This window comes from Streptomyces sp. NPDC007929 (assembly GCF_042959065.1).
In the GTDB taxonomy this organism is placed as follows: Bacteria; Actinomycetota; Actinomycetes; order Streptomycetales; family Streptomycetaceae; genus Streptomyces.
Genome location: NZ_JBIBKD010000008.1, coordinates 171,442 through 228,061 on the forward strand (window position 1 = coordinate 171,442; position 56,620 = coordinate 228,061).

The window sequence follows — 56,620 nt, forward strand, 5'->3', positions numbered from 1 at the left end:
GGCCGCCTGCTGGGGGTCATAACCCTGGTACGCGTAGGGATCGGCGTGCTGGTAGCCGTAGGGGTCCTGCTGGGCCGCGTAGGCCTGCTGCGGGTAGCCGCCGTACGGATCCTGCTGCTGGACCGGGTCCGGGGTGTAGCCGGCGGTCGGGGCGTACGCCTGCTGCGGGTAGTCCTGCTGGGCGGCGGGCTGCTGGGCGGCGGGCTGCCCGGCCGCGGGCTCCTGCTCGGCGAGGGCGGCCAGGTCGGCGAGGTAGTCGGCGTCGCTGGAGTGCTGGACGGTGCCCGTGTCGTCGGCGAGGGACCCGAGGTCGTCGGTGGCGATCCGGCCGTGCAGCTTCTGCCGGCCGCGGCCGACGGCCTCCAGCGTCTTGGCGAGGACCGCCTCGAAGGCGCCCAGCTTGACGTCGACGTACTCGTCGGCGCTGCGGCGCTGGGTCTGCGGGTCGTGGCTGCGCTCGGGGGCGTCGTCGTCCTCGGGGTTGTCGTATCCCAGCTCGTCGGTGCCGGGGCCGGTGCCCAGGAGCTTCTCGCGGCCGCGGCCGACGGAGCCCAGGGTCTTGGTGAGGACGACCTCGAAGTTGGCGAGCTTGGAGTCGACGTACTCGTCGGCCTCGGCGCGGATCTCCTCGGCCTCCTGGCGGGCCTCGGCGAGGATCCGGTCGGCCTCGGCCTGGGAGCGGCGGGCGACCTCGGTGCCGGAGATCAGCGAGCCCCGCTCGGCGTGCGCGCTCTCGATGATCTGCTGGGCCTCCTGGCGGGCCCGCTCGACCAGCTGCTCACGGCCGCCGATCAGCTCCTGCGCCTGGGCGAGGGAGTCGGGCAGGGCCGCGCGCACCTCCTCCAGCAGCGCGAGCAGCTCGGCGCGGTTGACCACGCACGAGGCCGACATGGGCATGGACCTGGCGCCGGAGACCGCGGAGACGATCTCGTCGAGCTTCTTCTGCACGTCCACCGTGTGCTCGCCACTCTCTACAGATGCGTTGGAGACGGACGGGACGACTGTACGGCCATGGGGTCCACGCCGGACACCGGGTGACGGGCGGTCAGGGCCCGGAAGGGCTCCGGGGGCCGGTTCAGTCCTTCCTCAGGCGCTCGGTGAGCTCGCCGAGGACCTCGGCCGGGACCAGGTGGGAGACGTCGCCGCCCCAGGTCGCGACCTCCTTGACCAGGGAGGACGACAGGAAGCTGTAGGTGGGGTTGGTGGGGATGAAGAGGGTCTCCACGCCCGAGAGGCCGTTGTTCATCTGGGCCATCTGCAGCTCGTAGTCGAAGTCGCTGACCGCGCGCAGGCCCTTGACGATGGCGGGGATCTCGCGCTGCTTGCAGAAGTCGACGAGCAGGCCGTGGAAGGCCTCCACGCGGACGTTGCCGTACTCGGCGGTGACCCGGCGGATCAGGTCGATCCGCTCGTCGATCTCGAACAGGCCCTTCTTGGCCTGGTTGATCATCACCGCGACGTAGACCTCGTCGTACAGCCTGGAGGCGCGCGAGATGATGTCGAGGTGTCCGTTGGTGATCGGGTCGAACGACCCGGGACAGACGGCGCGGCGCACTTGTGATCCCTCGCTCTCCGGTCCGGTCATCGTGCGTCTTCGCACGTAGAGGCGGCGCGACCGTACCAAAACGTTCCCTCGCCGTAGCGACGGGCCCTCAGGGGTTCGAAACCCTCGGGCCACCGGAATTCACCGCCTCTGGTGCTGCGCTCCACGGTGACGAGGGCTTCCTCGGCGAGCCAGCCCTCCGTGCGGAGTGTGAGGAGGATCTCCCGAAGATCGTCGTCCGTGACGGCGTACGGGGGGTCGAGGAAGACGAGGTCGTACGGGTCGCCGGGGGGCGTGGTGCGGATGATCTGTTCGGCTTTGCCCGCTCTGATTTCGGCGCCGGGGAGGCCGAGGTTCTTCACGTTCTCGCGGACCGTGCGGGCGGCTTTGGCGTCGGCCTCGACCAGGAGGGTGTGGCCCGCGCCGCGGGACAGGGCCTCCAGGCCCACTGCGCCCGAGCCGGCGTAGAGGTCGAGCACGCGTTCGCCGTCCAGGGGACCGCCGAGGAGGGACTGCCAGGTGGAGAAGAGGCCTTCGCGTGCGCGGTCGGAGGTGGGGCGGGTGCCGGTGCCGGGAGGTACGGCGAGTCGACGTCCGCCGGCTGTGCCGGCGATCACGCGGGTCATCTCGGGTCCTTGGTCGTGGGTCGCATCAAGGTTCAGTGTGGCTGGTCGCGCAGTTCCCCGCGCCCCTGGGTGGGTAACGCTCACCCCTTTTCCAGGTACTGCTCCCTCTCCTCGTCCAAAAGGGCGTCCAACGCCGTCCGGAGTGCGGGCAGGTGAGTCAGCTCCGGGTCGGCGGCCACTACCGCCGTCGCCTCCTCCCTCGCCTCCGCGATGATCTCCTCGTCCTCGATGACGGCGAGCACCTTCAGGGAGGTCCTGGCGCCGGACTGGGCCTGGCCGAGGACGTCGCCCTCGCGGCGCTGCTCCAGGTCGATGCGGGAGAGTTCGAAGCCGTCGAGGGTGGAGGCGACGGCGCCCAGGCGCTGGCGGGCGGGGCTCGCCTCGGGCATCTCGGTGACCAGGAGGCACAGGCCGGGGGCCGAGCCGCGGCCGACGCGGCCGCGCAGCTGGTGGAGCTGGGAGACGCCGAAGCGGTCGGCGTCCATGATCACCATGGCGGTGGCGTTGGGCACGTTGACGCCGACCTCGATGACCGTGGTGGCGACCAGGACATGGGTCTCGCCGGCGGCGAAGCGGCGCATGACGGCGTCCTTGTCGTCGGGGTGCATCCTGCCGTGCAGCACCTCGACCCGGAGTCCCTGGAGAGGGCCCTTCGTGAGCTGATCGGCCACGTCGAGCACGGCGAGGGGCGGGCGCTTCTCCGCGGCGTCCTCCGGGGACTGCGGTGGCTTCTTCCGGCCGGACTTCTTCGGGTCGTCCTCCTCGTCGCCGATGCGCGGGCAGACGACGTATGCCTGGTGTCCGTTCTCGACCTCCTCGCGGACCCTTTCCCACGCGCGCGAAAGGAAGTGGGGCTTGTCGGCGGCCGGGACCACATGGCTGGCGATCGGTGAGCGGCCGGCCGGGAGCTGGTCGAGGACGGAGGTCTCCAGGTCGCCGAAGACGGTCATGGCGACCGTGCGCGGGATGGGTGTGGCCGTCATGACGAGGAGGTGGGGCGGCTGTTTGCCCTTGCCGCGCAGGGCGTCGCGCTGCTCGACGCCGAAGCGGTGCTGTTCGTCGACCACGACCAGGCCCAGGTCGTGGAACTGCACCTTGTCCTCGATCAGCGCGTGCGTGCCGATGACGATGCCGGCCTCGCCGGTGGTGAGGTCGAGCAGGGCGTGCCGCCGGGCGGCCGCTCCCATGGAGCCGGTCAGCAGCACGACCTTGGTGGCCTGCTCGGCGCCGCCCAGCATGCCGCCCTCGGCCAGCTCGCCCATCATCTCGACGATCGAGCGGTGGTGCTGCTGGGCCAGCACTTCGGTGGGCGCGAGCATGGCGGCCTGGCCTCCGGCGTCGACCACGGCGAGCATGGCGCGCAGCGCCACCATCGTCTTCCCGCTGCCCACCTCCCCCTGCAACAGCCGGTGCATCGGATGGTCGGTGGCCAGGTCGTCGAAGATCTCTTTCGAGACGCGCCGCTGGCCGTCGGTGAGAGTGAAGGGGAGGCGGGCGTCGAAAGCGGTGAGGAGGCCGTCGGGGGCCGGTTTGCGGGGGACGGCGGGGAGTTGGGCGTCCGCGTGGCGTCGGCGGGCCAGGGCGACCTGGAGGACGAAGGCCTCGTCCCACTTGAGGCGGGAGCGGGCGTCCTCGATGTCGGCCTTGGTGTGCGGACGGTGGATCTTGAGGAGGGCTTCGGGGAGCGGGACCAGGCCGCGGCCCTCGCGCAGGCTGTCCGGGAGCGGGTCGACGGCCTCCTGGGCGGTGGGCAGGACCGTCTGGATCGCCTTGCCGATCTTCCAGGACTCCAGCTTGGCGGTGGCGGGGTAGATCGGAATCAGGGCGCCCGCCCAGGTCTCGACGGATTCCGCCGGATCGTCGTCGGTACCGCGCAGCAACTCGTAGGCCGGATGGGCGAGTTGCAGACGGCGGTTGAAGACGGAGACCTTGCCCGCGAACATCGCCCGGGTGCCCGGCAGGAGTTCCTTGTGGGGCTTGTGGACGCCGGCGCCGAAGAAGACCAGTTGGAGCCGGCCGCTGCCGTCCGTGATCGTGACCTCCAGGCGCTGGCCCTTGCCGCGCGGGGCCTTGGCGGAGGCGAAGGTGTGCAGACGGGCGTCGGCGACCTGCGCGACCACCGTGACGTGCTCGTCCATGGGGAGGTCGGCGAGGTGGGTGAGCTGGCCGCGCTCCTCGTATCTGCGCGGGTAGTGGTGCAGGAGGTCGCCGACGGTGAGCAGGCCGAGGTGCTCGGCCATCACCTTCGCGGTGGCGGGGCCGAGCACCGACTTCAGCGGCTGTCGCAGGGGTTCTTCCAGTGCGGGCACGAGATCCATTGCACACCACGCCACTGACAATGGCTTCCAGGCCGGGGCCACCTCGCCGTAAAGATCCCGGAAACCCCTGGTCAGGCGGCCCGTTCGGGCCTTAGGATGACGCGCTCCCGGCCCTCTTTCGCGGTCACCGCCCCACCGGGACCGCCCGACCCCGCGCCGTCGCGAGTCCCCCACCGGCGCCGTGAAGATGGACTCCCAGACCTCACCGGCATCCCAGCCCTCCCCTTCGCCCCAGTCACCTCATACGTTCCAGGTCGACCTGCGTGGTCTGGTGGACCTGCTCTCCCATCACCTCTACTCCAGCCCCAAGGTCTATCTGCGCGAGCTGCTGCAGAACGCCGTGGACGCCGTTACGGCCAGACGCGCGGACGAGCCCGGCGCTCCTGCCCGGGTGCGGTTGTACGCCGAGGGCGGTGCCCTGCGTGTCGAGGACACCGGCGTGGGGCTCACCGAGGCGGACGTGCACAGTCTGCTCGCCACGATCGGGCGCAGTTCCAAGCGCGCCGAGGGGCTGGAGGAGGCCCGCTCCGATTTCCTGGGGCAGTTCGGCATCGGGCTGCTGGCCTGTTTCGTGGTCGCCGAGCGGATCCGGGTCGTCAGCCGCAGTGCCCGTACGCCCGGGGCACCGCCGGTGGAGTGGACGGCGTCCGACGACGGTTCCTACACGGTGCGGACGCTGCCGGACGCCGAGCGGCCCGAACCGGGCACCACCGTGCATCTGGTGGCCCGGGTGGGGGCCGCGGAGTGGCTCGCGCCCGGGCGGGTCGCCCAGCTGGCCCGGGAGTTCGGGTCGCTGCTGCCGTACGACGTCCGGGTCGGTGACGAGGCGGTCAGCGGCCTTCCGGCGCCCTGGGACCGTCCCTACCCGGGCCCGGCCGCGCGCCGTGTCGCCCTGGCCCGGCACTGCCACGACCTGTTCGGCTTCACCCCGCTGGACACGATCGACCTGTCGGTGCCGCTGGCCGGCATCCGCGGGGTGGCGTACGTACTGCCCTCAGCGGTGAGCCCGGCCCAGCGCGCGGGGCACCGGGTGCATCTGAAGGGCATGCTGCTGACCGAGCGGGCCGAACAGCTGCTGCCCGACTGGGCGTTCTTCGTGCGCTGTGTGCTCGACACGGACGCCCTGCGGCCCACGGCCTCCCGCGAGGCGCTGTACGAGGACGAGACGCTGGCCGGGGTGCGGGAGGCGCTGGGCGAGCGGATCCGGGCCTGGCTGACGGGGCTGGCTGCCGGTGATCCGGAGCGGCTGGCGGCGTTCCTCGCGGTGCACCACCTGGGTGTGAAGTCGCTGGCCCGGCACGACCCGGAGATGCTGCGGGTCATGCTGCCGTGGCTGCCGTTCGAGACGACCGACGGACGGCTGTCCCTGGAGGAGTTCGCGCAGCGCCACCCGGTGGTGCACCTCACGCGGACCGTCGAGGAGTACCGCCAGGTCGCGCCGATCGCGTCCGCGCAGGGCATCGGCGTGATCAACGGCGGCTACACCTACGACAGCGAGCTGGTGCGGGCGCTGCCGTCGGTGCGGCCGGGCACCGTCGTCGCCGAGCTGGACGCGGAGACGGTCACCGCGCATCTGGACGCGGTCGACCCGGCCGAGGAGCTGGCCCTGTCGGGCTTCCTCGCGGCGGCCCGGGCCCGGCTCGACCCGCTGGGCTGTGACGTCGTGCTGCGGGCCTTCCACCCGCTGTCCGTGCCCGCGCTGCACCTCGACGACCGGGACGCCCGGCACGAGCAGGCCCGGGCCGACGCCGAGGAGCAGGCCGACGACCTGTGGGCGGGCATCCTCGGCTCCCTGCGCGGCAGCGCCCCCCGCGCGCGTCTGGTGCTGAACCATCTCAACCCGCTCGTGCGGCGGATCAGCGCGCTGCCCGACCCGGAGCTGATCGGCACGGCGGCGGAGTCGCTGTACGGACAGGCGCTGCTGATGGCGCAGCGGCCGCTGCGGCCGGCGGATTCGGCGCTGCTCAACCGCGCGTTCATCGGCCTGCTGGAGTGGGCCACGCACAGCGAGGACGGCCGGTCATGAGCGAGATCACGGACTTCGACGCCCTGCGCGAGGCGATGGCGGAGAACTCCGAGCAGCCGGAGGGCCCGGCCCGCAACACACGCGCGGAGGAACTGCTGCTCGCGGCCGAGAAGCTCAGCATCCCGCTCGCCGTGATCGAGGCGCTCGGGCACCAGCTGAAGGTCTACAACTACAGCTCCGAGAAGGGGAAGATGTTCGTCCCCTTCGCGCGGCTGCTGCGCATGTGGGACGAGCGGCCCGAGGACTTCGACGCGTACGAGACGCATTCGCTGCACTGGGTCTTCAAGTGGGTGTCGGCCGGCATGCTCGACCAGCCGCACATCCCGCTGGCGTCGATCGAGAAGTGGCTCGGCGAGATGGAGCACCGCTACCGGCTCGCCGGGCACTCAGAGCGGGCCGTGCGCAGTGCCGAGCACAGTGTGGCCGCGCATGTCGGGGACGTCGCGCGGGCCGAGCGGGCGTACGCCGCGTGGCTGGCCGCCGACCGGGACAGCATGGCCGACTGCCATGCCTGCGAGCTGCACGGCCAGGGCTGGTGGCAGGCGGAGCGGGGGCGGGACGCCGAGGCGCTGGAGCTGTGGCGGCCGGTGCTGGAGGGCGAGTACACCTGCGCCCACGAGCCGCACACGGTCCTCGCGTCCGCCCTGGTGCCGTTGGTGCGGCTGGGCCGCCTCGACGAGGCCCGGGCCTGCCATCTGCGGGGCTTCCGGCTGGTCCGGGCGATGGAGAGCATGCGTGGCGCGTACGCGGACCACGTGGAGTTCTGCGCGCTGACCGGCAACGAGGCGCGGGGCCTTGAGCTGCTCGCGGAGCGCCCGGCGTACTTCACCGACGACGGTCAGCCGCGCAGCAGGCTGGACTTCATGAGCGTGGTGGCGCTGCTGATGGACCGGCTGACCGGGCTCGGTCTTGGCGACCGGCGGGTGCCGGGGCCGGCCGGACGGGAGTGGACCGCGCGCGAACTCGCCGCGCACGCGCGCGGGGAGGCCCTCGCCCTGGCGGCGCGCTTCGACGAACGCAACGGCACGGCGCACGTGAGCGAACGGGCACGCGCGCGTATGGCGCGCCGGCCGCTGGTGGAACGGTTGCCGCTCGGGGTCCGGTCGGTACGGCCGGCTCCCCCGCCCGCTCCGGCCACGGCCACGGCCGCGACCGTGACCGCGGCTGCGGCTGCGGTCGACGGCGCCGGGCAGCCGGATCTGCCCGCGCTGCTGGCCGAGGCACGGCGGCTGTCGGACCACCTGCGGCCGAACGCCGTGGAGGCGTGGGCGGCGGCCGCCGAGGCCGCTGAAGGCGTCGAGCTGGACCCGCGCGACCGTGCCGAGATGGCCGACCACGAGGCGATGGCCCTCGGCCCCGAGGGAGCCGGCCTCTTCGAGCGGGCCGCAGGCCTCTACGCGGAGGCCGGCGACCCGGGCGAGGCCCTGGCGGCACGCGCGCGTGGGGCGTACGTCCGAGCCCTCGCGGGTGACGTGGACGGCGCCGCCGCCGCGGTGACCGGCCTCTACGACGAGGTCCTCGCGCTGTATGCCGCCGACGGCACGGGTCTGCGGCAGACGGCGTCCGTCGTGATGAGCCGGGCGCGGATCCTGACGCGCAGAGCGCACGACGCCGAGGGCGACGGGACGGTCCTCGCCGAGGCCGAGGCCGCCGTACGGGAGGTCCTGGCCCTCGTCGACGGGCGGACCGGGGAGGACGTGCGGCTGGCCGCGCGGGTCGCCGAGGCGCAGGCGATGCTCGGCGAGCTGGCGGGGCTGGCCGGTGAGCTGGAGACGGCCGCGGAGCTGTTCGCCCGGGGCGCGTCGGCGTTCGTCGCGGCGGGCCTGCCGTGGTTCGCGGTGGAGTACGAGGCCCGGCTGGCCTCACTCGCCCACCACCTCGGTGACATGACCGAGGCGGAGCGGGCGCTGCGGGCGGCCCTGGAGCACGGCGGACAGCAGCTGGAGGCGCCCGGCCGGGCCCAGCTGCACCTCCAGCTCGGGGAGGTCGTGGGCGGCCGGGGCGACGCCGTGGAGGCCGCCGAGCACGCCCTGGAGGCCGCCCACTGGGCCGACGAGGCGGGCGAGTCGGCGACGCTGGGCGCCTGGGCGCGGCAGCAGCTCGGCGGGTTCCTGCTGCGGCAGGGCAGGTGGGCCGAGGCCGCGGAGGTGCTGGAGGCGGCCCTGCCCGACCTGACCGCCGAGACACACGGCGACGGGGCGGTCGTGCAGACGCAGTGGTGGCTCGGTGACTGCCTGAGCGAGCTCGGCGAGCACCGCGCGGCGGCCGAACGGCGTCTGCAGGCCGCCGAGATCGCCCGGCACTGGCCCGAGCAGCACGACCACGCGACCCTCGCCCACCTGGCCGGGGAGTCCCTCGGGCAGGCCGGACTCGCGGCCGAGGCGGACCGGGCCTACGCGCGCGCGGGCGACCTGTGGCGCACGCTCGGCAACACCCACGGCCTGATCCGCTCCCTGCGCGCCCGCGCCTGGCTGGTCCTGCGGGCGGCGGACGGGCTGGACGAGGCGCGCGGTCTGATGGCGGAAGCGGTCCGCGAGTGCGAGGCGGCACGGGACGCGGCGCCCGACGAGGAGTCCCGACAGCCGTTCGTCGCCGAACTCGGCCACACGCACGGGCAGTTCGGCGACCTGCTGACCCGTTCCGCCGTCGAGGACGACGAAGACGCCGCGGTCCGGGACCTGTTCGAGGAGGCGCTGGCCCATGTGGTGCGGGCGGCCGAGGTGTTCGCGTCCCTCGGGGACGGCGCCCTGCACAGCCGCACCGGAGCGGAACTCGCCGCGGGCCGGCTGGAGGCCGAACTGGACCGCCCCGCCGACGCGGTGGCACGCGCGCGTGCGGTGCTGGCGGCGTACGAGGGGTACGACGGCGCGGGGACGGGCGACGGGGACGGTGAGGCCGATGCGGTGCGGGCCCGCCGGGCGGAGGCGGAACAGCTGCTCCGGCTGCTCACGGAGCGGCCGGACTGAGCGGGCACCACTCCGCCGCCCGCCCCGCCCAGACCGATGAGAAGCGCGAGGCCCGCCCTACTCCACGCCGATGAGGAGCAGGGCCCCTTGCCGTCCGCCCCGGTACACGACCGTGTCGACGGCGAGGTACCCCTCGCGGACCCGGCCCTCCAGGTGATCGGCGACGCTGTCGGGGACGTCGTCGCCGAGGACCAGGGTGACCATCTCGCCCCCGGCCGAGAGCATGCGTTCCAGGACGGCCTCGGCGGTCACCGCGAGGTCCGAGCCGATCACCGCCACGTCACCGTCGATCAGGCCCAGGACGTCACCGGCCTGGCAGATGCCGGCCATCGTCCAGGACTGGCGTTCGGCGATGGTGACCTCGGCGTAGCGGGTGGCCCCGGCGGCCGAGGTCATGGACACGACGTCCTCGTCGAAGCGGCGGTCCGGCTCGTGCACGGCGAGCGCCGCTATGCCCTGGACCGCCGAGCGGGTCGGGATCAGCGCCACCCGGACACCCTCCGTGCGGACCTGCTCGGCGGCCGCCGCGGCGGTGTGGCGCAGCTCGGCGTCGTTGGGCAGCAGTACGACCTCGCGCGCGTGGGCCCGCCGTACGGCCTGGACGAGCTCGCCGCTGGCGGGGGGCTCCCCGGGGCGGGCGAGCACGGTCGTCGCGCCGGCCTCCGCGTACAGCCCGGCCAGGCCCTCGCCCGGCACGACGGCCACCACGGCCCGCTGGGCGCGCTCCCGGGGCGGCCGCTCGGCCCCGGTGGTGTGGACGTCACCGGCGCCGAAGTGGGTGATGCGGATGCGGTGGGGCCGCCCGGCCTCGATACCGGCCTCGACGGCGGCGCCCGCGTCGTCGACATGGACGTGGACGTTCCACAGCCCGTCCCCGCCGACCACGACGAGGGAGTCCCCGAGGGCGTCGAGCCGCCCCCGCAGCCGCTCCACGGCCGCGTCCTCGGCCTCCAGGAGGTAGATCACCTCGAAGGCCGGCCCTTCCTGACCGGGCGGCGAGGCCACGGCGCTGTCGACGCACTCCCCGGAGGCGCCGCCGGCCGGGGCGGGGCCGTCGACGGGGGCCCGGCCCTCTACGGGAACCGGGCCTTTTACGGGGACCGGGCCTTCCATGGGCCGCACGCGCGCGTGGGGGACCCCGGCGGGCCCGGCGCACGCGCTCGCCGCCACCGTCCTCGCCCCCTCCCGCGCCCGCTCCCCCGTGAACGTCTCGACCAGCGCCCCGAGCACCGCGACCAGTCCCCGCCCGCCCGCGTCGACCACCCCGGCGCGTTCCAGGACCGGCAGCTGGCCCGGGGTCGCGGCGAGTGCCGTGCGGGCTCCGTCGTAGGCCGCCCTGGCCACGGTCCCGCAGTCGCCCTCCGCGCCGTCGGCGGCGTCGGCGGCGGCCGAGGCGACCGTGAGGACGGTGCCCTCGACGGGGTGGGCGACGGCCCGGCGGGCGGAGTCGGCCGCGTGCCGCAGGGCGAGCCGCAGGTCCCGGCCGTCGGCGCGGGCGGTGTCGTCGCCGGCCAGCACCTGGGCCATGCCGCGCAGCAGCTGGGCGAGGATCGTCCCGGAGTTCCCGCGAGCGCCGATGAGGGCGCCGTGCGCCATCGCCCGGGCGGCGTCGGCGAGCGTCGGCTCCCCCACGCTCCCGGCGCGCACCGCGCTCCCGGCACCCACCACGGCCTCGGACCCCACCACGGCCGCGGACCCCGTCGCGTGTCCCGCGAACACCGCCTCGACCGCCGCGACCGCCGACTCCACGGTCAGGTACAGATTGGTGCCGGTGTCGCCGTCCGCCACGGGATAGACGTTGATCGCGTCGATCTCCTCACGCGCCCGCCCGAGTGTCTCGAGCGCGAGACCGCACCAGGTGCGCACCGCGAGAGCATCGAAGAATGTCTGCGGCACCTGCGCCACTACGCCTCCCTGAGCTGCTGGACGTGGCTCGCAGCGTAGACCCCGGGGCGGTCCCGACCGGAAGAGGGCGGGGCCGGGCCCCTGAGCTGCCATGGTAGTTTCGTTCTACGGGTGCAGCCGTTGTATGCTGCTCCGGTTGCCCGATCTGATCGGGCCTTCCCCCTGGCAACGCCACTCAGATTTCGACCGGCTCGCACCGAGCCCGAGAATCTTGATCCCGGCCTGCCGGGATCAACCGTAAGTGCATCTGAAGTCTTTGGAGTGACCCGTGGCTGCCAACTGCGACGTCTGCGGCAAGGGGCCGGGCTTCGGCAACAACATCTCGCACTCGCACCGCCGTACGCCCCGTCGCTGGAACCCGAACATCCAGCGTGTGCGTACCGTGGTGGGCGGGACGCCGAAGCGCGTGAACGCTTGCACCTCGTGCATCAAGGCCGGCAAGGTCTCGCGCTGACGCTCAGCTAGCGCGCGGCCACTGCTGGTTCGCTGCAGAGCCGGTCCACCTCTGGTGGGCCGGCTCTTTGCCGTGCCCGTAGGAGCTGTCCGGGGTGCGACGGCAGTGCCACCGCACCCCGGCCGCTACACGCCGCCGTGCAGGCGCCAGCCGTGATCCACCGGCCCGATCCCACCGCCGAGCGCGAACCCGGCCGCGACGGCCCCCGTGACGTACTCCTTGGCCGCCGTCACCGCCTCCGGCACGGACCGCCCCTTCGCGAGCCCGCAGGCGATCGCCGAGGCGAGCGTGCAGCCGGTGCCGTGGGTGTGGCGGTTGTCGTGTCTCGGCGCCCGCAGCCAGTGCTCCTCGGAGCCGTCGGTGAGCAGATCCACGGCGTCCCCGGGCAGGTGCCCGCCCTTGATCAGCACCCAGCGCGGCCCGTACTCCAGGACGGCCGCCGCGGCCCCGCGCATCTCCCGCTCCGACTCGACCTGTACGCCGGTGATCTGGGCCACCTCGTCGAGGTTCGGCGTGGCGACCGTCGCCGCCGGAAGCAGCTTGGAGCGCACCGAGTCCAGCGCGGAGGCGGCGAGCAGGGCGTCGCCGTGCTTGGAGACGCCGACCGGGTCGACGACCGCCGGGGCGTCCGTGCCCGCGATCAACTCGGCGACCGCCTCCACCAGTTCCGCGGAGGCCAGCATCCCGGTCTTGACCGCCTGGACGCCGATGTCGTCGACGACACTGCGGTACTGGGCCCGTACGGCCTCCACCGGCAGTTCCCAAGCCCCTTGCACGCCGAGGGAGTTCTGCGCGGTCACCGCCGTCACGACGCTCATGCCGTGCACGCCGAGCGCGAGCATCGTCTTGAGGTCGGCCTGGATCCCCGCGCCTCCGCCGGAGTCGGAGCCCGCCACCGTGAGAACGCCCGGGATCATGACTCTATGTCCCCGAAGTGGTCCCAGCCGCCCTTGCTGGTCCACGGCGCCCCGTCGACCGTCACCTGGGGCAGCGCCGAGGGGTTGAGGACCTCGCCGATGACCTTCCAGCGGGCGGGCAGCTTCACGTCCGGCGGGAACGTCGCCACGATCGCGTGGTCCTCTCCCCCGGTCAGCACCCACTGCATGGGGTCGACACCGACGGCCTGCCCGATGTCGTTCATCTGCGAGGGGATGTCGATCGCGCCGGAGCGGATGTCGATCCGCACCTTGCTCGCCTCGGCGATGTGCCCGAGGTCCGCGATCAGTCCGTCGCTGACGTCGCACATCGCGGTCGCCCCGAGCCCGGCGGCGGCCGGACCCGCGTGGTACGGCGGCTCGGGACGCCGGTGCGCCTCCACGAACGCCCGCGGCGAGCGGAACCCCCGGGACAGCACCGCGTACCCGGCGGCCGACCAGCCCAGCCAGCCGGTCACCGCGACGCGGTCGCCGGGCTGGGCTCCGGCCCGGGTCACCGGCTCCTGGTTACGCAGATCGCCGAGCGCGGTGATCGACACCATGATCGAGTCGCCGCGTACGACGTCGCCGCCGACCACGGCGGCGCCCGCCACCTGGCATTCGTCGCGCAGGCCGTCCATCAGCTCGCTCGGCCAGGTCACCGGCAGTTCGGCCGGGACGACCAGCCCGAGCAGCAGCGCGGTCGGCACGGCTCCCATGGCGGCGATGTCGGCGAGGTTCTGCGCGGCCGCCTTGCGGCCCACGTCGTAGGCCGTCGACCAGTCCCGCCGGAAGTGCCGGCCCTCCACCAGGATGTCCGTGCTCGCCACGACCCTGCGGTCGGGTGCGGCCACCACGGCGGCGTCGTCGCCGGGGCCGACCCGGACCGCCGGGGTGGTGGTCAGACGGGAGGTGAGCTCCCTGATGAGCCCGAACTCACCGAGCTCACCAACAGTGCCCTTCATTGCCGTTCTCCCCTTCTGTCCCTGTCCGTGCCCGGTCGCGGGGCATCTCGGTCCTCGCTACGGTCGAAGTGACCGGCATGTTCTGCCGGACCTGCACCCCGGCGCGCACAACCCGGTCCCCGCGGGTCTCCCCGCGGCGAGCGGCGACGCGATACCGTGGCGTTCCTTTTCCCCACATGATCCTCGTGGCCGCCCTGGAGGTTCCGTGGTACAGGCGTACATCCTGATCCAGACCGAGGTCGGGAAGGCCTCCGTCGTCGCCGAGACGATCAGCAAGATCCCTGGGATCATCCAGGCCGAGGACGTGACGGGACCCTACGACGTCATCGTGCGGGCCCAGGCCGACACCGTCGACGAACTCGGCCGCATGGTGGTCGCCAAGGTCCAGCAGGTGGACGGCATCACCCGCACCCTGACCTGCCCGGTCGTCCATCTGTAGCCCCCGTCTACCCTGTGCCGGTGAACTCTTTCCGTCACCGGCACCGTTGTGTCTTCCGCGTGTTCCGCCTGCCCGCTGTCGCGCTGTTGATCACTGTTGCGGGCTGCTCCTCAGCAGACGACAGCGCGTCGGCGGCGGTTCCCAGTCCGGACGCGAAGGTCGCGGAACTGTGCCGGAACCTGGACAAAGTACTGCCCGCGAAGGTGGACGGTGAGCGCCGTGCGGATCCCGAGCCCGCGTCGGCGCTGACGGCGGGCTGGGGCAGCCCGGCGATCATACTGCGCTGCGGCGTGCCGCAGCCGCCGAAGATGGTCGATCCCAAGGTCGCCGACGGACACGATCCCGATGCCGTCGCCGGGGGGGTGAACGGCGTGGACTGGCTGATGGAGAAGCAGGGGGGCGACGACGGGTACGTGTTCACCACCGCCAACCGGGAGGCCTACGTCGAGGTCCGGGCGCCGGAGGGCGTGGACACTTCGAGTGTGCTGATCGATCTGGCCGCCGCAGTGAAGAAGGCGATCCCCGAGGGGATCGCCTCCTGAGCGGCACGATCTAGCTGTATTGATCACGAGCGATCTAGCGCAGGCCCGTCGACCGCCTGAGCGCCGCCTGAACCAGCAGGTCGATCAGTTCCGGGTAGCTCACCCCGCTCGCCTGCCACATCTGCGGGTACATCGAGATGGGCGTGAAGCCGGGCATCGTGTTGATCTCGTTGATCACGAACTCGCCGTCCTCGGTGAGGAAGAAGTCCGCGCGGACCAGGCCCTCGCAGGACGCCGCCTCGAACGCGTCGACCGCCAGGCGCTGGACCTCGGCCGTCTCCTCGGGCGTGAGGGGCGCCGGGACGAGGCCCGGGGTGGAGTCGATGTACTTGGCCTCGAAGTCGTAGTACGCCTGCGCCTGGGGCGGGGGGATCTCCGCGGGGAGGGAGGCCCGGGGGCCGTCCTCGAACTCCAGGACGCCGCACTCGATCTCGCGGCCGCGCAGCGCGGCCTCCACGAGGATCTTCGGGTCGTGCCGCTGGGCCTCGGCGACGGCCTCGTCGAGACCGGAGAGGTCGTCGACCTTGGTGATGCCGATCGACGAACCGGCCCGCGAGGGCTTCACGAACAGCGGCCAGCCGTGCTCGCCGGCGAAGTCGACGATCTTCTTGCGGGCGGCGGCCCGGTCCTGCTCCCACTCACGCGGGCGCACCACCACGTACGGGCCCACCTTCAGCCCGAAGGAGGTGAACACCCGCTTCATGTACTCCTTGTCCTGGCCCACGGCCGAGGCGAGCACGCCCGAACCCACGTACGGGACACCGGAGAGCTCCAGGAGGCCCTGGAGGGTGCCGTCCTCCCCGTAGGGGCCGTGCAGCACCGGGAAGACCACGTCGACGTCGCCGAGGGCCTTGGGGACCGATCCCGGCTCGCTGTAGACGACTTCGCGGCTGGCGGGGTCGACCGGGAGGATCACCGCGCCCTCGGCCGACTCGGCGAGCAGGTCGACGCTCGGCGGGCGCCGGTCGACGATCGCCATCCGCTCCGGTTCGTCCGCCGTGAGCGCCCAACGCCCGTCCTGGGTGATGCCGATCGGCAGGACGTCGTACTTCGTCCGGTCGATGGACTTGAGGACGGCGCCGGCGGTGACCACGGAGATCCCGTGTTCGGAGCTGCGCCCGCCGAACACGACGGCCACACGCGGCTTGCGAGGCGGCTGCTCGGGGCTCTGGGGGAGGTTCTCGGTGCTCATATCGGGTTGAGAGTACCCGTTGGTAGGGCCCCGGGTAAGCGCCGCCGGCCTCGCGTCGCTCAGCGTCGTTCGGGCTTCGCGCTGCGCGACATCAGCTCCTTGAGCGCCACCACCGGGGGCTTGCCCTCGTGCACGATGCCGACGACGGTCTCCGTGATCGGCATGTCGACGCCGTGCCGGCGGGCCAGATCGAGCACCGACTCGCAGGACTTGACGCCCTCGGCGGTCTGCTTGGTGACCGCGATGGTCTCCTGGAGGGTCATGCCCTTGCCGAGGTTGGTGCCGAAGGTGTGGTTGCGCGACAGCGGCGAGGAGCAGGTGGCCACCAGGTCGCCGAGGCCCGCGAGTCCGGAGAAGGTCAGCGGGTCGGCGCCGAGGGCCATGCCGAGCCGGGTGGTCTCGGCGAGGCCGCGGGTGATGAGGGAGCCCTTGGCGTTGTCACCGAGGCCCATGCCGTCCGCGATGCCGACGGCGAGGCCGATGACGTTCTTCACGGCTCCGCCCAGTTCGCAACCCACCACGTCCGTATTGGTGTACGGGCGGAAGTACGGGGTGTGGCATGCGGCCTGGAGGCGCTGGGCGACGGCCTCGTCGGTACAGGCGACCACGGCCGCCGCGGGCATCCGCGCGGCGATCTCCCGGGCCAGGTTGGGCCCCGTCACCACGGCGATCCGGTCCGGGCCGACCTTGGCGACATCGTCGATGACCTCGCTCATCCGCATCGCGGAGCCGAGTTCGACGCCCTTCATCAGCGACACCAGGACCGTGTCGGGGGCCAGCAGGGGGCTCCACTCGGCGAGGTTGCCGCGCAGGGTCTGCGAGGGGACCGACAGGACGGTGAAGTCGGCGTCCGCGGCGGCCTCGGCGGGGTCGGTGGTGGCCCGGACGTTCTCCGGGAGCTCGACGCCCGGGAAGTAGTCGGGATTGGTCCGCGTGGAGTTGATCGCCTCCACGACCTCCGGGCGGCGCGCCCACAGGGTGACCTCGCACCCCGCGTCGGCGAGCACCATGCCGAAGGCCGTACCCCACGAACCGGCGCTCAGCACCGCCGCCTTGACCGGCTTGCTCACTTGCCCAGCCCCTCTTCCTGCACGGTCTGTCCGGACTTCTGGTGCGTCTGCGCCTGGGTGCGGCGCCGCTGCTCGATCCGCTCCCGGCGCGGGTCGTACGGCGTCTCCGGCGCCTTCTCTCCGCGGATCAGCTCCAGCTGCTCGGTGACGGCGGCCATGATGACCTCCGTGGCCTCCTTCAGCAGCTCCGCGGTCATCTCCCGGTCGTAGAAGCGCGCCAGGTCCACGGGCGGCCCGGCGAGCACGCGGTGCGTCTTGCGCGGCAGCAGATGCGGCTTCCTGGCGTACGGCGGCAGCAGTTCGTTGCAGCCCCACTGCGCGACGGGGATCACCGGGCACTTGGTCTGCAGGGCGACGCGGGCGGCCCCGGTCTTGCCGGTCATGGGCCAGCCGTCCGGGTCGCGGGTGAGGGTGCCCTCGGGATAGAAAGCGACGCATTCGCCCCGTTCCACGGCGTCGATCGCGGCCCGGAAGGCGCTCAGCGCGTCCGTGCTCTCGCGGTAGACGGGGATCTGCCCGGTGCCCCGCATCGCGGCTCCGACGAATCCCTTCTTGAAAAGTCCGCTCTTCGCGAGGAATCGCGGGACGCGCCCGGTGTTGTACTGAAAGTGCGCGTAAGCGAAGGGGTCGATGTGCGAATTGTGGTTGACCGCGGTGATAAAACCGCCCTCTGCCGGAATGTGCTCCATTCCACGCCAGTCCCGCCTGAGCAGAACCACCAGCGGCGGTTTGCAGATCACCGCGGCGAAGCGGTACCAGAAGCCGATTCTGCGGCGGGGCACGCGGACACCTTCCTCTAGGGCCTGAAGCCGGGGCCACGGGGGGCCGCACAAGTGTCGCCCCAGGCCGCCGGTCTGTCGAGAACACCGTACGCCCCGGCACGCCGCCCGCCCGAGGCCCCGGGTGACAATGACCGCGACAAGAGGAGGACGGAACACCCGTGCAGTGGACCCTGGTCGTACCCCTGAAGCCCCTGGCCCGGGCCAAGAGCAGGCTCGCGGACACCGCGGACGACGGGCTGCGGCCGGACTTGGCGCTGGCCTTCGCCCAGGACACGGTGGCGGCCGCGCTGGCCTGCCCGGCGGTGGGGGATGTGGCAGTCGTCACGGACGACGCCCGGGCGGGCCGGGCGCTGGCCGCGCTGGGTGCCGCGATCGTCGCCGACGAGCCGGGCGGCGGTCTCAACGCCGCCCTCGCACACGCGACGCGGGCCGTCCGGTCCACGCGCCCGGCCCGGGCGGTTGCCGCGCTCAACGCCGATCTGCCCGCCCTGCGCCCCGCGGAATTGTCCCGGGTACTCGATACCGCCGCCGAATTCCCGCGCGCTTTTCTCCCGGACGCCGCCACTATCGGAACGACCCTGCTGGCCGCCGCCCCGGGCCGCGAATTGCGCCCGGCCTTCGGTACGGATTCCCGCGCCCGGCACCGCGCCTCGGGGGCGGTGGAACTGCCGCTGACCGCGGTGGATTCGGTTCGCCAGGACGTGGACACCGGCGATGACCTGCGCAGCGCGCTGGCCCTGGGGGTCGGCCCTCATACGGCCGCGGCCGCCGCGCGGTTGCTGATTCCCGGGCAGTAGGCTGCGGCCATGCAGGCGACCGCGTACACATACGACCCCGAGAGCCGCAGCGGGCAGGTGCTTCTGGACGACGGCACCCCGGTGCCCTTCGACGCGGCCGCGTTCGACGCGGGGGGCCTCAGGCTGCTGCGCCCGGGCCAGCGGGTCCGCATCGAGGTGGAGGGCGCCCGGGACGCGCCGCGGATCACCCTGGTGACCCTGCAGACCCTCTGATCACACGCTGAACACGCCGCGGGCCGGACTCCCTGTGGAGTCCGGCCCGGCGCGTGAGTTCCCCAGCGCCCTTACTTCTTGCGGGCGGTGGTCTTCTTGGCGGTGGTCTTGCGCGCCGTCGACTTCTTGGCGGGCGCCTTCTTGGCCGTGGCCTTCTTCGCCGGGGCCTTCTTCGCGGTGGTCTTCTTCGCGGCCGCGGTCTTGGACGCCGTCGTGGTCTTCTTGGCGGGCGTCTTCTTCGCCGTGGTCTTCTTCGCGGCGGCGGTCTTGGTGGTGGCCTTCTTCGCCGTCGTCTTCTTGGCGGTGGTCTTCTTCGCGGCGGCCGACTTCGTGGTCGCCTTCTTCGCGGCGGCCTTCTTGACCGTCGCGCCGGCACCGCCGGTCAGGCTGCCCTTGGGCGCCTTCTTGACGGAGACCTCGCCGCCACGCGGGAGCTTCTTCGAGCCGCTGACCAGGTCCTTGAAGCCCTGACCGGCGCGGAAGCGCGGAACGGAGGTCTTCTTGACCCGAACCCGCTCGCCCGTCTGGGGGTTACGGGCGTACCGGGCCGGGCGGTCGACCTTCTCGAACGAACCGAAGCCGGTGACCGAGACCCGCTCACCCGAGACGACCGCGCGGACGATGGCGTCCAGTACATGGTCGACAGCGTCGGCCGCCTGCTGGCGGCCGCCCATCTTGTCGGCAATCGCTTCTACGAGCTGCGCCTTGTTCACGTCTTCCCCTTCGGAGACATCGCCAGAACGAAAGTGTTCAAGCTTTTTCGCACGTTAGGCAGATATATACCGCAAATCAAACACGAAACGGGCTTATCACCCTTGTGCCGCAACGAACTCGACGGTGCCGAAGGGTTCAGCGTTCCTCGTCGGGGAGACGTCCCTCGTCGAGGTCCGCGGTGAACCGCTCCAGCCGTCTTGCCGCGTCGGCGAGATCGTGCTTGGCCGCGGCCGTAATGACCAGCAGCTTCCGGGTCAGCGCCATCCGTACGCCCTCCGGGACTTGCAGTGCGCGCACTCTTGTGTGCGCTTCCTTGAGTTGGTCCGCGACTGCCGCATAGAGCTCGAGTTGGCCGTCGTGTTCCATGCACAGATTGTGCCATCTGGGGCGAGTTGTCGCCTGCGCAGGGGACAACTGCCGCCTCCGACGGCTTTCCCGGCACACGTGGAAGTCACGGCTGTACCCCTCGCGTACCCCGGCAACCACCTGCTTAACGTGGGAAGTTGGCAGTCGAACAACGGGTGGGCAGGGCCGTTCGGGTGCAGACACGGCTGTACCCCCGATCGGGCTGATCGGGGGTACAGAGGGGGTGTTGCGGTGGCCGAAAGTCGCCTTGTTCTCAGGCGGCCCGGCGTGCCCGGGTCAGACCGGGAGCGTCCGGGGCTTGAACGCGGGGCGCTTCGCCTCGTAGGCGGCGATGTCCGCCTCGCTCTGCAGGGTGATCGAGATGTCGTCGAGGCCGTTCAGCAGCCGCCAGCGGGAGTTCTCGTCCAGCTCGAAGGCGGCGGTGATGCCCTCGGCGCGCACCTCGCGGCTCTCCAGGTCGACGGTGATCTCGGCCTGCGGGTCCTTCTCGGTGAGCTCCCACAGCGCGTCCACGGTCTCCTGCTCCAGAACGACCGTGAGCAGGCCGTTCTTGAGCGAGTTGCCGCGGAAGATGTCGGCGAAGCGGGAGGAGATCACGGCCTTGAAGCCGTAGTTCTGCAGGGCCCAGACGGCGTGCTCACGGGAGGAGCCGGTGCCGAAGTCGGGGCCGGCGACCAGGACGGTCGCGCCCTTGCGCTCGGGCTGGTTGAGCACGAACGAGGCGTCCTTGCGCCAGGCCTCGAACAGCCCGTCCTCGAACCCGTCGCGCGTGACCTTCTTGAGCCAGTGGGCGGGGATGATCTGGTCGGTGTCGACGTTGCTGCGGCGCAGCGGGACGGCCCGGCCGGTGTGGGTGGTGAAGGCTTCCATGACTGTTCAGACTCCAGCGGGCGTGGGGGCGTCGGCGGACAGGTCGGCCGGGGAGGCCAGGTGGCCGAGGACGGCGGTGGCGGCCGCGACCTGCGGCGACACCAGGTGGGTACGGCCGCCCTTGCCCTGCCGCCCCTCGAAGTTGCGGTTGGAGGTGGACGCGGAGCGCTCACCGGGGGCCAGCTGGTCGGGGTTCATGCCCAGACACATCGAGCAGCCCGCGTGCCGCCACTCGGCGCCGGCCTCCTTGAAGACGACGTCCAGACCCTCGGAGACGGCCTGCAGACCGACCCGCGCGGAGCCCGGGACGACCAGCATCCGTACGCCGTCGGCGACTTTGCGGCCCTTGACGAGCTCGGCGGCGGCGCGCAGGTCCTCGATGCGGCCGTTGGTGCACGAGCCTACGAAGACGGTGTCCACCTTGATGGAGCGCAGCGGCTGCCCGGCCTCCAACCCCATGTACTCCAGGGCCTTTTCGGCGGCGAAGCGCTCCGAAGCGTCTTCGTACGAAGCGGGGTCGGGGACGGACGCCGAAAGCGGTGCGCCCTGGCCTGGGTTGGTGCCCCAGGTGACGAACGGCGACAGCTCGGCGGCGTCGATGACGACCTCGGCGTCGAACTCGGCGTCGTCGTCCGTCCTGAGCGTCTTCCAGTACGCGACGGCGGCGTCCCACTCCTCGCCCTCGGGGGCGTGCGGGCGGCCCTTGAGGTACGCGAACGTGGTCTCGTCCGGGGCGATCATGCCCGCGCGGGCGCCGGCCTCGATCGACATGTTGCAGATGGTCATGCGGGCTTCCATCGAGAGCTTCTCGATGGCCTCGCCGCGGTACTCCAGGACGTAGCCCTGGCCGCCGCCCGTGCCGATCTTGGCGATGATCGCCAGGATCAGGTCCTTGGCGGTGACGCCCTCGGGCAGTTCGCCGTCGACCGTGATCGCCATGGTCTTGGGGCGGGACATCGGCAGCGTCTGGGTGGCCAGCACGTGCTCCACCTGGGAGGTGCCGATGCCGAACGCCAGCGCGCCGAAGGCGCCGTGCGTGGAGGTGTGCGAGTCGCCGCAGACGACGGTGGTGCCGGGCTGGGTCAGGCCCAGCTGCGGGCCCACGACGTGGACGACACCCTGCTCGACGTCGCCCAGCGGATGCAGGCGCACGCCGAAGTCGGCGGCGTTCTTGCGCAGCGTTTCGAGCTGGACCCGGGAGACCGGGTCGGCGATCGGCTTGTCGATGTCGAGGGTCGGGGTGTTGTGGTCCTCGGTGGCGATGGTGAGGTCCAGGCGCCGCACGGTGCGGCCGCTCTTGCGGAGGCCGTCGAAGGCCTGCGGGCTGGTCACCTCGTGCAGCAGGTGCAGATCGATGAAGAGAAGGTCGGGCTCGCCCTCCGCGCGCCGGACGACATGGTCGTCCCAGACTTTCTCCGCGAGTGTCCTACCCATCGCTGTTCCCTCCGGCCGACGACGATCCGCCGACCCAACTAGAGATCTTGAGGAGGCGGTGCCCGTACCCCTGATGCCGGGCACGCACCACCAGGCCCTTATGTCACGGGCCGTTGTGACTTCGTGATTCCAGGGTGGCGCGTTCCACGGAAATTTGAACTTGCGTTTCACAGAGTGAGACGCAAGTATCGTTTCATGGACAACAGTAGCGGCGTCGGCGTTCTGGACAAGGCGGCCCTCGTCCTGAGCGCTCTGGAGTCCGGTCCGGCCACCCTCGCGGGTCTGGTCGGTGCCACCGGACTGGCACGACCCACGGCCCACCGCCTGGCCGTGGCCCTTGAACACCACCGCATGGTGGCGCGCGACATGCAGGGCCGTTTCATTCTCGGCCCTCGCCTGGCAGAGCTTGCCGCGGCCGCGGGTGAGGACCGTCTCCTCGCCACCGCCGGCCCGGTGCTCACACATCTTCGTGACATCACGGGCGAGAGCGCGCAGCTCTATCGCCGCCAGGGCGACATGCGCATCTGCGTCGCCGCGGCGGAGCGTCTGTCCGGACTGCGGGACACCGTCCCGGTCGGTTCGACGCTCACGATGAAGGCCGGCTCCTCGGCGCAGATCCTGATGGCCTGGGAGGAGCCGGAACGGCTGCACCGCGGCTTGCAGGGGGCGCGCTTCACGGCGACGGCGCTGTCGGGTGTGCGACGGCGGGGCTGGGCGCAGTCGATCGGTGAGCGGGAGCCGGGCGTCGCGTCCGTGTCCGCTCCGGTGCGGGGGCCGTCGAACCGGGTGGTCGCCGCGGTGTCCGTGTCCGGGCCGATCGAGCGGCTGACGCGGCACCCGGGGCGGATGCACGCGCAGGCTGTGATCGACGCCGCGGGGCGCCTCTCCGAGGCCTTGCGGCGCACCGGCTGAAACGACAGAGCGTTTCGGGAGAGGTCGGCCTCAACGCCGCGGCAGACCTTTCCCGACCACGCTCCATGGCACGGACGGTTTGATCGTCGCGTGCGGGCCGGTGGTGGTTGCTCGCGCGGTTCCCCGCGCCCCCAAAAAGCCAAGAAGGCCCTCCATCGAAATGGAGGGCCTTCCCTGTTGTACCCCCGACCGGATTCGAACCGGCGCTACCGCCTTGAGAGGGCGGCGTGCTAGGCCGCTACACAACGGGGGCGTGGATCCTGCAAGCGTTTGGTACTGCACCGCCGCAGGTTCCGAGCTGGTCTACCTGGACTCGAACCAAGACTAACTGAACCAGAATCAGTCGTGCTGCCAATTACACCATAGACCAATGTGGTTTAGACCAGTCAGTACCCCCGACCGGATTCGAACCGGCGCTACCGCCTTGAGAGGGCAGCGTGCTAGGCCGCTACACAACGGGGGCCCTAGCAGTCCCGAGATGATCACCGATCTCTCGGAACAGTACCCCCGACCGGATTCGAACCGGCGCTACTGCCTTGAGAGGGCAGCGTGCTAGGCCGCTACACAACGGGGGCGATGCAGATGAGCTCTGCGAGCTGGCCTACCTGGACTCGAACCAAGACTAACTGAACCAGAATCAGTCGTGCTGCCAATTACACCATAGGCCACTGGAACGCAAGCCCCGTAGGGTTTGTGTCCTAGCTGTGCGCCTAAGGTTCCGGCCTCTCGGCCCGCTCCCGCGGCGCAGGAAGAACATTACCCGAAGGTGGACGGGGCTCCAAAACGAGTATCCGAGCCGAGCAGGGACGGCAGTTCGGCGAGCGAGGCGATGCGGTGCGGCCCGACCGGCGGGTCGATCGTGGCGTACAGACCGCCGCGGTCGATCCACACCGACAGCAGTCCGGCGTCGGCTGCGCCCCGCCCGTCGATCTCCGGGTGGTCACCGACGTAGGCGACCTGGTGCGGTGGGAGTCCGAGGAAGTCGCAGGCCGCGAGGAACGCGCCGGCCTCGGGCTTGGAGATGCCGAGCTCGGCCGCGCACAGGATGGTCTCGAAACGGTCGTGGACGCCGAGGGCGCGCAGCTTGTGGTCCTGGACGTGGAGGCTGGAGTTGGACAGCACCGCGTGCCGGTGGCTGGCGGAGAGGGCGTCGAGGACGGGCAGGACGTCCGGGAAGAGGGCCCAGACCGCCTCGTAGTGCGTGACGTACCGCTGGAACCAGGCGTCGGCCTCGGCGTCGGTGAGGTCCCGGCCCAGGAACACCCGCACGCGGTCGCGCCGCTGCTCCTCGAAGGTGGCCTGTCCGGCCGAGAAGCGGGCCCAGTGCAGGTGGGTGATCTCCCGCCAGTGCTCGATGGCCCGCTCGACGCTGTCGTAGCGCTCCAGCAGGCCCTCGGCCGCCAGGTGGGCGCTCATGCCGAGGCGGTCGGCGGTGGTGTAGTCGAAGAGGGTGTCGTCGACGTCCCAGACCACGGCGCGGATGCTCATGCTCCGACCGTACCCACGGCGGTGCGTTCTCAGCCCGGACGTGGCGAGGGCGGCGTCCGAAGCGGACGCCGCCCTCGCGGTGTGGTGCCGTGCGGCTACGCGGTGAGCTTGGCCAGCGCCGCGTCGATCCGGGTCAGGGTGGTCTCCTTGCCCAGGACCTCAAGGGACTCGAAGAGCGGCAGGCCGACCGTGCGGCCGGTGACGGCGACGCGGACGGGGGCCTGGGCCTTGCCGAGCTTGAGGCCGTGGGCCTCACCGGCGGCCAGGACGGCCTCCTTGAGCGACTCGGCGGAGGTCCAGTCGGCGGCCTCCAGCTTCTCGCGCGCGGTCCGGAGCAGGGCGTCGGAGCCTTCCTTCATGGCCTTGGTCCAGGACGCCTCGTCGAAGACCGGCTCCGCCAGGAACAGGAAGTCGACGTTGTCGGTGATCTCGGAGAGGACCTTGAGGCGGGTCTGCGCGTGCGGCGCGATGGCCTGCCACTTCGCCTCGTCGAAGGCCTCGGGGGCCCAGGGGGCGAACGGCGCCTGGAGCCACGGGCGGCAGCGCTCGGTGAAGTCCTTCACGTCCAGCAGGCGGATGTGGTCGCCGTTGATGGCCTCGCACTTCTTCAGGTCGAAGCGGGCCGGGTTGGGCTGCACGTCGGAGATCTCGAAGGCCGCGATCATCTCGGCGATCGAGAAGACGTCCTGGTCGGCCGAGAGGGACCAGCCGAGCAGCGAGAGGTAGTTGAGCAGCCCCTCGGGGAGGAAGCCGCGCTCCCGGTAGAGGTTGAGGGAGGACTGCGGGTCGCGCTTGGAGAGCTTCTTGTTGCCCTCGCCCATCACGTACGGCAGGTGGCCGAAGGACGGGATCTCCTTGGCGACACCCAGCTCGATCAGCGCCTTGTACAGGGCGATCTGGCGCGGGGTGGAGGAGAGCAGGTCCTCGCCGCGCAGGACGTGGGTGATCTCCATCAGAGCGTCGTCGACCGGGTTGACCAGCGTGTACAGCGGGGCGCCGTTGGCGCGGACGATGCCGTAGTCCGGCACGTTCTCCGGGGTGAAGGTCAGCTCGCCGCGGACCAGGTCGGTGAAGGTGATCGTCTCGTCGGGCATCCGGAAGCGGACGATCGGCTCGCGGCCCTGGGCCTGGTACTCCTCGACCTGGGCGGCGGTCAGCTCACGGCAGTGACCGTCGTAGCCGGAGGGCTTGCCGGCGGCGCGGGCGGCCTCGCGGCGGGTGTCCAGCTCCTCCTGGGAGCAGTAGCAGCGGTAGGCGTGACCGGCGTCGAGCAGCTTGGCCGCGACGTCCTTGTAGAGGTCCATGCGCTGCGACTGGCGGTAGGGCGCGTGCGGGCCGCCGACCTCGGGGCCCTCGTCCCAGTCGAAGCCCAGCCAGCGCATCGAGTCGAGCAGCTGGGTGTACGACTCCTCGGAGTCGCGGGCCGCGTCGGTGTCCTCGATGCGAAAGACCAGGGTGCCGCCGTGGTGCTTGGCGAACGCCCAGTTGAACAGGGCGGTGCGGACCAGGCCCACGTGGGGGTTACCGGTGGGCGACGGGCAGAAACGGACGCGTACAGGAGAGCCGGGTGCGCTAGCCACGCTTGACAACCTTGTTGGTGAGAGTGCCGATGCCTTCGATGGTGACGGCGACCTCGTCGCCGACGTTCAGGGGGCCGACCCCAGCCGGGGTGCCCGTGAGGATCACGTCGCCGGGGAGCAGCGTCATGGCCTCGGAGATGTTGACGATCAGGTCCTCGACGGAGTGGATCATCTCGCTGGTCCGGCCCAGCTGCCGTTGCTGGCCGTTGACCGTGAGCTGGATGGTGAGGTCGCTCGCGTCGAGGTCCGTCTCCACCCAGGGGCCGAGCGGGCAGGAGCTGTCGAAGCCCTTGGCCCGGGCCCACTGCTTCTCGCGCCGCTGCACGTCGCGGGCGGTGATGTCGTTGGCGCAGGTGTAGCCGAAGATCACGTCCTTGACGCGCTCGCGCGGGACCTCGCGGCACATCCGGCCGATCACCACGGCCAGCTCGGCCTCGTGGTGCACCTCCTCGGAGAAGGAGGGGTACTGGATCTCGTCGCCGGGGCCGATCACCGAGGTGGACGGCTTGAAGAAGGCGAAGGGGGCGTCGGGGACCTCGTTGCCCAGCTCCTTCGCGTGCTCGGCGTAGTTGCGGCCGAAGGCGACGACCTTGTTGGGGAGCACCGGCGGCAGCAGCCTGACCTTGCTCACCGGCACCTTGGTCCCGGAGAGCTCGAAGTCCGCGAACGGGATGCCCTTGATGATGTCCAGGACGAGTTCGTCCTGCTTGTCGCCCTCGATGGCGCCGAAGGCGACGTTCCCGTCGATGGAGAACCTGGCGATGCGCACGGGATGCTTGGCCCCTTGACTGAGCGGCTGGAGTCTGACGGTCCAGGCTAACGCGGGGAGGTCTCCCCGCCCCGCGCATTATGAAGGGGCGCCCCGTCGCGGGGGGCGCCCCTGGAAAATCCGTCTGCCGACCCCCTGAGCATCCGGCGGCCGGCGTGCGTACTAGCTGGTGTCACTCCGCGGCCGCGGCGGCCGCGACGGGGATCTCCATGAGGACGGTGCGCTTGGGGTTTGCGGTCTGGGCCGGCAGGTCGACGGGGTGCTCCGGCTGCTCCGGCGTCCGCAGTTCGTCGGCGTCCTCCAGGTGTGCCAGCGTCGTGCGTCGCGGGTTGGCGATCTTGTGGAACATCGTCGTCGTCTTCACTGTTTACTTGACCCTGTCCTGTGACGGGCGCCGGGCGAGGTGTGAACCCCCGTACGGGCGCGGGTTGTCGGTTGTGCCTTCGATGTAAAGCGTCAGGCTAAACATCCGATTCCCCGGCCCGTTCGCGCAGGGGCCCTGATCGGTGTGTGAGTTTCCTCACGAATCAGAGGGCGAATCGGTCATTCCGGACCCGCACCCCACCGCAACGAAACGGACATTGGCTGACTGAAGCCATCATTCCGCTCCTGATCATGGCGACTGGGACACCTGGCACGGCTTGTCGACTCGCGGGATTACGCCCGAAATAGGCGAACTCGCTTTCTACGACAGGTGATCCGGCGCTCACGCGGTGTCACCTACATCACGGCTCGGCCTACGGGCCTTGTTGGAGATCCTGTGCTGTGCTGGAATCTCACGGACCGCCGCTGGATCGAGCCGGCGCACAGGGGGCGCACAGACGCGCCGAGCGGCGGTGAGTAAGGGGGAGCCAGCGCCGGTCACTCCGACCACCACGGGGCCGTTTTTCAGGGCGTCCCCAGAACGCCGACACCGTGCCCCGCCGTTCAGGCGACGGGGTGCCTGGTTCAGAGGTTGCGACGCTAGTGCAGGGACGTTTCAAGAGGGATGGCAGCGCTTCGGCGGAGCCGGAGCCGCACGGCGGGACTGGCCCCATGAATGGCGGCTCCTCGCCCCAGCACGCCCAGAACCAGGGCCCTGCCGGTGACGGTGGAGAGCGCTCCGGACCGGCCGCGTCCGGCTCCACGAGCCCGGCCAAGGGGCTGAAGCCCCCGGCGGGCCCGGTGGGACCCGGTCCGCGAATAGCCCTGCGGAACTGGCGTATCTCCACCCGCCTGGTGTCGCTGCTCGCGCTCCCGGTGGTCGCCGCCACGTCGCTGGGCGCGCTGCGCATCAACGACTCCATGGACAACATCCAGCAGCTCGACAACATGAAGCTGCTGACGGACCTGACCAAGCAGGCCACCGAGCTGTCGGCCGCGCTCCAGGAAGAGCGTGACCAGTCGGCCGGCCCGCTCGCGCACGGCGGCAAGGCCACGGACTTCACGGTCAAGGGACTTCGCGAGAAGACCGACCGGGCGCGGAAGAACTTCCTCGACAGTTCCGAGGAGATCGACAGCACCAGCAAGGAGGGCAACCTCAAGGGCGTCCGCGAGTACCTCGTCCAGCTCGCCGGCGAGCTGGGCGACCTGGAGCAGATCCGCAAGGGCGCCTACGCCACCGAGGACAACTCCACGCAGACGATCGAGGCGTACCACCGTCTGATCGAGAACCTGATCGACCTCTCCCAGGACATGGCCGAGGCGACCAGCAACCCGGACATGATCCAGCGCACGCGTGCGCTCGCGGCGTTCTCCTCCGCCAAGGAGTACTCCTCGATCCAGCGCGCGGCCCTGGCCGCGGCCCTGCCCGCGAGCAACACCACGACCGGCAAGCTGTCGCCCAACGACCGGCTCTACGCCGAGTCCGCCCTGGAGAGCCAGAACTCCGAGCTCCGCAGCTTCAAGAGCATCTACGGCGAGGACTCCGCCGCCGAGCTGCTCAAGCCGATCGAGGACGGCGGCAACTCCACGATCAAGGCGACCGACACCTACGCCGGTCGCGCCCTGGTCTCCGCGAGCGGTCTCGCCCAGCAGGACAAGCGGTCCTACCGCGACTGGCTGGACGACAGCTCCACCAAGATCCAGCAGATGAAGAACATCGAGCACACCCTGCTCGAGGAGATGGAGCAGAAGGCCCGCGAGCTGCGCAGCGCCACCGAGCGCGACGCGATCATCTCCGGTGCCCTGATCCTCATCGTGCTCGGTGTGTCGCTGGTCGGCGCCTTCGTCGTGGCGCGGTCCATGATCCGCTCGCTGCGCCGCCTGGAGGACACCGCGACCAAGGTCGCCTCCGACCGACTGCCCGAGCTGGTCAAGCAGCTGTCCGAGTCCGACCCGCAGGACGTCGACACGTCCGTGGAGTCGGTCGGTGTGCACTCCCGGGACGAGATCGGCCGCGTGGCCGCGGCCTTCGACGACGTGCACCGCGAGGCGGTCCGCCTCGCCGCCGAGCAGGCCCTGCTGCGGGGCAACGTCAACGCGATGTTCACCAACCTCTCGCGCCGCTCCCAGGGTCTGATCCAGCGCCAGCTGTCGCTGATCTCCGAGCTGGAGTCCCGCGAGGCCGACCCGGACCAGCTGTCCTCGCTGTTCAAGCTCGACCACCTCGCCACCCGCATGCGCCGTAACGGTGAGAACCTCCTCGTTCTCGCCGGTGAAGAGCCCGGCCGCCGCTGGACCCGTCCGGTGCCGCTGGTCGACGTGCTGCGCGCCGCCGCGTCCGAGGTGGAGCAGTACGAGCGGATCGAGCTGGCCTCGGTGCCGACCACCGAAGTGGCCGGCCGCGTGGTCAACGACCTCGTGCACCTGCTCGCCGAGCTGCTGGAGAACGCGACGTCGTTCTCCTCGCCGCAGACCAAGGTCAAGGTCACCGGTCACGCGCTGCCCGACGGCCGGGTGCTGATCGAGATCCACGACACCGGTATCGGCCTGTCGCCGGAGGACCTGGCGGCGATCAACGAGCGGCTCGCCTCTCCCCCGACGGTGGACGTCTCCGTCTCCCGCCGCATGGGTCTGTTCGTGGTCGGCCGGCTGTCCCAGCGGCACGGCATCCGCATCCAGCTGCGCCCGTCCGACTCCGGTGGTACGACCGCGCTGGTCATGCTGCCCGTCGATGTCGCCCAGGGCGGCCGCAAGCCCCAGCCCAAGCAGCCGGGTCAGCCGCCGGTCGGTGGCGGCGGTCCCGCCGCCGCGCAGGCCGCCGCCGGTGCGGCCGCCGCCCGGCGTGCCGCCGGGGCCGGCCAGGGCGCAGGTGCCCTCGGGGCCGGCGCGTCCGGCGGTGCCTTCGGTGGCGGTGCTCTCGGAGCGGGTGCGTCCGGCGGTGGCCGGCTCGGTCCGGGCCAGAGCCCGCGGGCCGCGCTGCCCGGGCGGGACGGGGACGGTGGTCGTCCGGGAGCGCCGGGCGGTGCGCGTGGACCGCAGGGTTCCGGCCCGTCGATGTTCGAGCAGGGTGGCTCCGCGCAGGGCCGTCCGGCCCAGGGCGGTGCCGGTGCGTTCGGTCAGCAGCCGGGTCAGCAGGCTCCGGGCGCCCCGCAGGGTCTCCAGGCCGCGGGCACCAACGGGCCGCAGGGCCAGGACGCCTTCGGCGGTGGGCGCGGCCGCAAGAAGCAGGGCGGCAACGCCGAGCAGGGCAAGGGCCGCAGGCCGCAGCTGCCGCCGCGCGGTGGCCCGCGGGCCGAGCTGCCCGGCGGTGAGTCCCAGCAGCGCGTGCCGAGCTGGAGCGACGAGAACGCCCAGCCGCCGGTTCCGCGCGCCTCGCTGGACGCCCCGCGCGGCCACGAGGAGCCGGACGTCTCGCGCACCTCGTCCCTCCCGCGCGTCGACGACCGGCAGGGCCCGGGCGCGACGGCCGAGATGCCGGCCGTGCCGCGCGACAACGACCGGCAGGGCCTCGGCTCGCCGGCCGACTTCGGCGCCGCTCAGCAGGCGGACCCGTTCGGCCCTGGTGCGAACGCTCCGCAGGGCCAGGGCCAGTTCGTCCGGCCGGACGTTTTCGGCACCCCGGGCGGCCGTCCGGACCCGTCGTCCACGTCGGGCCAGTACCCGGCCCCGCAGTCCTACGACAACGGCTCGACGGGCCAGTACCCGGCGCCCCGCCAGGACAACGGCTCGACCGGCCAGTACCCCGCGCCCCGTCAGGACAACGGCTCCGGGCGGCCCACGCTGCCCGGTCCGGCCACGTCGGCCGACCCGGCGGGCACGGGGCAGTTCGAGCGGCCGCAGCCGAACGGCGGCCGGGGCCCGGCCGACTTCGGTGCTCCGCGTCCGCCCGCCCCGCAGACCCGCCCGGTCCGGCAGGAGCCCGAGGCCCTGCCGCCGGCGTCCGGTCCCGGCGACGGTCGTACGCCGCTGTACGACACGCTGGAGACCAACTGGTTCCACGGCCAGCAGGAGCAGCAGCAGCCGCAGAACAACGGCTCCGCTCCGGCCGCCCCGCAGCAGCCGCAGGGACCCACCGGTCCGCAGCGGTCCGCACCCGCCGGCTGGCGTACCTCGCCGAACGACGACCTCGTCCGCCAGGCCGAGCGAGTCCGCCAGCCCGCCGCGGGTGGTGTCACCACCTCCGGCCTGCCGCGCCGGGTGCCCCGGGCCAACCTCGTCCCGGGCACGGCTCAGCAGCAAACCCACCAGAGCGGTCCGCAGATCTCGCGTGCGCCCGATGACGTGCGCGGCCGGCTGACCAATCTCCGTCGGGGAATCGCACAGGGTCGTCAGGCCGGGTCCACCCAGACCGGCAGCCACCCACGGCCCACTCACCAGCAGGAGCGTTAGTTGAGTCCGATGAGCCAGGCGGCACAGAATCTCAACTGGTTGATCACCAACTTCGTGGACAACACCCCCGGGGTGTCCCACACCGTCGTCGTGTCCGCCGACGGTCTCCTCCTGGCGCTGTCCGAGGGCTTCCCGCGCGACCGCGCCGACCAGCTCGCGGCCGTCGCCTCGGGCCTGACGTCGCTGACGGCGGGCGCCTCCCGGATCTTCGAGGGCGGTGACGTGGCGCAGACGGTCGTGGAGATGGAGCGGGGGTTCCTCTTCCTGATGTCCGTCTCGGACGGCTCGTCCCTGGCCGTACTCGCCCACCCCGAGTGCGACATCGGCCTCGTCGGCTACGAGATGGCGCTCCTGGTCGACCGCGCGGGCGCGGTTCTCACCCCCGACCTGCGAGCTGAGCTCCAAGGCAGTCTGCTTCACTGATCGGCACCGGCACCACCCGTCTCACCACATCACCGTCCGGCCGCCACACACCCCACACAGGCCCCGTCAGACGGCTTGCTGACCGACTTGCTGTCCCGCCCGGAGGACCCATGACCCCGCCCACCGCCTCTCATGATCCGTACGCGGAGCCGTACGAGGACGAGGGCGACCAGCCGCTGGTAAGGCCGTACGCCATGACCGGTGGCCGGACCCGGCCGCGCTACCAGCTGGCCATCGAGGCACTGATCAGCACGACCGCGGACCCCGCCGCGCTGATGGGGCTCCTCCCGGAGCACCAGCGGATCTGCCACCTGTGCCGTGAGGTGAAGTCGGTGGCCGAGGTCTCGGCGCTGCTCAACATGCCGCTGGGGGTGGCCCGGATCCTGGTCGCGGACCTCGCCGAGGCCGGTCTCGTCGCGATCCACCAGCCGGGCGGCGACGACGCCACCGGCGCACCGGACGTGACACTGCTCGAAAGGGTGCTCAGTGGACTTCGCAAGCTCTGACGCGGGTCGATCGACCACCTCCGCGAAGATAGTGGTGGCGGGCGGCTTCGGCGTGGGCAAGACCACGTTCGTGGGTGCCGTCTCGGAGATCAACCCGCTGCGCACCGAGGCCGTGATGACGTCCGCTTCGGCCGGCATCGACGACCTCACCCACACCGGGGACAAGACCACCACCACGGTGGCCATGGACTTCGGCCGTATCACCCTGGACCAGGACCTGATCCTGTACCTCTTCGGTACACCGGGTCAGGACCGCTTCTGGTTCATGTGGGACGACCTGGTGCGCGGCGCCATCGGCGCGGTGGTGCTCGTGGACACCCGCCGCCTGGCCGACTGCTTCCCGGCCGTCGACTACTTCGAGAACAGCGGTCTGCCGTTCGTCGTCGCCCTGAACGGCTTCGACGGGCAGCAGCCCTACCAGCCCGAAGAGGTGCGCGAGGCGCTGCAGATCGGACCGGACACCCCGATCATCACGACGGACGCCCGGCATCGCTCCGATGCGAAGAGTGCCCTGATCACGCTGGTCGAGCACGCTCTGATGGCACGGCTGAGGTAGCACTCAAATCAGAATCGCCATACGGCAGTTGTCGTAGATGCACCGGAGCCGGCTGTGTCCTTTGACACGGTCGGCCAAGGTGTTCATAACGTTTCGGCAGAGGAATCGGGTGGTACGGCCACTCGTCGCGCACATCCGGTCTCGCTGCGCGCACAATCGCCCCGCCTTTTGGCGGGGCTCGCTCTTTATGACCGTTTTATCTGGGGCTTACATCACGCCGATTCCCCGCCTCGGACTGTTTGGAAGAGCGCAGGTCGTCGTGCTGGAATGCCTGAACTGCCCAATAGTCAATGACGTACTCCTCCGTCGACGGCGACTTGGGCGCTGAACACTGCGGCACAACGTTGGTGCCGACCGCCGAGAGGTTGTTGGTCGAGTGAGGCGAAGCAAGAACAGTCCCGAGCCGTCGGCCCGGGGCAACTTCACCCCGCCGCCGCGCACAGCGGCGCCCGCCCCCGTGCCCGGTTCGGAACCGACGGCAGCGCCCGCCGAGAGCGGCGGCCGTCTCTCCCCGCGGAACTGGCGCGTGGCGACCAGGCTGAACGCGATCCTGCTCATACCCGTGGTGGTCGGCCTCGTCATGGGCGGCTTCCAGGTGAAGAGCTCGATCGACACCTGGCAGGAGGCCGAGGACGCGGAGAACACCGCGCGCCTGGTGCGGGCCGCGCTGGCCTACGGCAACGAACTCCTCGTCGAGCGCGACGTCACGGCCGCGCCCCTGCTCCAGGGCAAGGGCGCGAAGGACCCGACGGTCGTGAAGGCCCGCGCGAACACCGACAAGGCGGCCGACGCCTTCGACGAAGCCGTCAAGAACATGCCCGACCGGCCCAACCTGGAGCGGCGCCTGGAGCGCTTCCGCGAGGTGGAGCCGAAGCTGGTGCAGCTGCGTGCCGCCGCCTACACCTCCCAGCTCAAGGGCGTACAGACGGAAGAGGGGTATGTCGAGACCGAGCACCGGCTCCTGGAGTTCGCCAACGAGCTCGGCCTGGGCACCGGCAACATCACCAGCTACGGCCGTACCGTCTACGCCATCTCGCTGACCAAGGGAGCCCTCTCCCTCCAGCGCTCCATCGGCATGCACATGCTGATCAAGCCGGGTCCGGACGGCGGCAACCTCGCCAGCCAGCGCATCGCCCTTTCCTCGTACGCGTACCTGGAGCGCATCGCCATCCAGGAGTACCAGAGCGGCGGCACCGAAGAGGACAACGCCAAGCTGACGGCGGCCGAGAAGCAGATCAAGACCGAGGGCGCGACCATGGCCGCGGAGGCCAAGGCCAAGGACCCGGACTACGTCCCGCCGCCCTCCAACCCCACCACGATGATCGCCAGGCTCGCCGCGCTGCCGTCCACGGACCCCAGCGAGCGCGCCGACCTCGCCCAGGCGGGCATCACCGCGCAGAACTGGTGGGCGGTCAACACGCTGAAGTTCAACGCGTACAACAAGATCGAGACCGAACTGGCCGACACCGCGGTGAACGAGGCCTCGGACATCGCCGACGACGCCCAGCGCGACGCCTACATCACCGGTGCCGCCGTCGTGGTCGCCCTGCTCCTGGCCTTCATCCTGGCCGGCGCGGTCGCCCGCCAGATGAGCCGCTCGATGCGCCAGCTGCGCAACGCCGCCTTCGGCATCGCCGAGCAGCGGCTGCCGATGCTGGTCGACCAGCTCTCCCGCACCGACCCCGGCCGCGTCGACACCCGTGTCCAGGCCATCCCGATCTCCACCACCGACGAGATCGGCGAGGTCGCCCGCGCCTTCGACCAGGTCCACCGCGAGGCTGTCCGGCTCGCCGCCGAGCAGGCCCTGCTGCGGGGCAACATCAACGCGATCTTCACCAACCTCTCGCGCCGCAACCAGTCCCTGATCGAGGGCCAGCTGACCCTGATCACCGACCTGGAGAACAACGAGGCCGACCCGGACCAGCTGGAGAACCTCTTCAAGCTGGACCACCTCGCGACCCGTATGCGCCGCAACGGCGAGAACCTCCTGGTCCTCGCCGGCGAGGAGCCCGGCCGCCGCTGGGACCAGCCGGTCCCGCTGGTCGACGTGCTGCGCGCCGCCTCCTCCGAGGTGGAGCAGTACGAGCGCATCGAGCTGTCCGGCGTGCCGGAGGCCGAGATCCACGGCCGGGCCGTGACCGACCTCGTGCACCTGCTCGCCGAGCTCCTGGAGAACGCCACCACGTTCTCCTCCCCGCAGACCAAGGTCCGCGTCACCGCCACCCGTCTGCCCGACGGCCGCGTGATGATCGAGATCCACGACAAGGGCATCGGCCTGACCGCCGAGGACTTCGCGGACATCAACCACAAGCTGGCCAACCCGCCCACGGTGGACGCCGCGATCTCGCAGCGCATGGGTCTGTTCGTCGTCGGCCGGCTGTCCGACCGGCACGGCATCCGGGTCCAGCTGCGCCCCTCGGGCGAGCAGGCCGGCACCACCTCGCTGGTCATGCTGCCGGACGCGATCACCCACGGTGGTGGTGGCGAGCAGCACGTGGACCGCGACGAGTTCACCGTCTCGCAGATCATCCCGGAGCAGAACTTCGGCGGCGGCGGCGAGAACTTCAACCAGCAGCCCATGCGCACGGCCGCGGAGCTCGGCTTCGACGACAGCCGCTACTCCGACGTCCCCGACGACATACGGGAGCTGGACCCCGTCGGCCGCTCCCTGATGCGCGAGGAGCGCCGGGCGGCCCTGGAGTCCCAGTCGCCCGAGCACCCCGCGCTGCCCGGCCAGAGCGGACAGCAGCCCGACCAGGCGGCCGGGTACCGCGAGGAGTACGACGGGCAGCAGGGCTACGACACCGGCCAGGCCTACGACACCGGGCAGAACGGCTACCCCGAGCAGCAGCCGTCCGCGTACGACTCTCAGGCGCCGTACGAGCAGCAGCAGCCGTCGTACGACGAGCAGCGGCACATGTCGTACGAGGAACCGCAGCGCCCTGCGTACGACGAGCAGTACTACGCGCCGAACAACGGTCTGCCGCAGAACGACACCTTCTCGCCGAACGGCGGCTACCCGGAGCCCTCCTATGCGGAGCCGGCCCAGGAGGAGCCCGCGGCTGCGAACTCGGGCGGACCGGGTGGTTTCTCCGCCTTCGAGCAGCGGCGTCACCAGGATGACTGGCCGCAGCAGGAGGGTTACCAGAACGGCTACCCGAGCCAGTACCCTGCTCAGGCCCTGGAAACGGAATCTGCGCAGGCCGCTGACGCGAGTGAGCAGGACCGCGTAGGCTTCGACCGTCCGGGACCGACCCAGTCCGCCGCCCCGTCGCTCACCGACGCCGGGCTTCCCCGCCGCGGAGCCACCGCGAGCGGTGCGAACGGCTCGGGCGGCGCGCGGCACACGAGCCAGGAGCCTGCGGCCTCCAGCGCTCAGAGCAACGGCGACGGCGACTGGCGCTCGGCCAACGACGAGCGGTGGCAGCAGGCCTCGCAGCTCCGGAAGCCGAAGGCGGGCGGGGTCACCTCCTCCGGCCTGCCGAGGCGGGTACCCAAGGCCAACCTGATCGAGGGTGCCGCCGAAAGCACCCCCCAGGGAGGCCCCCAGGTCTCCCGTGCTCCGGAGGACGTCCGGGGCAGGCTGAGCAACCTGCGTCGGGGCGTCCAGCGCGGACGCAGCGCAGGCAGTGAAACGAACGGCCAGGCCACTAGGAATCAGCACAGTGGTCCTGACAGCACCTACAACCAGGAGCGTTAGTGTGAGCCCGATGAGCCAGGCGGCACAGAACCTGAACTGGTTGATCACCAACTTCGTGGACAACACCCCGGGGGTGTCCCACACGGTGGTGGTCTCCGCCGACGGACTCCTTCTGGCGATGTCCGAAGGGTTCCCCCGCGACCGTGCCGACCAGCTCGCGGCCGTCGCCTCCGGTCTGACGTCCCTGACGGCAGGCGCCTCCCGGATCTTCGAGGGAGGCGCGGTGAACCAGACGGTTGTGGAGATGGAGCGGGGATTCCTCTTCATCATGTCCGTATCCGACGGCTCGTCCCTCGCCGTCCTCGCACATCCGGAGGCGGACATCGGCCTCATCGGGTACGAGATGGCGCTGCTGGTCGACCGAGCCGGTACGGTCCTGACACCGGACCTTCGTGCGGAGCTCCAGGGGAGCCTGCTCAACTAACAGACGGACGGTGCGTTTTGGCGTCCCGTGGCCGTAAGGTTTCGGGACGCGGCTCCACAGCGATGGGTGCCAGGCACAGTCGGAGGAGGAGAAAGTGGCAACACCCCCAGGCGGTTCGCCTTCGGGCAACTGGTCGTACGGCCCTGCCCAGGGCCAGGGCGACGGTGGTCAGAACCCGAACCGTTACAACTTCCCCTCCGCACCGAGCCACCGGCAGCCGTACGCGCCTCAGGGCCCCGGCCCCTCGCCGTACGACCAGCCACCGGCCCCGCGCATCCAGCCCGTGCAGCCGCAACGCCGCACCCCCGAGCCGTCGCCCGCCGGGGGATCGAACAACCCGCTGGTGCGTCCGTACGCCATGACCGGCGGCCGGACCCGCCCGCGCTACCAGCTCGCCATCGAGGCGCTGGTGCACACCACTGCGCAGCCGCACCAGATGCAGGGCCAATTGCCCGAGCATCAGCGGATCTGCAACCTCTGCCGGGAAATCAAGTCGGTCGCCGAGATCTCGGCGCTCCTCACGATCCCTCTCGGCGTGGCCAGGATCCTCGTCGCCGACTTGGCGGAGGCGGGACTGGTCGCCATCCATCAGCCCGGCGGCGACGAGAACGCCGGCGGCCAGCCAGACGTGACACTGCTCGAAAGGGTGCTCAGTGGACTTCGCAAGCTCTAGCGGAGGGCCTTCCCGCTCCACCACGTCCGCGAAGATCGTGGTGGCGGGCGGCTTCGGCGTGGGCAAGACCACGTTCGTGGGTGCCGTCTCGGAGATCAACCCGCTGCGCACCGAGGCCGTGATGACGTCCGCTTCGGCCGGCATCGACGACCTCACCCACACCGGGGACAAGACCACCACCACGGTGGCCATGGACTTCGGCCGTATCACCCTGGACCAGGACCTGATCCTGTACCTCTTCGGTACACCCGGACAGGACCGCTTCTGGTTCATGTGGGACGACCTGGTACGCGGCGCCATCGGCGCGATCGTGCTGGTCGACACGCGGAGGCTCGCCGACTGCTTCCCCGCCGTCGACTACTTCGAGAACAGCGGTCTGCCGTTCGTGATCGCGCTGAACGGCTTCGACGGGCAGCAGCCGTACACGCCGGACGAGGTGCGGGAGGCTCTCCAGATCGGTCCTGACACGCCGATCATCACGACGGACGCGCGGCACCGTGCGGATGCGAAGTCGGCGCTGATCACGCTGGTTGAGCACGCGCTGATGGCTCGCCTGCGGTAGTTCTCCGTTGCTGTGGGACAGCCCCTGGCGGCCTTCGGGCTGCCGGGGGCTGTCGTGTGCCGAGTGCGGGTGGTGTGTGCTTGTCGCGCCCACGCGGCGGAGCCGCACATCGATTCAGCCCCGCGCCCCCCAACGAAGAAGGCCCCTCCAAGAGGGGCCTTCTTCGTGCTACTGGGGTCAGCGCCAGCTGTGCGGGGCCCTGAAGCCCGGCTCGCGTTCCAGGCGGCGCCAGCCTGCCTTGATGCGGCCGCGGTGGACCGGGGCCGGGTCCGTGGGGCGGGCGGCGGCGCGGGCCAGGAGGATGGCCGTGATCGCGGCGACCTCCTCGGGCTCGGCGTGGCCCTTCTCGACGCGGATGTCAGCAGATTCCATGGGTGTCAGTCTCCGTGAGGAAGATGTCCGCAGGGTTACTGCGGCGGGTTGCCGTGCTTGCGGGACGGCAGGTCCGCGTGCTTGGTCTGGAGCATGGCGAGGGACTTGATCAGCACCTCGCGGGTCTCGGCGGGGTCGATGACGTCGTCGACCAGGCCGCGCTCGGCCGCGTAGTAGGGGTGCATCAGCTCGGACTTGTACTCCTTGACCATGCGGGCCCGCATGGCCTCGGGGTCCTCGGCCTCGGCGATCTGACGGCGGAAGATGACGTTGGCCGCGCCCTCCGCGCCCATGACCGCGATCTCGTTGGTCGGCCAGGCGTAGGTGAGGTCCGCACCGATGGACTGGCTGTCCATGACGATGTAGGCACCTCCGTAGGCCTTGCGCAGGATCAGGGAGATCCTCGGCACGGTCGCGTTGCAGTAGGCGTAGAGGAGCTTCGCGCCGTGGCGGATGATGCCACCGTGCTCCTGGTCGACGCCCGGGAGGAAGCCGGGCACGTCCAGAAGAGTGATGATCGGGATGTTGAACGCGTCGCACATCTGTACGAAGCGGGCCGCCTTCTCGGAGGCCTCGATGTCCAGCACACCCGCCAGGGCCTGCGGCTGGTTCGCCACGATGCCGACGACCTGGCCGTCCATCCGGCCCAGCGCGCAGATGATGTTGCGGGCCCAGCGCTCGTGGACCTCCAGGTAGTCGCCGTCGTCGACGATCTCCTCGATGACCTTGGCCATGTCGTACGGCCGGTTGCCGTCCGCCGGGACCAGGTCCAGCAGGACGTCCGACCGGCGGTCGGCGGCGTCCGAGGACTCGTGGCGGGGCGGGTTCTCGCGGTTGTTCTGCGGGAGCATCGACAGGAGGTAGCGGACCTCGGCGATGCAGGTCTCTTCGTCGTCGTAGGCGAAGTGGCAGACACCGGACGTCTCGGCGTGGACGTCGGCGCCGCCCAGACCGTTCTGGGTGATCTCCTCGCCGGTGACCGCCTTGACGACGTCGGGGCCGGTGATGAACATCTGCGAGGTCTCGCGGACCATGAAGACGAAGTCGGTGAGGGCGGGGCTGTAGGCCGCGCCGCCGGCGCACGGGCCGAGCATCACCGAGATCTGCGGGATCACGCCCGAGGCCTTGGTGTTGCGCTGGAAGATGCCGCCGTACCCGGCGAGCGCCGAGACGCCCTCCTGGATACGGGCGCCGGCGCCGTCGTTCAGCGACACCAGCGGGGCACCGGCCGCGATGGCCATGTCCATGATCTTGTGGATCTTGGTGGCGTGGGCCTCGCCCAGGGCGCCGCCGAAGATGCGGAAGTCGTGGGCGTAGACGAAGACCGTGCGGCCCTCCACCGTGCCCCAGCCGGTGATCACACCGTCGGTGTACGGCTTCTTGGCCTCCAGGCCGAAGCCCGTGGCCCGGTGCCGGCGCAGCTGCTCGACCTCCCGGAAGGAGTCCGGGTCGAGGAGGAGTTCGATGCGCTCCCGCGCGGTCAGCTTGCCCTTGGCGTGCTGCGCGCTGGTCGCCTTCTCGCTCGGTCCGGCCACCGCCTGCGCACGGATCTCGTGCAGTTCGGCCACGCGTCCACGCGCGTCGGTCGGCTCACCCGGCGCCTCATCCAAAACGGTCATGTAGTGACCTTACGAAGCCGACCGAGGAATGCGGGCCGTCGACTCCTCACAGTCTCCGGCGTGTTTTCCTGGTACCCCTGAACAGAACCGTGGCGCTGTTGAGCCTTTCCGACTGCTCAGCGGGCGTGTCGCTTGTGGGGGGCGTACAAAGTGGTCAGAGGAGAGTCACCTCACAGACATGGGTGGCGCATACCGTCCCCGGGGTGACGCGCACGCGCAGCCGGCGGCCTGTGGAGAGCACTTCGACCGTCTTGTCCGCCCGGTCGACGCGGCGGACCGGGTGGTCCCAGACGATCTCCAGCGGTTCGCCCGTACGGGGCGGTTCGCTCACGCAGAGGGTAGCGGTACGGCCCCGGCTGACAACCAGCACGCTCGCGCCGCCGGAGGCGGAGAGCGGGCTCGCCGTCCCCGCCCGCCAGAAGGTGGCGGCCGTGCAGCCGAGGGAGGGCACGGTGACGGCCTGGCGGCCGGCGTCGTTGGCGAGGACCGACATCCAGTGCCGGTCGGCGGCCCGGCGTGCGACCGCGTGGCGGGACGCCCCGGGCATGAGGACGTAGGTGTACGTGGCGTCCTCGGGGTCGGTGCCGTGGTCGAGCCAGAGGGTCTGCCAGCGGCGGGTGCGTCGCTCGGGTGTGCTGCCGGTGTTGATGTCGGACCAGGCGCCGGTGCGGTCCTCGCGCAGCGCCTTGGTCTCGCGGCCGAACAGGACCCAGCCGCCGTGGCCCTCCAGGTGGGCCCAGTGCGGGCCCTTGACGAAGCGCTGGGTGCCGGACGCGTTGAGGTTGCGGTTGTCGACGATCGTCTCGACCGGGACGCCGTCGGAGCAGGTGATTCCCGCGCCCAGGCAGATCACCGCGTCCTCGACGCAGAACCAGGACTTGCGGGCCTGGAGGGTGGAGCCGAGGCCCTTGAGGTGCTGGCCGAGGGCGGCACAGGTGCCGTCGGTGGTGCCGCCGACCCAGCGCGCGTCCGGGCGGGCCGTGCCCCACTCGCCGCCCTCGCGGTCGGCGAGCGGCTTGGTGGAGACGGTGGTGCCGGGCAGGCGGTACCAGTCGACGGTCGGCCAGAACCAGTCCGTGTACTGGTCGCCGGTGCCCTCGGCCCACCAGCTGACCATGCCCGCCCCGGTGTGCCAGCCGCGGGGGTTCTCGCCGTTGCCGCACTCGTAGTGGGCGATGCGGTCACTGGCCATGGCGATGTTCAGGGTGAAGCCGGGACCGCGGTGGACGGCACGGTCCATGGCGGCGAACAGGTGGTGACCGGTGGGTTCGGGCGCGGCCGGGGCGGGTGCGGCGGCGATGGCGTGCAGCCGGGCCAGGTCGGCGACGCCGAACTGGGGTGCCGTCAGGATCGGGTTCACGGTGTCGCGTTCGATCCAGCCCTTGACGCGGGCGTGCCAGCGCTCGCGTTCCGCGGGGCTCGCACCGGCCGCGAGCAGGGCGATCGCGGCGATGAGCTGCCCGCCGTGGTAGTGGTCGCCGCGCATGATCTCGCGGTCGTCGATGCGGAGGTAACCGCGGCTGATGGCGCGGCCGTTGACGCTGTCCATGACCAGTCCGTCGTGGATGAGCGGCGCGTAGGCACGCTCGACGCTGTCGAGGACGATCTGCCGGTTCGGGTCGGTGACCTCCCAGTCGGATCCGGCGAGCAGGGCGAAGAGGCGGCCGAGGCCGTCGAGCATGACCTGGCCGTAGGTGCCCGAGTAGGCGACCCAGGTGTGCTGGACGAAGGAGCCGTCGGCGTGGAGGCCGTCGCCCCGGGTGACGTACGGGAAGACCGGGGAGAGCGCGTCGCGGGCGAGGGCGATCTTGGCGGGGTCGCGGCCGAGGATGCCGCGCAGGGCGACGGAACGGCACAGGTCGACGCGGTTGGCGCCGGTGGAGGTGCCGCTGTAGTCGCCGAGGGCCGAGTCGGGGACGAAGTGGTCGACGGCGGCGCAGGCCGCACGGACCCGGGCCTCTCCCAACTCCTCGTACAGGGCGGCCGTGATGTCCATCAGCAGGCGGGGACTGCCGATCTGCCACTCCCACCAGTTGCCGTAGCGGGTGGTGGAGGGGTTGTAGACGGTGGCGGAGAGGTGGTCGAGGCCGCGCAGGACGGCGTCGAGGAGTCCGGGGTCGGCGGTGGAGCCGGTGCCCTGCTGGACGTAGGCCTGGGTCATGGTCCACAGCCGGCCGTAGCTGAGGGTGATGCCGGCCGGTGGGTCGAAGGGCTGCCCGGGCCAGAGGGAGTCCGCCGTCGGGGCCATGCTCGCGCGCAGCTCCCGGGCGAGCGTGCCGGTCTCGGCGAGCCGGGCGGCGTAGGGCTCGGCGGTGGGGTCGTAGCCCGCGCCGAGGCAGATACCGAGCCAGCGACGGCGAAGGGTGTCATACGCATCGCCCGCCCCCTCACCACCCCGTCCGGCCGGCGCCGCACCCCCGGTCGCCGAGAGCGCCGCGACCGCCAGCATCAGGGCACGACGACGGGGAAGGAACCGGGGCTCGGGAGTCATGCCCATGCCCTACCACGGCGAGGGCCTCGCCTGAACGGTGGATTCGGCCGGAGTGACCGGAACGGGGGAACGGGTGACGGGGAGGGGGCGGTGGTCGAGGTCGTTGACCCCTGGGGCGGCTGGAGAGCCCGGAGTGGGCGCCGCCGGAGACGAGTTTCGCACCGGGCCGGCGGGACGGCCCGGGCCGCGAACGGTCGTGCCGTCTGGGCCGGGGACAGCCACGCGGTCCGGTCCCGGGACAGCCGGACAGGCCCGAGCCGGGGACAGCTCCGGTGATACGGGCCGAGAGCGGCCCGGGCCAGGCGGACCGAGAACGGCCGGGGCGACGCCGACCGTGAACGGTCCGAGCAGACCTGAAGGGGGACAGCCGTACCGCCGAGGCACCCCGGCCGGTCACCCACGCCGGGCGCCGCCGACGGGGCACACATACACACGCACCGCCGGTACTGAGCCACCCGAGTCAAGCCGGGCAGGCGTGAGCAGCCCCGACCGCGCACGACCCGCCCGAGTAGCCCCGATCGCGCACGACAAGCCCCGTCGCCCCGACCCCGCACGGCGCGCCTGAGTCAGCAAGTTCGGGCACCGCCGACACGGGTCACCCGGGTCCGGGCACCGCCGACACGGGTCACCCGGCAGGGGACAGCCCAGCCACGCCCTCCGGCGTCACCTCGTCCGACACCACCGACCCCGGTTCAGCCGAAGCGGTTCAGCAGGCGGCGGTACAGGCCCGGGGCGAGGCCTCGGACTCGGCCTGGGACCGTCAGCCAGGTGGGGACGTACGTCTCGTCGCGGTCGTGGCGGACTGCCTCCCAGATCGCGCCGGCGACGCAGCCGGGCGAGAGGAGGCCGGCGCGGGTGCCGTCGTAGGGCCTGCCGCGGCGGGAGTGGAAGGCCGTGTCGACGGGGCCGGGCACGACGAAGCTCACGCCCACGCCCGTGCCGCGCAGCTCCTGGCGCAGCGCCTCCGCGAAGGCGGCCAGGCCGGCCTTGGCGGCGGAGTACACCGCCTCCTCCCGCAGCCCCACGCAGCCCGCGACCGCGCCGAGCAGCACCACGCGCCCCCGCCCGGCCGCGATCATGGTGGGCAGCACCTCGCGCACGAGGTGGAGCGTGGCGTTGAGGTCCAGGGTGAGGACGCGGTCGATGTCGGTGTGCGGCATGGCGGTGAAGGGGCCCGTCCAGCCCATGCCCGCTCCGGCGACGAGGACGTCGATCCGGCCGGTGGTGTGCAGCGCGGACTGGGCGAGCAGGCGCGGGCCGCCCGGGGCGGCGAGGTCGGCGGGCAGCACGACGGCCGAGGTGCCGGAGGCCGTCTGCTCCAGGCGGTTCCGGTCGCGTCCGTTCAGCAGCAACTGCCAGCCGTCCATGGCGAAGCGTCGTGCCGTGGCCGCTCCGATGCCCGAGGAGGCGCCGGTGACCAGGGCCACGCGCCGGTCGATCCGCCGCGGCGGCCCGTACTGGTTCACCCGGGCGGGGACGGGGGCCGTGGCGCGGCGCCGGGTGGGGTCCGCCGGTGGGTCGTGGGCCGAGCCGGAGCCGGTGAGTGTCACGAGTCGCTCTCCCCTGCGCTGTGCGTCCGCCGTGGTCTCGTCTGTCTCCATGCGCTCACTGGAAACGGAACCCCGTCTCGTCCCACCCCGCCACCGCACGATCGGCTTGTCTGCGTCCCGCCGGACCTCGGCAGGCCCCCTGCCCGGGGGCCACCCCCGTACCTGGGCCGCAGTGCACCGCCGTCGGCGGAACCACTCGCGCGGGCCGGGCGATTGCGCCAAGCGGGCGTATGCCAGGGGGCGCGTGAGCGGGGGCGAGGGGTGCGGCAGGGGTGCGGCGGGCGTGATGCAGACACTTCCACCGAAGATGTTGAACATTGAACGGAATAAGTCTACGGTGGGTCTCGTTGGAGTAGTTAAACATTCAACATCAACCACAGGAGGCAGACCCCCATGAGCATCTTCAGCCGTAACGACGCCCAGACCGCCACCGCCACCGCCACCGCCACCGTGAACCCCGAGCTGGCCGCCCTGACCGGCGACTACACGATCGACCCCGCGCACTCGACGATCGGCTTCGTCGCCCGGCACGCGATGGTCACCAACGTCAAGGGCCGCTTCCAGGACTTCACCGGCACGCTCCACCTCGACGGCACCGACCCGTCGCGGTCGACGGCCTCGCTGGACGTGGTGATGGACAGCATCGACACCGGCAACGCCGACCGCGACGGCCACCTCAAGAGCGCCGACTTCTTCAAGGCGGACGAGTTCCCGGCCATGACGTTCCGCTCCACCGAGGTGGAGGCGCTCGGCGGTGACGACTACCGGATCACCGGCGATCTGACGATCCTCGGCACCACCCGCCCGCTCACCATCGACCTGGAGTTCAACGGCGCCGCGAAGGACCCCTTCGGCAACGAGCGCGCCGGCTTCGAGGGCAAGGCGGAGATCCTGCGCTCCGAGTGGGGCCTGACCTGGAACGCCGCGCTGGAGACCGGCGGCGTCCTCGTCTCCGACAAAATCAAGCTCAACTTCGACATCTCGGCCATCAGGAACGCGTGAGCCCCGCGGGACCGGCCCGGTGACATCACCCCGGGCCGGTCTGGCCGGTTCCCGCCCCTTGTGCGAAGTCTCTCGGCGTCCTCATAATCCAGCAGCAGTATTTTGACCAGTCCATGCCAGTACATGGACATTCTTTTTGCCCATGCTGCTGTCATGTGCTCGTCAATCTGATGCTTCGGTTGCACCTCCCCAGTCAACCCCCCACGGAAGGCATCACGTTGAAGAGACTCCTCACGGCCCTCAAGAGATGCGCGGTCCTCGGCGCCGCCGCGCTCGCGATCGCCAGCCTTCAGCCCGTCTCCCCCGCCCAGGCCGCCCCCTCGCCGGTCGTCGGCGGGACCCGGGCCGCGCAGGGCGAGTTCCCGTTCATGGTCCGGCTCTCCATGGGCTGCGGTGGCGCGCTCTACACCCAGCAGATCGTGCTGACGGCCGCGCACTGCGTGGGCCGTTCCGGCAACAACACGAGCATCACCGCGACCGCCGGGGTCGTGGACCTCCAGTCGGCCAACGGCCGGGTCCAGGTCCGCTCCACCAAGGTGCTGCGCGCCCCCGGCTACAACGGCACCGGCAAGGACTGGGCGCTGATCAAGCTCGCCCAGCCCATCAACCTGCCGACCCTGAAGATCGCCACCACCGCGCAGTACAACACCGGTGACTTCACCGTCGCCGGATGGGGCGCCAACCGCGAGGGCGGCTCCCAGCAGCGCTACCTGCTGAAGGCGACCGTGCCGTTCGTCAGCGACGCCGCGTGCAAGGCGTACGGCGGTCTCTACAGCGGCCTCGTCGCCAACGAGGAGATCTGCGCCGGCTTCGCCGCGGGCGGGGTCGACACCTGCCAGGGCGACTCCGGCGGCCCGATGTTCCGCAAGGACAACGCCGGTGCCTGGATCCAGGTCGGCATCGTCAGCTGGGGCGAGGGCTGCGCCCGTCCCCAGGCCCCCGGCGTCTACGCGGAGGTCTCCACGTTCGCCTCCGCCATCGCGTCGGCGGCGTCGACACTCTGACCCACGGCTCCAGGGCCCGGCACCGAGGGGTGCCGGGCCCGTCCGTCGTCGGGTGCGACGGCCGCCGCCCGGCGCCTCAGCGGGTGTCCGGCTCCGTCGCCCCCGGGTCCGCCGCCTCCAGCTTCGCCACCGCCGCCGCCACCTGGGCGGCCCTGCCCTCCGCCGTCCGGGCACGGAGGACGCCGAGCATCGCCAGGTACCGGTCCGTGCGGCCAAGGGCCTCGAAGGCCGCGGCGGCACGGGGGCTTCGGGCCAGCGCCGCCACCAGGTCCGCCGGGACCTCGGCCTCCTTCTGCGACGCGTACGCCGCCTCCCAGCGCCCGTCCGCCCGGGCGGCTGACACCTCCGTGAGCCCGCCCGGCCGCATCCGTCCGGCGGCGGTCAGCTCCTCGATCCGCCGGACGTTGACCATGGACCACAGGCTGCCGGGGCGCCGCGGGGTGATCCGCTGGAGGTAGTACGACGCGTCAAGTCCCTTGCGCTGCCCGGTGATCCACCCGTGGCACAGCGCCACGTCGTTGACATCGGCGGCGCTGACGGACGGGATGCCCGAACCCTTCTTCGCGACCCTGACCCAGAGGCCCGGATGCGGCGCGGGATGGGCGGTCAGCCAGGAGTCCAGGTCGGCCGCCGTGCCGAACGGGAGCGGGCCGGTGGCGTCGGAAGGGGTCATGGCGTCACCGTAGGACGAAAATAGGACAGTTGCTGTCCGCTATGCCAGCAGCGCGCGGGCCTGTTCGCGGGCCTGGGCGATGGCGTCAGGGAAGACGCCGAGGCCGTGGGCGACCAGGGCGCCCTCGTGCAGCAGCATCAGCGTCCGGGCGGTCGAGTCGGCCGTCCCGGGCGTGATCCGTGAGGCGAGATCCGTGAAGAGGGCGAGCATCCACCGCTTCTGGCCGGTGATGATCGGGTGGGCCGGATGGGCGGGGTCGCCGATCTCCGCGTGGGCGTTGACCATGCTGCATCCCCGTGGGCCGAACTCCTCCGCCCAGGCGCGCGAGGCGTCGAACACCGCCAGGACGCGTTCGCGCGGCGCCGGTCCCGCCGCGTCGAGGTGCTCGGCGAGGAAGGCCCGCCAGCGCTCGTCGCGGTCCGCGAGGTACTCCACGACGATCTGCTCCTTGGAGCCGAACCGGTCGTAGAGCGTCTTCTTGGTGACCCCGGCCTCGGCGGAGATGAGGTCGACGCCGACGGCGTGGATGCCGCGCTCGTAGAACAGCCGGGCCGCTGCGGCCAGGACGCGGCGGGCGGCGGGCGTCATCGTGATCCGTCGGGGGTTCGGCGCGGTGGTACCCATGACACCCGACTATACCGATCTGTATAGCCAACCCGTACAGTGGGCCGGGAACGGGTATACCGATCTGTCTACTGGTTGTGGTGTCGTGAACATCCTCCTGTCCCTCGCCTTCGTCCTGTGCTGGAGCTCCGGCTTCATCGGCGCCAAGCTCGGCGCCGGCAGCGCGTCCGCGCTCACGCTCCTGATGTGGCGGTTCCTGCCGCTGGCCGTCGTCCTCGCCGCCGTCGCCGTCGTCCTGCGATCGGCCTGGCGCGGCCTGACCGTCCGGGACCTCGCGCGGCAGGCCGTGGTGGGCGTGCTGTCGCAGAGCGGCTATCTGCTCAGCGTCTACTACGCCATCCAGCTCGGTGTCTCCAGCGGTACGACGGCCCTGATCGACGGGGTCCAGCCGCTGGTCGCCGGAGCCCTGGCGGGGCCGCTGCTCGGGCAGTACGTCTCGGGCCGGCAGTGGTTCGGTCTCGGCCTGGGGCTGAGCGGCGTCGCCGTGGTCACGCTGGCCGACGCGGCGGCGGGCGGCGGCGTGGCCGGATGGGCGTACGCCGTCCCGCTGCTCGGCATGCTGTCCCTGGTCGCGGCGACGTTCCTGGAGAGCCGGGCCGGCTCGCGGGTCGCCCCGTCGGTGTCACTGACCGTGCACTGCGTCACGAGTGCGGTCCTCTTCTCGGCCCTGGCCCTCGGCACCGGCACGGCCGCGCCGCCCGCCCGGGCGGACTTCTGGATGGCGGTCGCCTGGCTCGTGGTGCTGTCCACGTTCGGCGGGTACGGGCTCTACTGGCTCATCCTGAAGCGCTCCGGCGTCACCGAGGTCAACACGCTGATGTTCCTGATGGCCCCGGTCACCGCGGTCTGGGGCGCGCTGATGTTCGGTGAGCCCTTCGGCGCGCAGACCGCTGCCGGGCTGGCCGTCTGCCTCGTGGCGGTCGTCGTCGTCCATCGCGATGGTGGCCGCGGGGGCACGCGCCCGGCCGCCGCCCGCTCGGAGCCGGCGAAGACCCGGCAGCCTCGGAACCAGGGTCAGAACCCTCCCCCGAAGTCCCCGCCGCCGCCGAAGTCCCCTCCCCCGAAGCCTCCTCCGAAGTCGCCGCCGAAATCGCCCGAGCCGAAGTCCGCGCCGGAGACGTCGCCGCCCTCGTAACCGCCGAAGTCGCCGTAGCCGGAGCCGTAGTCGGCCGCGTAGGCGGGGGTGGCCATCATGCTGCCGAGCATGGTGCCGACAAGGAGGCCGGGCAGGAGGCCGCCGCCGAAGTAGCCGCCGGCCCAGGGGCCGTACGCCGGTCCGGCCTCCCAGTACGGGCGGCGGCCGCGGTCCGTGTCGACCTCGCGGATCACCGGTTCGCGACCCTCCGCCAGGCGCCTTTCGTCGGCCGCGCAGACCGGGACCTCGCGGGCCGTGCCGGCCGGGGGCGTCCAGGTGGCGTCGGCGACCGAGGGGCCGTGGCGCGGGTCGAAGAAGCAGGGCGGGCGGCGCTCCGGCAGGGCCTCGCCCGTGCGGCGGGCCGCGAGCCGGGCCAGGGAGAACCGGCCGTCCTCCACGGCCTGGGTGACCGCCCGGACGTCCTCGGGTTTCGTCGCGGCGGCCATCAGGGACTTGGCCTGGTCGTAGCAGTCCAGGCCACGCTCGTAGTCGGCGCGCATCGCGTCGTCGGCGCCGGGTTCCGAGGGATGGAAGTCGAGGCGGTCGAGTTCCTCGCCGAAGGCGGTGATGTCCTCGTCGACGACCACCCGCAGCTTCTCCAGCGCGGCCCGCTGCTCCTCCTCGTGGCGGCGCCGGTTGCGGCGGACCATGGCGTACGCGCCCGCGCCGCCGGCCGCGACCAGGGCGCCGACGGTGATCAGCCCGCCGACCGGCACGTCGGTGCCCGAGCCGTCGCTCCAGCCGCTCGGCGCCGTACCGCCCACGTTGCGCAGCGCGTCGTCGACGAAGTCGTTCAGCTGGGCCTTGGTGTCCCCTGCGCCCCGCACCGCCGTGACCAGGTTGGACACCGCCTGCCGGCTCATCACGGAGCTGTCGGCGCGGGCGTCGAACCGGTCGCCGAGGCGGATGCCGTACAGACCGGTGACGCCGGTCTCGGTGCGGAGGTTCCGGAAGAGGTCCTGGGTGGGGTAACCGGCGGGCAGGACGGCCACGAAGACGGGCTTGTCGGCGTCCTTGATCTTGTCGGCGAGCGCCTCCGCGTCCGACGCCGCGAGCTGCCCGGAGGCGGCCGGATCGACGTAGACGGGGTTCTCCCGCAGTTCCCGGGCGACCTCGGAGAGGTCGGTGGCCGCGTGCGCGCCCGGCGCACCGGCCAGCAGCACCGCCAGTACGGCGGCGAACGGCACGATCAGCAGACGTACGACGGTACGCACCAGTGCGGCCCTCATATGTTCGAAGCTACCCGAAACGGAGCAGAAAGGGTTATCCGTCGAGACATGTATGTGTCGCCGCGGCTGCGCCTAGGGGGTGTCTGACAAATGAGCGCGGGAGAAGGAGCGGCGTCCGGTGCGTGCGATCGCAAGGCGCCGGAGCGTCCTCGTGGCGGAGCCACGTGGACGGTTCGGCAACGCGGCGAGCGTGCGTGCCGGGCGTCGCGACGCCGCGGGCATTTGTCAGACACCCCCTAGGATGCCTCTGGCCATCCAGGACGGGCGGGAGCAGGGGCATGTTCGGACGACGTAGGGCTGCGGACATGACGGTGTCCGAACTGACCGAGCTGGACCGCTCGCGCACGCGGGCCGACCTGCTGTGGGAGCTGTTCCGGCACGCCGAGGCGGAGGTGACGTCGGCGATCGGCTGGTATCTGGCCCGGCGCCGGGGTCCGTCCCTGTGGTCGCGTTCGCTGCGGGCGCTCGCCACGCTGCTGGGCATCGTCGGCACGATCACGCCGCTGGTGCACGCGGCCTCGCCGACGACCGTGCGGCCCGAGTGGGGTTTCGTGTTCCTGGCCGGCGGGGCGGGATGTGTCCTCTTCGACCGGATCTTCGGGTTCTCGGCGTCCTGGACCCGCTACATCCGTGCCGAGATGGCGTTGCAGCAGATCCTCAAGAAGGCGCAGTCCGACTGGTCGCAGGCGTTCCTGAGGACCACCGACTCCCCGAGCGACAAGGAGCAGGCCGCCCTGCTCGGGGTGATCGAGCGGCTGCGGACCGACGCGCAGCGGATCATCGAGGACGAGGGGGCGGCGTGGGTCGGCTACCTGGCCGACGGCGTCGAGGAGCTGACCCGTTCCACCAGCACCGCCACCGGCCAGCGCTCCCACACCGCGGGCCTGTTCCGCCTCGACCGGACGCCCGGCCGCGACCGGGGCGGCGAGGTCCCGGTGCCGCGGTCCCGGGACACCGCGATGTGACACGCGCCCCGGGCGTCCGGCCGGGCCGCGGCTACTCCGCCGGAGCCACCCCCGCGCGCAGCAGCCCGTAGGTGTACGCGTCCTCCAGGGCCTGCCAGCTCGCGGCGATGACGTTCTCGGCGACGCCGACCGTCGACCACTCGCCCGCGCCGTCGGACGTGGAGATCAGCACGCGGGTCGTGGAGTTGGTGCCGTGCTTGCCCTCCAGGATGCGGACCTTGTAGTCCACCAGCTCCAGCTTGGCGAGCTGGGGGTAGATCTTCTCCAGGCCCACGCGCAGGGAGCGGTCCAGGGCGTTGACCGGGCCGTTGCCCTCGGCGGTGGCGACGATGCGCTCGCCCTTGGCCCACAGCTTGACCGTGGCCTCGTTGGCGTGGGAGCCGTCGGGCCGGTCCTCGACGATGGCGCGCCAGGACTCGACCTCGAAGTAGCGCAGCGGCCGGCCCTCGACCTCGGCGCGCAGCAGGAGTTCGAAGCTCGCGTCGGCCGCCTCGTAGGTGTAGCCCTGGAGTTCACGCTCCTTCACGCGCTCGACGACCCGGCCGACCAGTTCGCGGTCGCCGCCGAGGTCGACGCCGAGTTCCTTGCCCTTGAGCTCGATGGAGGCGCGTCCGGCCATGTCGGACACCAGCATCCGCATGGTGTTGCCGACCTGCTCGGGGTCGATGTGCTGGTAGAGGTCCGGGTCGACCTTGATCGCGGAGGCGTGCAGTCCGGCCTTGTGGGCGAAGGCGGAGAGTCCGACGTAGGGCTGGTGGGTGGAGGGGGTGAGGTTGACGACCTCGGCGATGGCGTGCGAGATGCGGGTCATCTCGCGCAGGTGCCCCTCGGGCAGGACCCGCTTGCCGTACTTGAGTTCCAGGGCGGCGACGACCGGGAACAGGTTGGCGTTGCCGACGCGTTCGCCGTAGCCGTTGGCCGTGCACTGCACATGGGTCGCGCCGGCGTCGACGGCGGCCAGGGTGTTGGCGACCGCGCAGCCGGTGTCGTCCTGGGCGTGGATGCCGAGCCGGGCGCCGGTGTCGGCGAGGACCGTGGCGACGACCGCCTGGATCTGGGCCGGGAGCATGCCGCCGTTGGTGTCGCACAGGACGACGACGTCCGCTCCGGCCTCCGACGCCGTGCGGACGACCGCCTTGGCGTACTCGGGGTTGGCGCGGTAGCCGTCGAAGAAGTGCTCGCAGTCGATGAAGACCCGGCGGCCCTGCTCCTTGAGGTAGGAGACCGTGTCGCCGACCATCGCCAGGTTCTCGTCCAGGGTGGTGCGCAGCGCGAGCTCGACATGGCGGTCGTGTGACTTGGCGACCAGCGTGATCACCGGGGCCCCGGACTCCAGGAGCGCTCTGACCTGCGGGTCCTCGGCGGCCGTGGTGCCGGCGCGGCGGGTGGCGCCGAACGCGACGAGCTGGGCGTGCCGGAAGTCGATCTCCTGCTGGGCCCGGGCGAAGAACTCGGTGTCCCGGGGGTTGGCGCCGGGCCAGCCGCCCTCGATGAAGCCCACCCCGAAGTCGTCCAGGTGCCGTGCGATGGCCAGCTTGTCGGCGACGGTGAGGTTGATGCCCTCCCGCTGGGCGCCGTCGCGCAGGGTGGTGTCGAAGACGTGGAACGAATCGTCGAGCTCGCTGGTTTCGGTCATGGTCTCAAGGCTCCTGGGGATGGGATCTCGGTCGTACCGGAATGACCGGCTCCACCGCCCTCACATAGTCCCTCGCGCTCTCGCCTCCGGCTGCGGGTGGGCCAGAAATGCGAAAAACCTCTCGCGGGTGCGAGAGGTCTGCGCGCGGGTCGAGGACGACGGTGTCCGCCCGTACCTGGTCGTACGTGGCGGTCACTGCGGACCGGCGCGCCTGCTGCCAATAATCATGGCGAACGAGAGCACGGGGGCAGTCTGGCACAATCCCCGCGCTTCACTCACCGCCGTCTCAGGATGCGGGCGGTCACCTCGGGTGACGGATCAGGTGACGGACACGGAGTCGTTCAGGCGTCCGTGAGGAGGCTGTCGGCGAGGAACTCGCTCACATGGTCCAGGATCTGCGCCCGGTCGTTGCCGCGCAGGCCGATCGCCACATGGATGGAGAAGCCGTCCAGCAGCGCGCGCAGCCGGGCGGCGAACCGGTCCGGGTCGACGCGGCGGAACTCGCCGCGCGAGATGCCCTCGGCGAGCAGGGCGACCAGGTCGCGGTGCCAGGCGCCCTCGATGGCGGCCTGCCGGTCGCGGGCTTCGGTGTCGGCGTTCTGCGAGCGGTTCCAGACCTCCAGCCACAGCGTCCAGTGCGGGTCGCGGTGGCCGTCGGGGACGTAGAGGTCGACATAGGCGTCGAGGCGTTCGGGGGCGGGCGCGGTCCGGGTGAGCAGCCGGCCGCGCTCGGCGCCGAGGCGGCCCTCGCTCCACTCCAGGGTGCGCAGCAGCAGTTCGTCCTTGGAGCCGAAGTAGTAGAGCAGATGGCCGCTGCTCATGCCGACCTCGCGGCCGAGCGCGGCCATGGTGAGCTTCTCCAGGCCGCGCTCGGCGATCATCTCCATGGCCGCGGCGAGGACGTCCTCGCGGGGCGGGGCCTGCCGTCGCCCTCCGGCCATGGGCGCACTCCTAGATCCTCGGTTGCTGCTGTGTGATGCAGTGGATGCCGCCACCGCCCGCGAAGATCGTACGGGCGTCGACCAGCGTCACGGTGCGCTCGGGGAACAGGCGGCGGAAGATGCCGGCGGCGATCTCGTCACGCGGGTCGTCGAAGCCGCACAGGACCACGCCGCCGTTGCAGAGGTAGTGGTTGATGTAGGAGTAGTCGGCCCAGTGGCCGTCGGCCTCCAGGACGGTCGGGGCGGGGACCTCGACGACCTCCAGGCGCCGTCCGCGCGCGTCGGTCTGGGACCCGAGCAGGCCGATGACCTCCCGGCTCACCTCGTGGTCGGGGTGGGCGGGGTCGGGCTGGGAGTGCGCCACGACGACGCCCGGCCGGGCGAACGCCGCGACGATGTCGACGTGGCCGAGGGTGCCGAAGCCGTGCGGAGGGTAGTCGCCGGTCAGGCCGCGCGGCAGCCAGATGGCCTTGCGGGTGCCGAGCTGGGCGTGGATCTCGGCCTCGACCTGTTCGCGGGACCAGCCCGGGTTGCGCTCCGGGCCGAGCTGGACCGTCTCGGTCAGCAGGACCGTGCCCTCGCCGTCGACATGGATCGCCCCGCCCTCGTTGACGAGCCGCGAGGCGTACGTCCGTGCCCCGGCGAGGTCGGCGACGTGTCCGGCGACCTTCGCGTCGTGGTCCCAGCGAGCCCATTCCTGCGCGCCCCAGCCGTTGAACGTCCAGTCCACGGCGGCCAGTCCGCCCTTCCCGTCGGTCAGGAAGGTGGGGCCGATGTCGCGCATCCAGGCGTCGTCGAGTTCCCGCTCGACCGTGTCGACGCCGTCGCCCAGCAGGGCGCGCGCCGCACCCGACTGCCCCGGCCCGCACACCACCGTCACCGGCTCGAAGCGGCGTACGGCCCGGGCGACCGCGGCCCAGGCGGCCCGGGCGGCGGTCAGCTCCCCGGGGGCGTCGAAGGTGTTGTTCGGGCCCGGCCAGGCCATCCAGGTCCGCTCGTGCGGAACCCACTCGGCGGGCATGCGGAAGCCGTCGGCGGCTGCGGACATCGTTGATCCTCAGAGGAAGTAGAGACGGTTGAGGGAGACGGACTCGGCGGGCTCGGAGCGCAGCGGCTCGCCGTCGAGGGTGACCAGACCGGTGCGCTGGTCGACGTCGACGGCTCCGGTACGGGAGTTGAGGCGCAGGTCGGCCGGGCCGATGCCGCGGGTGCCGCGCACGGCGACCCTGCGGCGCCGGGTCGGCATGGTGTCGTGCCCCTGGTCGAGGGCGGCCCGCGCGACGAACGCCACCGATATCTCGGCCGGTGTCGCCCCGTGCGCGCCGAACTGCGGCCCGAGGACGAGGGGTTCGCAGGTGTCGGTCGCCGCGCCCGGGTCGCCGGTCACGCCGTACGCCGGGAAGCCGGCCTTCAGCACCAGCTGCGGTTTGGCGCCGAAGTACTCGGGCCGCCACAGCACGATGTCGGCGAGCTTGCCGGTCTCGATGGACCCGACCTCGTGGGAAAGCCCGTGCGCGAGGGCCGGGTTGATGGTCAGCTTGGCCAGGTAGCGCAGGACGCGCTCGTTGTCGTGCTCGTCGTCGGGGGCGCCGAACTCGACCTTCATCTTCCCGGCCATGGCGAACGTACGGCGGACCGTCTCGCCCGCGCGTCCCATGCCCTGCGCGTCCGACGAGGTGATGCCGATCGCGCCCAGGTCGTGCAGGACATCCTCGGCGCCCATGGTGCCGGACCGGATGCGGTCGCGGGCCATGGCGGCGTCGCCGGGCAGGTCGGTCTTGAGGTCGTGCACCGAGACGATCATGCCGTAGTGCTCGGCGACGGCGTCCCGGCCGAAGGGCAGGGTCGGGTTGGTGGAGGAGCCGATGACGTTCGGGACGCCCGCCATCTTCAGGACGTTGGGGACGTGCCCGCCGCCGCAGCCCTCGATGTGGAAGGCGTGGATGGTCCGGCCCTCCAGCACCCGCAGGGTGTCCTCCACCGACAGGCACTCGTTCAGCCCGTCGCTGTGCAGGGCGACCTGGACGTCGTGCTCCTCGGCGACGCGCAGGGCGGTGTCCAGGGCGCGGGTGTGGGCGCCCATGTCCTCGTGCACCTTGAAGCCGCTCGCCCCGCCCTCGGCGAGGGCCTCCACGAGCGGCGCCGGGTGGGAGGACGAACCCCGGCCCAGGAAGCCGATGTTGACCGGCCAGGCGTCGAAGGCGCCGAACGCGTGCCGCAGCGCCCAGGGCGAGTTGACGCCGACGCCCCACACCGGCCCGAACTCCTGGCCGATGAGCGTGGTGACGCCGGAGGCGAGGGAGGCCTCCATGATGCGCGGGGACAGCAGGTGGACATGGGTGTCGACGGCCCCGGCGGTGGCGATCAGGCCCTCGCCGGAGACGATCGAGGTGCCCGTGCCGACGACGACGTCGACCCCGTCGAGGGTGTCGGGGTTTCCGGCCCGCCCGATCGAGCAGATCCGGCCCTCGCGGATGCCGATGGACACCTTGCGGACGCCCTGCACGGCGTCGATCACCACCACGTTGCTGACCACGACGTCACAGGTCTCCCTGACCGCCGCCGCCTTCAGGTGCAGTCCGTCGCGGGCGGTCTTGCCGAACCCGGCGAGGAACTCGTCGCCGCGGCGCTGGGAGTCGGACTCGACCTTGACGACCAGGCCGGAGTCGCCCAGCCGGATGCGGTCGCCGGCGCGTGGGCCGTGTGTGGCGGCGTACTCGTGCGGGGTGAGGCGGCGGGCCTCGGCGGGGTGGCCTCCTGGGCGGCTCATCGTCCGACCTCCTGATCAGGTGCTGTGTCCGGTATGCCGAGGTAGCCGCAGGCGGCGGCCCGCTTCAGGGCCTCCTCCTTGGCGCCCGGCGCGTCCAGCGGCCCGTCGACGAGCCCGGCGAACCCGAT

The 56,620-nt window shown here is 71.5% G+C and carries 49 protein-coding genes, 5 tRNA genes and 1 pseudogene (2 of these 55 running past the window's edge); 20 read left to right on the top strand and 35 right to left on the bottom strand.

Annotated elements, in window-relative coordinates; all coding sequences use genetic code 11:
- The 4 genes from ACFZDE_RS26865 to recG form a co-directional block, all read right to left on the bottom strand.
- Positions 1-954, bottom strand: the 5' portion of a protein-coding gene (locus ACFZDE_RS26865) for a cell division initiation protein (RefSeq protein ID WP_391204013.1). Its footprint begins 150 nt before the window's first position; the window shows 954 of its 1,104 coding nt (coding positions 1-954); it begins with the start codon at positions 952-954; its stop codon lies off the left edge, out of view.
- A gap of 121 nt (positions 955-1,075) precedes the next feature.
- Complete coding sequence (gene coaD / locus ACFZDE_RS26870) at positions 1,076-1,555, bottom strand: pantetheine-phosphate adenylyltransferase (RefSeq protein WP_391004268.1); 480 nt, start codon at positions 1,553-1,555, stop codon at positions 1,076-1,078.
- A 26-nt stretch (positions 1,556-1,581) separates the two neighbouring features.
- Positions 1,582-2,169, bottom strand: coding sequence for a 16S rRNA (guanine(966)-N(2))-methyltransferase RsmD (gene rsmD, locus ACFZDE_RS26875; protein WP_391204016.1), 588 nt, complete (start codon positions 2,167-2,169; stop codon positions 1,582-1,584).
- A gap of 80 nt (positions 2,170-2,249) precedes the next feature.
- On the bottom strand, positions 2,250-4,487 hold the full coding sequence (gene recG / locus ACFZDE_RS26880; RefSeq protein ID WP_391204018.1) for an ATP-dependent DNA helicase RecG: 2,238 nt from the start codon (positions 4,485-4,487) through the stop codon (positions 2,250-2,252).
- A 187-nt stretch (positions 4,488-4,674) separates the two neighbouring features.
- Here recG and ACFZDE_RS26885 point away from each other — a divergent pair, with 187 nt between their 5' ends.
- Positions 4,675-6,513: an HSP90 family protein gene (locus ACFZDE_RS26885; RefSeq protein ID WP_391204021.1), complete on the top strand. Its 1,839-nt coding sequence runs from the start codon at positions 4,675-4,677 to the stop codon at positions 6,511-6,513.
- Positions 6,510-9,479: a tetratricopeptide repeat protein gene (locus ACFZDE_RS26890; protein ID WP_391204025.1), complete on the top strand. Its 2,970-nt coding sequence runs from the start codon at positions 6,510-6,512 to the stop codon at positions 9,477-9,479. Before ACFZDE_RS26885 ends, ACFZDE_RS26890 begins: the two co-directional genes overlap by 4 nt.
- 57 nt (positions 9,480-9,536) lie before the next feature.
- On the opposite strand, the gene ACFZDE_RS26895 is transcribed toward ACFZDE_RS26890, so the two are convergent.
- Positions 9,537-11,384, bottom strand: coding sequence for a DAK2 domain-containing protein (locus ACFZDE_RS26895; RefSeq protein WP_391204028.1), 1,848 nt, complete (start codon positions 11,382-11,384; stop codon positions 9,537-9,539).
- A 268-nt stretch (positions 11,385-11,652) separates the two neighbouring features.
- Here ACFZDE_RS26895 and rpmB point away from each other — a divergent pair, with 268 nt between their 5' ends.
- Positions 11,653-11,838 carry a 50S ribosomal protein L28 gene (rpmB, locus tag ACFZDE_RS26900; protein WP_004924906.1) on the top strand — a complete coding sequence of 62 codons (186 nt, stop codon included), beginning with the start codon at positions 11,653-11,655 and terminating at the stop codon, positions 11,836-11,838.
- A gap of 125 nt (positions 11,839-11,963) precedes the next feature.
- Here rpmB and thiD read toward each other — a convergent pair whose 3' ends face one another.
- Entirely contained in the window at positions 11,964-12,755 is a 792-nt protein-coding gene (gene thiD / locus ACFZDE_RS26905) for a bifunctional hydroxymethylpyrimidine kinase/phosphomethylpyrimidine kinase (RefSeq protein WP_391003964.1), read from the bottom strand.
- Positions 12,752-13,717: a thiamine-phosphate kinase gene (locus tag ACFZDE_RS26910; RefSeq protein ID WP_391003966.1), complete on the bottom strand. Its 966-nt coding sequence runs from the start codon at positions 13,715-13,717 to the stop codon at positions 12,752-12,754. The genes thiD and ACFZDE_RS26910 overlap by 4 nt, the downstream gene beginning before the upstream one ends.
- 205 nt (positions 13,718-13,922) lie before the next feature.
- Between ACFZDE_RS26910 and ACFZDE_RS26915 the strand changes: the two genes are divergently transcribed.
- Both ACFZDE_RS26915 and ACFZDE_RS26920 read left to right on the top strand, forming a co-directional pair.
- Positions 13,923-14,156, top strand: coding sequence for an Lrp/AsnC family transcriptional regulator (locus tag ACFZDE_RS26915; RefSeq protein ID WP_381462503.1), 234 nt, complete (start codon positions 13,923-13,925; stop codon positions 14,154-14,156).
- Between the two features lie 20 nt (positions 14,157-14,176).
- Positions 14,177-14,698: a DUF3515 family protein gene (locus ACFZDE_RS26920; RefSeq protein WP_391003969.1), complete on the top strand. Its 522-nt coding sequence runs from the start codon at positions 14,177-14,179 to the stop codon at positions 14,696-14,698.
- A gap of 34 nt (positions 14,699-14,732) precedes the next feature.
- Here ACFZDE_RS26920 and ACFZDE_RS26925 read toward each other — a convergent pair whose 3' ends face one another.
- Genes ACFZDE_RS26925 through ACFZDE_RS26935 form a run of 3 tightly spaced genes read right to left on the bottom strand, consistent with a single transcriptional unit; the run spans position 14,733 to position 17,742 of the window.
- A complete protein-coding gene (locus ACFZDE_RS26925) occupies positions 14,733-15,890 on the bottom strand; it encodes a D-alanine--D-alanine ligase (protein WP_391003971.1) in 1,158 nt (385 codons plus the stop codon).
- Positions 15,891-15,949: 59 nt separating this feature from the next.
- On the bottom strand, positions 15,950-16,960 hold the full coding sequence (locus tag ACFZDE_RS26930; RefSeq protein WP_031106935.1) for an NAD(P)H-dependent glycerol-3-phosphate dehydrogenase: 1,011 nt from the start codon (positions 16,958-16,960) through the stop codon (positions 15,950-15,952).
- Entirely contained in the window at positions 16,957-17,742 is a 786-nt protein-coding gene (locus ACFZDE_RS26935; protein WP_391003973.1) for a 1-acyl-sn-glycerol-3-phosphate acyltransferase, read from the bottom strand. Before ACFZDE_RS26935 ends, ACFZDE_RS26930 begins: the two co-directional genes overlap by 4 nt.
- Positions 17,743-17,900: 158 nt before the next feature.
- Here ACFZDE_RS26935 and cofC point away from each other — a divergent pair, with 158 nt between their 5' ends.
- Both cofC and ACFZDE_RS26945 read left to right on the top strand, forming a co-directional pair.
- Positions 17,901-18,539: a 2-phospho-L-lactate guanylyltransferase gene (gene cofC, locus ACFZDE_RS26940; RefSeq protein WP_391204031.1), complete on the top strand. Its 639-nt coding sequence runs from the start codon at positions 17,901-17,903 to the stop codon at positions 18,537-18,539.
- Between the two features lie 9 nt (positions 18,540-18,548).
- Positions 18,549-18,752 carry a hypothetical protein gene (locus ACFZDE_RS26945; protein ID WP_385658318.1) on the top strand — a complete coding sequence of 68 codons (204 nt, stop codon included), beginning with the start codon at positions 18,549-18,551 and terminating at the stop codon, positions 18,750-18,752.
- Positions 18,753-18,823: 71 nt separating this feature from the next.
- Here ACFZDE_RS26945 and ACFZDE_RS26950 read toward each other — a convergent pair whose 3' ends face one another.
- From ACFZDE_RS26950 to leuC, 4 genes are all read right to left on the bottom strand, one after another.
- Positions 18,824-19,465 (bottom strand): HU family DNA-binding protein, encoded by a 642-nt coding sequence (locus ACFZDE_RS26950; protein ID WP_391003979.1) that lies wholly within the window; start codon positions 19,463-19,465, stop codon positions 18,824-18,826.
- Between the two features lie 136 nt (positions 19,466-19,601).
- Positions 19,602-19,832, bottom strand: coding sequence for a hypothetical protein (locus ACFZDE_RS26955; RefSeq protein WP_030851947.1), 231 nt, complete (start codon positions 19,830-19,832; stop codon positions 19,602-19,604).
- Positions 19,833-20,108: 276 nt separating this feature from the next.
- Positions 20,109-20,702, bottom strand: a complete 594-nt coding sequence (gene leuD, locus ACFZDE_RS26960) for a 3-isopropylmalate dehydratase small subunit (RefSeq protein ID WP_391204034.1) — start codon at positions 20,700-20,702, stop codon at positions 20,109-20,111.
- A 6-nt stretch (positions 20,703-20,708) separates the two neighbouring features.
- On the bottom strand, positions 20,709-22,136 hold the full coding sequence (gene leuC, locus ACFZDE_RS26965; RefSeq protein ID WP_391204037.1) for a 3-isopropylmalate dehydratase large subunit: 1,428 nt from the start codon (positions 22,134-22,136) through the stop codon (positions 20,709-20,711).
- Positions 22,137-22,331: 195 nt separating this feature from the next.
- Here leuC and ndgR point away from each other — a divergent pair, with 195 nt between their 5' ends.
- Complete coding sequence (gene ndgR, locus ACFZDE_RS26970) at positions 22,332-23,048, top strand: IclR family transcriptional regulator NdgR (RefSeq protein WP_003993203.1); 717 nt, start codon at positions 22,332-22,334, stop codon at positions 23,046-23,048.
- Positions 23,049-23,228: 180 nt separating this feature from the next.
- On the opposite strand, the gene ACFZDE_RS26975 is transcribed toward ndgR, so the two are convergent.
- The 9 genes from ACFZDE_RS26975 to ACFZDE_RS27015 all read right to left on the bottom strand — a co-directional run bounded on the left by ACFZDE_RS26975 (position 23,229) and on the right by ACFZDE_RS27015 (position 27,249).
- A tRNA-Glu gene (locus ACFZDE_RS26975) sits at positions 23,229-23,301 on the bottom strand.
- A 45-nt stretch (positions 23,302-23,346) separates the two neighbouring features.
- Positions 23,347-23,418, bottom strand: a tRNA-Gln gene (locus tag ACFZDE_RS26980).
- 20 nt (positions 23,419-23,438) lie between these two features.
- Positions 23,439-23,511, bottom strand: a tRNA-Glu gene (locus ACFZDE_RS26985).
- A 39-nt stretch (positions 23,512-23,550) separates the two neighbouring features.
- Positions 23,551-23,623, bottom strand: a tRNA-Glu gene (locus tag ACFZDE_RS26990).
- A gap of 21 nt (positions 23,624-23,644) precedes the next feature.
- Positions 23,645-23,716 (bottom strand) — tRNA-Gln (locus tag ACFZDE_RS26995).
- Between the two features lie 88 nt (positions 23,717-23,804).
- The gene (locus ACFZDE_RS27000; protein ID WP_391003986.1) at positions 23,805-24,536 is read right to left on the bottom strand and encodes an HAD-IA family hydrolase; all 732 of its coding nucleotides are present in this window, start codon (positions 24,534-24,536) and stop codon (positions 23,805-23,807) included.
- Positions 24,537-24,631: 95 nt separating this feature from the next.
- Positions 24,632-26,116 carry a glutamate--tRNA ligase gene (gltX, locus tag ACFZDE_RS27005; RefSeq protein WP_391204040.1) on the bottom strand — a complete coding sequence of 495 codons (1,485 nt, stop codon included), beginning with the start codon at positions 26,114-26,116 and terminating at the stop codon, positions 24,632-24,634.
- Positions 26,109-26,885, bottom strand: a complete 777-nt coding sequence (locus tag ACFZDE_RS27010; RefSeq protein WP_031109874.1) for a fumarylacetoacetate hydrolase family protein — start codon at positions 26,883-26,885, stop codon at positions 26,109-26,111. Before ACFZDE_RS27010 ends, gltX begins: the two co-directional genes overlap by 8 nt.
- Positions 26,886-27,057: 172 nt before the next feature.
- Positions 27,058-27,249, bottom strand: coding sequence for a hypothetical protein (locus tag ACFZDE_RS27015; protein WP_350707784.1), 192 nt, complete (start codon positions 27,247-27,249; stop codon positions 27,058-27,060).
- Between the two features lie 602 nt (positions 27,250-27,851).
- Between ACFZDE_RS27015 and ACFZDE_RS27020 the strand changes: the two genes are divergently transcribed.
- The 8 genes from ACFZDE_RS27020 to ACFZDE_RS27055 all read left to right on the top strand — a co-directional run bounded on the left by ACFZDE_RS27020 (position 27,852) and on the right by ACFZDE_RS27055 (position 38,481).
- Positions 27,852-31,637, top strand: coding sequence for a nitrate- and nitrite sensing domain-containing protein (locus tag ACFZDE_RS27020; RefSeq protein ID WP_391204043.1), 3,786 nt, complete (start codon positions 27,852-27,854; stop codon positions 31,635-31,637).
- A gap of 9 nt (positions 31,638-31,646) precedes the next feature.
- Positions 31,647-32,060 (top strand): roadblock/LC7 domain-containing protein, encoded by a 414-nt coding sequence (locus tag ACFZDE_RS27025; RefSeq protein ID WP_030231800.1) that lies wholly within the window; start codon positions 31,647-31,649, stop codon positions 32,058-32,060.
- Between the two features lie 110 nt (positions 32,061-32,170).
- Positions 32,171-32,566: a DUF742 domain-containing protein gene (locus ACFZDE_RS27030; RefSeq protein ID WP_030851927.1), complete on the top strand. Its 396-nt coding sequence runs from the start codon at positions 32,171-32,173 to the stop codon at positions 32,564-32,566.
- Entirely contained in the window at positions 32,547-33,122 is a 576-nt protein-coding gene (locus tag ACFZDE_RS27035) for an ATP/GTP-binding protein (protein WP_097220936.1), read from the top strand. Before ACFZDE_RS27030 ends, ACFZDE_RS27035 begins: the two co-directional genes overlap by 20 nt.
- Before the next feature lie 376 nt (positions 33,123-33,498).
- On the top strand, positions 33,499-36,822 hold the full coding sequence (locus ACFZDE_RS27040) for a nitrate- and nitrite sensing domain-containing protein (RefSeq protein ID WP_391204046.1): 3,324 nt from the start codon (positions 33,499-33,501) through the stop codon (positions 36,820-36,822).
- Between the two features lie 10 nt (positions 36,823-36,832).
- Positions 36,833-37,246 (top strand): roadblock/LC7 domain-containing protein, encoded by a 414-nt coding sequence (locus ACFZDE_RS27045; protein ID WP_003993185.1) that lies wholly within the window; start codon positions 36,833-36,835, stop codon positions 37,244-37,246.
- A 94-nt stretch (positions 37,247-37,340) separates the two neighbouring features.
- Positions 37,341-37,919 (top strand): DUF742 domain-containing protein, encoded by a 579-nt coding sequence (locus ACFZDE_RS27050; protein ID WP_350708489.1) that lies wholly within the window; start codon positions 37,341-37,343, stop codon positions 37,917-37,919.
- Positions 37,900-38,481, top strand: coding sequence for an ATP/GTP-binding protein (locus ACFZDE_RS27055; protein ID WP_014675207.1), 582 nt, complete (start codon positions 37,900-37,902; stop codon positions 38,479-38,481). The genes ACFZDE_RS27050 and ACFZDE_RS27055 overlap by 20 nt, the downstream gene beginning before the upstream one ends.
- 177 nt (positions 38,482-38,658) lie before the next feature.
- Here the strand turns inward: ACFZDE_RS27055 and ACFZDE_RS27060 are convergent, their stop codons facing one another.
- The 4 genes from ACFZDE_RS27060 to ACFZDE_RS27075 form a co-directional block, all read right to left on the bottom strand.
- Positions 38,659-38,853 (bottom strand): acyl-CoA carboxylase epsilon subunit, encoded by a 195-nt coding sequence (locus ACFZDE_RS27060; RefSeq protein WP_391003998.1) that lies wholly within the window; start codon positions 38,851-38,853, stop codon positions 38,659-38,661.
- A gap of 35 nt (positions 38,854-38,888) precedes the next feature.
- Positions 38,889-40,472, bottom strand: coding sequence for a carboxyl transferase domain-containing protein (locus ACFZDE_RS27065; protein WP_391204050.1), 1,584 nt, complete (start codon positions 40,470-40,472; stop codon positions 38,889-38,891).
- A gap of 154 nt (positions 40,473-40,626) precedes the next feature.
- Positions 40,627-42,969, bottom strand: a complete 2,343-nt coding sequence (locus tag ACFZDE_RS27070) for a polysaccharide lyase family 8 super-sandwich domain-containing protein (RefSeq protein WP_391204053.1) — start codon at positions 42,967-42,969, stop codon at positions 40,627-40,629.
- A 686-nt stretch (positions 42,970-43,655) separates the two neighbouring features.
- Positions 43,656-44,513 carry an SDR family NAD(P)-dependent oxidoreductase gene (locus tag ACFZDE_RS27075; RefSeq protein ID WP_391204451.1) on the bottom strand — a complete coding sequence of 286 codons (858 nt, stop codon included), beginning with the start codon at positions 44,511-44,513 and terminating at the stop codon, positions 43,656-43,658.
- Positions 44,514-44,906: 393 nt separating this feature from the next.
- Between ACFZDE_RS27075 and ACFZDE_RS27080 the strand changes: the two genes are divergently transcribed.
- Positions 44,907-45,515 carry a YceI family protein gene (locus ACFZDE_RS27080; RefSeq protein WP_391204056.1) on the top strand — a complete coding sequence of 203 codons (609 nt, stop codon included), beginning with the start codon at positions 44,907-44,909 and terminating at the stop codon, positions 45,513-45,515.
- A gap of 218 nt (positions 45,516-45,733) precedes the next feature.
- Positions 45,734-46,519, top strand: a complete 786-nt coding sequence (locus tag ACFZDE_RS27085; protein ID WP_391004007.1) for a trypsin-like serine protease — start codon at positions 45,734-45,736, stop codon at positions 46,517-46,519.
- Positions 46,520-46,595: 76 nt separating this feature from the next.
- Here ACFZDE_RS27085 and ACFZDE_RS27090 read toward each other — a convergent pair whose 3' ends face one another.
- Both ACFZDE_RS27090 and ACFZDE_RS27095 read right to left on the bottom strand, forming a co-directional pair.
- The gene (locus ACFZDE_RS27090) at positions 46,596-47,192 is read right to left on the bottom strand and encodes a YdeI/OmpD-associated family protein (protein ID WP_391204059.1); all 597 of its coding nucleotides are present in this window, start codon (positions 47,190-47,192) and stop codon (positions 46,596-46,598) included.
- A gap of 39 nt (positions 47,193-47,231) precedes the next feature.
- Positions 47,232-47,816, bottom strand: coding sequence for a TetR family transcriptional regulator (locus ACFZDE_RS27095; protein WP_391204062.1), 585 nt, complete (start codon positions 47,814-47,816; stop codon positions 47,232-47,234).
- On the opposite strand from ACFZDE_RS27095, the pseudogene ACFZDE_RS27100 reads away from it, so the two are divergent.
- Positions 47,815-48,687, top strand: a pseudogene (locus ACFZDE_RS27100) (DMT family transporter); the annotation flags it as partial. The gene ACFZDE_RS27095 and the pseudogene ACFZDE_RS27100 sit on opposite strands and share 2 nt — an antisense overlap.
- A 143-nt stretch (positions 48,688-48,830) precedes the next feature.
- Here the strand turns inward: ACFZDE_RS27100 and ACFZDE_RS27105 are convergent.
- Positions 48,831-50,180 (bottom strand): hypothetical protein, encoded by a 1,350-nt coding sequence (locus ACFZDE_RS27105; RefSeq protein ID WP_391004013.1) that lies wholly within the window; start codon positions 50,178-50,180, stop codon positions 48,831-48,833.
- 305 nt (positions 50,181-50,485) lie between these two features.
- Here ACFZDE_RS27105 and ACFZDE_RS27110 point away from each other — a divergent pair, with 305 nt between their 5' ends.
- The gene (locus tag ACFZDE_RS27110; protein ID WP_391004015.1) at positions 50,486-51,145 is read left to right on the top strand and encodes an SLATT domain-containing protein; all 660 of its coding nucleotides are present in this window, start codon (positions 50,486-50,488) and stop codon (positions 51,143-51,145) included.
- Between the two features lie 31 nt (positions 51,146-51,176).
- Here ACFZDE_RS27110 and cimA read toward each other — a convergent pair whose 3' ends face one another.
- The 5 genes from cimA to ureA form a co-directional block, all read right to left on the bottom strand.
- On the bottom strand, positions 51,177-52,781 hold the full coding sequence (gene cimA, locus ACFZDE_RS27115) for a citramalate synthase (RefSeq protein ID WP_391004018.1): 1,605 nt from the start codon (positions 52,779-52,781) through the stop codon (positions 51,177-51,179).
- Positions 52,782-53,122: 341 nt separating this feature from the next.
- Positions 53,123-53,722: a TetR family transcriptional regulator C-terminal domain-containing protein gene (locus tag ACFZDE_RS27120; protein WP_391204065.1), complete on the bottom strand. Its 600-nt coding sequence runs from the start codon at positions 53,720-53,722 to the stop codon at positions 53,123-53,125.
- Positions 53,723-53,732: 10 nt separating this feature from the next.
- Positions 53,733-54,770, bottom strand: coding sequence for an agmatine deiminase family protein (locus tag ACFZDE_RS27125; RefSeq protein ID WP_391204068.1), 1,038 nt, complete (start codon positions 54,768-54,770; stop codon positions 53,733-53,735).
- 9 nt (positions 54,771-54,779) lie between these two features.
- Positions 54,780-56,492 (bottom strand): urease subunit alpha, encoded by a 1,713-nt coding sequence (locus ACFZDE_RS27130; RefSeq protein ID WP_391204071.1) that lies wholly within the window; start codon positions 56,490-56,492, stop codon positions 54,780-54,782.
- On the bottom strand, positions 56,489-56,620 hold the 3' portion of the coding sequence (ureA, locus tag ACFZDE_RS27135) for an urease subunit gamma (RefSeq protein ID WP_391204074.1). Its footprint extends 576 nt past the window's final position; only the last 132 of its 708 coding nucleotides appear in the window; the start codon falls outside the window, past its right edge; its stop codon occupies positions 56,489-56,491. The genes ACFZDE_RS27130 and ureA overlap by 4 nt, the downstream gene beginning before the upstream one ends.

Excerpts from the sequence above, each read along its gene's own strand:
- ACFZDE_RS26955 (WP_030851947.1), bottom strand. The coding sequence starts at position 19,832 with ATGGAACACGACGGCCAACTCGAGCTCTATGCGGCAGTCGCGGACCAA.
- recG (WP_391204018.1), bottom strand. The coding sequence starts at position 4,487 with ATGGATCTCGTGCCCGCACTGGAAGAACCCCTGCGACAGCCGCTGAAG.
- thiD (WP_391003964.1), bottom strand. The coding sequence starts at position 12,755 with ATGATCCCGGGCGTTCTCACGGTGGCGGGCTCCGACTCCGGCGGAGGC.
- ACFZDE_RS26925 (WP_391003971.1), bottom strand. The coding sequence starts at position 15,890 with ATGAGCACCGAGAACCTCCCCCAGAGCCCCGAGCAGCCGCCTCGCAAG.
- ACFZDE_RS27125 (WP_391204068.1), bottom strand. The coding sequence starts at position 54,770 with ATGTCCGCAGCCGCCGACGGCTTCCGCATGCCCGCCGAGTGGGTTCCG.
- ACFZDE_RS27025 (WP_030231800.1), top strand. The coding sequence starts at position 31,647 with ATGAGCCAGGCGGCACAGAATCTCAACTGGTTGATCACCAACTTCGTG.
- ACFZDE_RS26885 (WP_391204021.1), top strand. The coding sequence starts at position 4,675 with ATGGACTCCCAGACCTCACCGGCATCCCAGCCCTCCCCTTCGCCCCAG.
- ACFZDE_RS27130 (WP_391204071.1), bottom strand. The coding sequence starts at position 56,492 with ATGAGCCGCCCAGGAGGCCACCCCGCCGAGGCCCGCCGCCTCACCCCG.
- ACFZDE_RS27065 (WP_391204050.1), bottom strand. The coding sequence starts at position 40,472 with ATGACCGTTTTGGATGAGGCGCCGGGTGAGCCGACCGACGCGCGTGGA.
- ACFZDE_RS27000 (WP_391003986.1), bottom strand. The coding sequence starts at position 24,536 with ATGAGCATCCGCGCCGTGGTCTGGGACGTCGACGACACCCTCTTCGAC.
- ACFZDE_RS27120 (WP_391204065.1), bottom strand. The coding sequence starts at position 53,722 with ATGGCCGGAGGGCGACGGCAGGCCCCGCCCCGCGAGGACGTCCTCGCC.
- leuD (WP_391204034.1), bottom strand. The coding sequence starts at position 20,702 with ATGGAAGCCTTCACCACCCACACCGGCCGGGCCGTCCCGCTGCGCCGC.
- ACFZDE_RS26890 (WP_391204025.1), top strand. The coding sequence starts at position 6,510 with ATGAGCGAGATCACGGACTTCGACGCCCTGCGCGAGGCGATGGCGGAG.
- ACFZDE_RS27045 (WP_003993185.1), top strand. The coding sequence starts at position 36,833 with ATGAGCCAGGCGGCACAGAACCTGAACTGGTTGATCACCAACTTCGTG.
- ACFZDE_RS26910 (WP_391003966.1), bottom strand. The coding sequence starts at position 13,717 with ATGAAGGGCACTGTTGGTGAGCTCGGTGAGTTCGGGCTCATCAGGGAG.
- ndgR (WP_003993203.1), top strand. The coding sequence starts at position 22,332 with ATGGACAACAGTAGCGGCGTCGGCGTTCTGGACAAGGCGGCCCTCGTC.
- ACFZDE_RS27105 (WP_391004013.1), bottom strand. The coding sequence starts at position 50,180 with ATGAGGGCCGCACTGGTGCGTACCGTCGTACGTCTGCTGATCGTGCCG.
- cimA (WP_391004018.1), bottom strand. The coding sequence starts at position 52,781 with ATGACCGAAACCAGCGAGCTCGACGATTCGTTCCACGTCTTCGACACC.
- ACFZDE_RS26945 (WP_385658318.1), top strand. The coding sequence starts at position 18,549 with ATGCAGGCGACCGCGTACACATACGACCCCGAGAGCCGCAGCGGGCAG.
- ACFZDE_RS27080 (WP_391204056.1), top strand. The coding sequence starts at position 44,907 with ATGAGCATCTTCAGCCGTAACGACGCCCAGACCGCCACCGCCACCGCC.
- ACFZDE_RS27060 (WP_391003998.1), bottom strand. The coding sequence starts at position 38,853 with ATGGAATCTGCTGACATCCGCGTCGAGAAGGGCCACGCCGAGCCCGAG.
- ACFZDE_RS27030 (WP_030851927.1), top strand. The coding sequence starts at position 32,171 with ATGACCCCGCCCACCGCCTCTCATGATCCGTACGCGGAGCCGTACGAG.
- ACFZDE_RS27070 (WP_391204053.1), bottom strand. The coding sequence starts at position 42,969 with ATGGGCATGACTCCCGAGCCCCGGTTCCTTCCCCGTCGTCGTGCCCTG.
- ACFZDE_RS27095 (WP_391204062.1), bottom strand. The coding sequence starts at position 47,816 with ATGGGTACCACCGCGCCGAACCCCCGACGGATCACGATGACGCCCGCC.
- ACFZDE_RS27090 (WP_391204059.1), bottom strand. The coding sequence starts at position 47,192 with ATGACCCCTTCCGACGCCACCGGCCCGCTCCCGTTCGGCACGGCGGCC.
- ACFZDE_RS27110 (WP_391004015.1), top strand. The coding sequence starts at position 50,486 with ATGACGGTGTCCGAACTGACCGAGCTGGACCGCTCGCGCACGCGGGCC.
- leuC (WP_391204037.1), bottom strand. The coding sequence starts at position 22,136 with ATGGGTAGGACACTCGCGGAGAAAGTCTGGGACGACCATGTCGTCCGG.
- rsmD (WP_391204016.1), bottom strand. The coding sequence starts at position 2,169 with ATGACCCGCGTGATCGCCGGCACAGCCGGCGGACGTCGACTCGCCGTA.